General features: G+C 70.1%; 60 protein-coding genes, 1 tRNA gene and 1 pseudogene (1 of these 62 only partly in view). 26 read left to right on the top strand and 36 right to left on the bottom strand.

Annotation, left to right across the window (positions count from 1 at the left end):
* The 3 genes in view from DNK54_RS00295 to DNK54_RS00285 are tightly spaced (each overlapping or abutting the next) and all read left to right on the top strand, a layout consistent with a single transcriptional unit that may run on beyond the window.
* Positions 1 to 73, top strand: the final stretch of a protein-coding gene (locus DNK54_RS00295; protein WP_110204978.1) for a permuted SH3 domain-containing protein. The gene continues 983 nt to the left of window position 1, outside the view; the window shows 73 of its 1056 coding nt (coding positions 984-1056); the start codon falls outside the window, past its left edge; its stop codon occupies positions 71 to 73.
* Entirely contained in the window at positions 70 to 750 is a 681-nt protein-coding gene (locus DNK54_RS00290) for an ABC transporter ATP-binding protein (protein ID WP_110204977.1), read from the top strand. Before DNK54_RS00295 ends, DNK54_RS00290 begins: the two co-directional genes overlap by 4 nt.
* Complete coding sequence (locus DNK54_RS00285) at positions 747 to 1943, top strand: ABC transporter permease (RefSeq protein ID WP_110204976.1); 1197 nt, start codon at positions 747 to 749, stop codon at positions 1941 to 1943. The genes DNK54_RS00290 and DNK54_RS00285 overlap by 4 nt, the downstream gene beginning before the upstream one ends.
* A 17-nt stretch (positions 1944 to 1960) precedes the next feature.
* Here DNK54_RS00285 and DNK54_RS00280 read toward each other — a convergent pair whose 3' ends face one another.
* A complete protein-coding gene (locus tag DNK54_RS00280) occupies positions 1961 to 3070 on the bottom strand; it encodes a DNA polymerase IV (protein ID WP_110204975.1) in 1110 nt (369 codons plus the stop codon).
* 48 nt (positions 3071 to 3118) lie between these two features.
* Positions 3119 to 5641, bottom strand: coding sequence for a leucine--tRNA ligase (gene leuS / locus DNK54_RS00275; protein WP_110204974.1), 2523 nt, complete (start codon positions 5639 to 5641; stop codon positions 3119 to 3121).
* Positions 5642 to 5837: 196 nt separating this feature from the next.
* Between leuS and DNK54_RS00270 the strand changes: the two genes are divergently transcribed.
* Positions 5838 to 6599, top strand: a complete 762-nt coding sequence (locus tag DNK54_RS00270) for an SDR family NAD(P)-dependent oxidoreductase (RefSeq protein ID WP_110205726.1) — start codon at positions 5838 to 5840, stop codon at positions 6597 to 6599.
* Between the two features lie 6 nt (positions 6600 to 6605).
* On the opposite strand, the gene DNK54_RS00265 is transcribed toward DNK54_RS00270, so the two are convergent.
* Positions 6606 to 7088, bottom strand: a complete 483-nt coding sequence (locus DNK54_RS00265; RefSeq protein WP_110204973.1) for a universal stress protein — start codon at positions 7086 to 7088, stop codon at positions 6606 to 6608.
* Between the two features lie 38 nt (positions 7089 to 7126).
* Complete coding sequence (locus DNK54_RS00260) at positions 7127 to 8065, bottom strand: glycoside hydrolase family 16 protein (protein WP_110204972.1); 939 nt, start codon at positions 8063 to 8065, stop codon at positions 7127 to 7129.
* 96 nt (positions 8066 to 8161) lie between these two features.
* Here DNK54_RS00260 and DNK54_RS00255 point away from each other — a divergent pair, with 96 nt between their 5' ends.
* Complete coding sequence (locus DNK54_RS00255; RefSeq protein ID WP_110204971.1) at positions 8162 to 8620, top strand: TlpA family protein disulfide reductase; 459 nt, start codon at positions 8162 to 8164, stop codon at positions 8618 to 8620.
* A gap of 61 nt (positions 8621 to 8681) precedes the next feature.
* On the top strand, positions 8682 to 9269 hold the full coding sequence (locus tag DNK54_RS00250) for an NADPH-dependent FMN reductase (protein WP_204164368.1): 588 nt from the start codon (positions 8682 to 8684) through the stop codon (positions 9267 to 9269).
* A gap of 1 nt (position 9270) precedes the next feature.
* Here DNK54_RS00250 and DNK54_RS00245 read toward each other — a convergent pair whose 3' ends face one another.
* Positions 9271 to 9927 (bottom strand): GntR family transcriptional regulator, encoded by a 657-nt coding sequence (locus tag DNK54_RS00245; RefSeq protein ID WP_110204970.1) that lies wholly within the window; start codon positions 9925 to 9927, stop codon positions 9271 to 9273.
* Between the two features lie 48 nt (positions 9928 to 9975).
* Between DNK54_RS00245 and DNK54_RS00240 the strand changes: the two genes are divergently transcribed.
* Genes DNK54_RS00240 through DNK54_RS00230 form a run of 3 tightly spaced genes read left to right on the top strand, consistent with a single transcriptional unit; the run spans position 9976 to position 12829 of the window.
* Positions 9976 to 11208 (top strand): MFS transporter, encoded by a 1233-nt coding sequence (locus DNK54_RS00240; protein WP_110204969.1) that lies wholly within the window; start codon positions 9976 to 9978, stop codon positions 11206 to 11208.
* 25 nt (positions 11209 to 11233) lie between these two features.
* Complete coding sequence (locus DNK54_RS00235) at positions 11234 to 11974, top strand: DsbA family protein (protein WP_110204968.1); 741 nt, start codon at positions 11234 to 11236, stop codon at positions 11972 to 11974.
* Positions 11975 to 11986: 12 nt separating this feature from the next.
* Complete coding sequence (locus DNK54_RS00230) at positions 11987 to 12829, top strand: cytochrome c biogenesis CcdA family protein (protein ID WP_110204967.1); 843 nt, start codon at positions 11987 to 11989, stop codon at positions 12827 to 12829.
* A 9-nt stretch (positions 12830 to 12838) separates the two neighbouring features.
* Here DNK54_RS00230 and DNK54_RS00225 read toward each other — a convergent pair whose 3' ends face one another.
* The 3 genes from DNK54_RS00225 to DNK54_RS00215 are packed head-to-tail and all read right to left on the bottom strand — an operon-like array spanning position 12839 to position 16033.
* Positions 12839 to 13267 (bottom strand): PaaI family thioesterase, encoded by a 429-nt coding sequence (locus tag DNK54_RS00225; protein WP_110204966.1) that lies wholly within the window; start codon positions 13265 to 13267, stop codon positions 12839 to 12841.
* Positions 13264 to 14259, bottom strand: a complete 996-nt coding sequence (locus DNK54_RS00220) for an NAD-dependent epimerase/dehydratase family protein (protein WP_110204965.1) — start codon at positions 14257 to 14259, stop codon at positions 13264 to 13266. The genes DNK54_RS00225 and DNK54_RS00220 overlap by 4 nt, the downstream gene beginning before the upstream one ends.
* Before the next feature lie 58 nt (positions 14260 to 14317).
* Positions 14318 to 16033: an AMP-binding protein gene (locus DNK54_RS00215; protein ID WP_110204964.1), complete on the bottom strand. Its 1716-nt coding sequence runs from the start codon at positions 16031 to 16033 to the stop codon at positions 14318 to 14320.
* 185 nt (positions 16034 to 16218) lie between these two features.
* Between DNK54_RS00215 and DNK54_RS00210 the strand changes: the two genes are divergently transcribed.
* Complete coding sequence (locus DNK54_RS00210) at positions 16219 to 16986, top strand: alpha/beta fold hydrolase (RefSeq protein ID WP_204164367.1); 768 nt, start codon at positions 16219 to 16221, stop codon at positions 16984 to 16986.
* A gap of 126 nt (positions 16987 to 17112) precedes the next feature.
* Entirely contained in the window at positions 17113 to 18234 is a 1122-nt protein-coding gene (locus DNK54_RS00205) for a YncE family protein (RefSeq protein ID WP_204164366.1), read from the top strand.
* Positions 18235 to 18269: 35 nt separating this feature from the next.
* Here DNK54_RS00205 and DNK54_RS00200 read toward each other — a convergent pair whose 3' ends face one another.
* Positions 18270 to 18938, bottom strand: coding sequence for a FadR/GntR family transcriptional regulator (locus DNK54_RS00200; RefSeq protein WP_110204963.1), 669 nt, complete (start codon positions 18936 to 18938; stop codon positions 18270 to 18272).
* Positions 18939 to 18984: 46 nt separating this feature from the next.
* On the opposite strand from DNK54_RS00200, the gene DNK54_RS00195 reads away from it, so the two are divergent.
* Positions 18985 to 19782 (top strand): ABC transporter ATP-binding protein, encoded by a 798-nt coding sequence (locus DNK54_RS00195; RefSeq protein WP_239459827.1) that lies wholly within the window; start codon positions 18985 to 18987, stop codon positions 19780 to 19782.
* 18 nt (positions 19783 to 19800) lie between these two features.
* Here the strand turns inward: DNK54_RS00195 and DNK54_RS00190 are convergent, their stop codons facing one another.
* The 3 genes from DNK54_RS00190 to DNK54_RS00185 form a co-directional block, all read right to left on the bottom strand.
* Entirely contained in the window at positions 19801 to 20274 is a 474-nt protein-coding gene (locus DNK54_RS00190; protein ID WP_162602245.1) for a hypothetical protein, read from the bottom strand.
* Between the two features lie 614 nt (positions 20275 to 20888).
* Positions 20889 to 21050, bottom strand: coding sequence for a hypothetical protein (locus tag DNK54_RS20975; RefSeq protein ID WP_162602244.1), 162 nt, complete (start codon positions 21048 to 21050; stop codon positions 20889 to 20891).
* Positions 21051 to 21203: 153 nt separating this feature from the next.
* Positions 21204 to 23111, bottom strand: coding sequence for an ATP-dependent nuclease (locus tag DNK54_RS00185; protein WP_162602243.1), 1908 nt, complete (start codon positions 23109 to 23111; stop codon positions 21204 to 21206).
* Between the two features lie 216 nt (positions 23112 to 23327).
* Between DNK54_RS00185 and DNK54_RS00180 the strand changes: the two genes are divergently transcribed.
* Positions 23328 to 23750, top strand: coding sequence for a hypothetical protein (locus tag DNK54_RS00180; RefSeq protein ID WP_110204959.1), 423 nt, complete (start codon positions 23328 to 23330; stop codon positions 23748 to 23750).
* A 138-nt stretch (positions 23751 to 23888) separates the two neighbouring features.
* Here DNK54_RS00180 and DNK54_RS00175 read toward each other — a convergent pair whose 3' ends face one another.
* The 10 genes and pseudogenes from DNK54_RS00175 to DNK54_RS00135 form a co-directional block, all read right to left on the bottom strand.
* Positions 23889 to 24236 carry a helix-turn-helix domain-containing protein gene (locus tag DNK54_RS00175; RefSeq protein WP_239459826.1) on the bottom strand — a complete coding sequence of 116 codons (348 nt, stop codon included), beginning with the start codon at positions 24234 to 24236 and terminating at the stop codon, positions 23889 to 23891.
* A complete protein-coding gene (locus tag DNK54_RS00170) occupies positions 24211 to 24576 on the bottom strand; it encodes a type II toxin-antitoxin system RelE/ParE family toxin (protein ID WP_110204957.1) in 366 nt (121 codons plus the stop codon). Before DNK54_RS00170 ends, DNK54_RS00175 begins: the two co-directional genes overlap by 26 nt.
* Before the next feature lie 202 nt (positions 24577 to 24778).
* Positions 24779 to 25333, bottom strand: coding sequence for a tyrosine-type recombinase/integrase (locus tag DNK54_RS00165; RefSeq protein WP_239459907.1), 555 nt, complete (start codon positions 25331 to 25333; stop codon positions 24779 to 24781).
* A complete protein-coding gene (locus DNK54_RS00160; protein WP_162602242.1) occupies positions 25329 to 25754 on the bottom strand; it encodes a site-specific integrase in 426 nt (141 codons plus the stop codon). Before DNK54_RS00160 ends, DNK54_RS00165 begins: the two co-directional genes overlap by 5 nt.
* A gap of 209 nt (positions 25755 to 25963) precedes the next feature.
* A tRNA-Ala gene (locus tag DNK54_RS00155) sits at positions 25964 to 26036 on the bottom strand.
* A 92-nt stretch (positions 26037 to 26128) separates the two neighbouring features.
* Positions 26129 to 26743, bottom strand: coding sequence for a histidine phosphatase family protein (locus DNK54_RS00150; protein ID WP_162602241.1), 615 nt, complete (start codon positions 26741 to 26743; stop codon positions 26129 to 26131).
* Entirely contained in the window at positions 26740 to 27114 is a 375-nt protein-coding gene (gene rsfS, locus DNK54_RS00145) for a ribosome silencing factor (RefSeq protein WP_110204953.1), read from the bottom strand. Before rsfS ends, DNK54_RS00150 begins: the two co-directional genes overlap by 4 nt.
* On the bottom strand, positions 27111 to 27731 hold the full coding sequence (gene nadD, locus DNK54_RS00140) for a nicotinate-nucleotide adenylyltransferase (RefSeq protein ID WP_110204952.1): 621 nt from the start codon (positions 27729 to 27731) through the stop codon (positions 27111 to 27113). The genes rsfS and nadD overlap by 4 nt, the downstream gene beginning before the upstream one ends.
* A 21-nt stretch (positions 27732 to 27752) precedes the next feature.
* The gene (locus DNK54_RS21210; RefSeq protein ID WP_204164365.1) at positions 27753 to 27902 is read right to left on the bottom strand and encodes a hypothetical protein; all 150 of its coding nucleotides are present in this window, start codon (positions 27900 to 27902) and stop codon (positions 27753 to 27755) included.
* Between the two features lie 47 nt (positions 27903 to 27949).
* A pseudogene (locus tag DNK54_RS00135) lies at positions 27950 to 29236 on the bottom strand (glutamate-5-semialdehyde dehydrogenase); the annotation flags it as partial.
* A gap of 120 nt (positions 29237 to 29356) precedes the next feature.
* Here DNK54_RS00135 and DNK54_RS00130 point away from each other — a divergent pair.
* Positions 29357 to 30841 (top strand): lysyl oxidase family protein, encoded by a 1485-nt coding sequence (locus DNK54_RS00130; RefSeq protein ID WP_110204950.1) that lies wholly within the window; start codon positions 29357 to 29359, stop codon positions 30839 to 30841.
* 71 nt (positions 30842 to 30912) lie between these two features.
* Here DNK54_RS00130 and DNK54_RS00125 read toward each other — a convergent pair whose 3' ends face one another.
* From DNK54_RS00125 to DNK54_RS00095, 7 genes are all read right to left on the bottom strand, one after another.
* Positions 30913 to 31854: an electron transfer flavoprotein subunit alpha/FixB family protein gene (locus DNK54_RS00125; RefSeq protein ID WP_110204949.1), complete on the bottom strand. Its 942-nt coding sequence runs from the start codon at positions 31852 to 31854 to the stop codon at positions 30913 to 30915.
* Between the two features lie 11 nt (positions 31855 to 31865).
* Positions 31866 to 32636 carry an electron transfer flavoprotein subunit beta/FixA family protein gene (locus DNK54_RS00120; protein ID WP_239459825.1) on the bottom strand — a complete coding sequence of 257 codons (771 nt, stop codon included), beginning with the start codon at positions 32634 to 32636 and terminating at the stop codon, positions 31866 to 31868.
* Between the two features lie 217 nt (positions 32637 to 32853).
* On the bottom strand, positions 32854 to 33699 hold the full coding sequence (locus tag DNK54_RS00115; protein WP_110204947.1) for a DUF6801 domain-containing protein: 846 nt from the start codon (positions 33697 to 33699) through the stop codon (positions 32854 to 32856).
* A gap of 174 nt (positions 33700 to 33873) precedes the next feature.
* Positions 33874 to 34191 carry a hypothetical protein gene (locus DNK54_RS00110; RefSeq protein WP_239459818.1) on the bottom strand — a complete coding sequence of 106 codons (318 nt, stop codon included), beginning with the start codon at positions 34189 to 34191 and terminating at the stop codon, positions 33874 to 33876.
* Between the two features lie 96 nt (positions 34192 to 34287).
* Entirely contained in the window at positions 34288 to 35067 is a 780-nt protein-coding gene (locus DNK54_RS00105; protein WP_110204945.1) for an enoyl-CoA hydratase/isomerase family protein, read from the bottom strand.
* A gap of 48 nt (positions 35068 to 35115) precedes the next feature.
* Positions 35116 to 36801, bottom strand: a complete 1686-nt coding sequence (locus tag DNK54_RS00100; protein WP_110204944.1) for an ATP-binding cassette domain-containing protein — start codon at positions 36799 to 36801, stop codon at positions 35116 to 35118.
* Complete coding sequence (locus DNK54_RS00095; RefSeq protein WP_162602240.1) at positions 36798 to 37967, bottom strand: nucleotidyltransferase family protein; 1170 nt, start codon at positions 37965 to 37967, stop codon at positions 36798 to 36800. The genes DNK54_RS00100 and DNK54_RS00095 overlap by 4 nt, the downstream gene beginning before the upstream one ends.
* A 247-nt stretch (positions 37968 to 38214) precedes the next feature.
* Here DNK54_RS00095 and DNK54_RS00090 point away from each other — a divergent pair, with 247 nt between their 5' ends.
* From DNK54_RS00090 to DNK54_RS00050, 9 genes are read left to right on the top strand one after another with little or no spacing between them, the layout of a single operon-like run.
* Entirely contained in the window at positions 38215 to 38649 is a 435-nt protein-coding gene (locus DNK54_RS00090; protein WP_110204942.1) for a lasso peptide biosynthesis B2 protein, read from the top strand.
* Positions 38646 to 39590: a phosphoenolpyruvate carboxykinase (ATP) gene (locus tag DNK54_RS00085; RefSeq protein WP_110204941.1), complete on the top strand. Its 945-nt coding sequence runs from the start codon at positions 38646 to 38648 to the stop codon at positions 39588 to 39590. The genes DNK54_RS00090 and DNK54_RS00085 overlap by 4 nt, the downstream gene beginning before the upstream one ends.
* Positions 39587 to 39853, top strand: coding sequence for a PqqD family peptide modification chaperone (locus DNK54_RS00080; RefSeq protein WP_162602239.1), 267 nt, complete (start codon positions 39587 to 39589; stop codon positions 39851 to 39853). The genes DNK54_RS00085 and DNK54_RS00080 overlap by 4 nt, the downstream gene beginning before the upstream one ends.
* Before the next feature lie 60 nt (positions 39854 to 39913).
* Positions 39914 to 41596, top strand: coding sequence for an alkaline phosphatase D family protein (locus tag DNK54_RS00075; RefSeq protein WP_110204939.1), 1683 nt, complete (start codon positions 39914 to 39916; stop codon positions 41594 to 41596).
* A 57-nt stretch (positions 41597 to 41653) separates the two neighbouring features.
* On the top strand, positions 41654 to 43342 hold the full coding sequence (gene treS / locus DNK54_RS00070) for a maltose alpha-D-glucosyltransferase (protein WP_110204938.1): 1689 nt from the start codon (positions 41654 to 41656) through the stop codon (positions 43340 to 43342).
* 23 nt (positions 43343 to 43365) lie between these two features.
* Positions 43366 to 44142 (top strand): hypothetical protein, encoded by a 777-nt coding sequence (locus DNK54_RS00065; RefSeq protein ID WP_110204937.1) that lies wholly within the window; start codon positions 43366 to 43368, stop codon positions 44140 to 44142.
* Positions 44143 to 44201: 59 nt separating this feature from the next.
* Positions 44202 to 44840: a copper chaperone PCu(A)C gene (locus DNK54_RS00060; protein ID WP_110204936.1), complete on the top strand. Its 639-nt coding sequence runs from the start codon at positions 44202 to 44204 to the stop codon at positions 44838 to 44840.
* Positions 44840 to 46042 carry a Dyp-type peroxidase gene (locus DNK54_RS00055; protein WP_110204935.1) on the top strand — a complete coding sequence of 401 codons (1203 nt, stop codon included), beginning with the start codon at positions 44840 to 44842 and terminating at the stop codon, positions 46040 to 46042. Before DNK54_RS00060 ends, DNK54_RS00055 begins: the two co-directional genes overlap by 1 nt.
* A 34-nt stretch (positions 46043 to 46076) precedes the next feature.
* Entirely contained in the window at positions 46077 to 46970 is an 894-nt protein-coding gene (locus DNK54_RS00050) for an NUDIX hydrolase (RefSeq protein WP_162602238.1), read from the top strand.
* Between the two features lie 6 nt (positions 46971 to 46976).
* Here the strand turns inward: DNK54_RS00050 and DNK54_RS00045 are convergent, their stop codons facing one another.
* Positions 46977 to 47909 carry a tetratricopeptide repeat protein gene (locus tag DNK54_RS00045; protein WP_110205722.1) on the bottom strand — a complete coding sequence of 311 codons (933 nt, stop codon included), beginning with the start codon at positions 47907 to 47909 and terminating at the stop codon, positions 46977 to 46979.
* A 57-nt stretch (positions 47910 to 47966) separates the two neighbouring features.
* Between DNK54_RS00045 and DNK54_RS00040 the strand changes: the two genes are divergently transcribed.
* A complete protein-coding gene (locus DNK54_RS00040; RefSeq protein WP_239459797.1) occupies positions 47967 to 48992 on the top strand; it encodes a serine/threonine-protein kinase in 1026 nt (341 codons plus the stop codon).
* On the opposite strand, the gene DNK54_RS00035 is transcribed toward DNK54_RS00040, so the two are convergent.
* From DNK54_RS00035 to DNK54_RS00015, 6 genes are all read right to left on the bottom strand, one after another.
* Complete coding sequence (locus DNK54_RS00035; RefSeq protein ID WP_110204933.1) at positions 48989 to 50293, bottom strand: hypothetical protein; 1305 nt, start codon at positions 50291 to 50293, stop codon at positions 48989 to 48991. The two genes, DNK54_RS00040 and DNK54_RS00035, sit on opposite strands and share 4 nt — an antisense overlap.
* A gap of 34 nt (positions 50294 to 50327) precedes the next feature.
* Complete coding sequence (locus DNK54_RS00030) at positions 50328 to 50816, bottom strand: MarR family winged helix-turn-helix transcriptional regulator (RefSeq protein WP_110204932.1); 489 nt, start codon at positions 50814 to 50816, stop codon at positions 50328 to 50330.
* On the bottom strand, positions 50816 to 51337 hold the full coding sequence (locus DNK54_RS00025; protein ID WP_110204931.1) for a PH domain-containing protein: 522 nt from the start codon (positions 51335 to 51337) through the stop codon (positions 50816 to 50818). Before DNK54_RS00025 ends, DNK54_RS00030 begins: the two co-directional genes overlap by 1 nt.
* Before the next feature lie 12 nt (positions 51338 to 51349).
* Entirely contained in the window at positions 51350 to 51520 is a 171-nt protein-coding gene (locus DNK54_RS20970) for a hypothetical protein (protein WP_162602237.1), read from the bottom strand.
* A 133-nt stretch (positions 51521 to 51653) separates the two neighbouring features.
* Entirely contained in the window at positions 51654 to 52652 is a 999-nt protein-coding gene (gene meaB, locus DNK54_RS00020; RefSeq protein WP_110204930.1) for a methylmalonyl Co-A mutase-associated GTPase MeaB, read from the bottom strand.
* A gap of 17 nt (positions 52653 to 52669) precedes the next feature.
* Positions 52670 to 53857 carry an acetyl-CoA C-acetyltransferase gene (locus DNK54_RS00015; RefSeq protein WP_110204929.1) on the bottom strand — a complete coding sequence of 396 codons (1188 nt, stop codon included), beginning with the start codon at positions 53855 to 53857 and terminating at the stop codon, positions 52670 to 52672.
* Positions 53858 to 53978: 121 nt separating this feature from the next.
* On the opposite strand from DNK54_RS00015, the gene mce reads away from it, so the two are divergent.
* Entirely contained in the window at positions 53979 to 54431 is a 453-nt protein-coding gene (gene mce / locus DNK54_RS00010; RefSeq protein ID WP_204164364.1) for a methylmalonyl-CoA epimerase, read from the top strand.
* Between the two features lie 125 nt (positions 54432 to 54556).
* Positions 54557 to 55098 (top strand): alcohol dehydrogenase catalytic domain-containing protein (locus DNK54_RS00005; RefSeq protein ID WP_162602236.1); only part of this gene is annotated, 542 nt, incomplete at its 3' end.

The raw sequence follows: 55098 nt of genomic DNA, 5'->3' as shown, positions 1-55098 counted from the left end.
CTCTGCGCAGGGGTACGCCGAGATCCAGGCCGAGGGACTCGCCGAGGGCGATCGGGTCGTGGTCGGCTCATGAACGCTGCCTCGAGCCCTGTGATCGCACTCCGCGCGGTCGGGCGCAGCTTTGCGGGCAATCCGCCTGTCGACATCCTGCGCTCGGTCGACCTGAGGGTCGACCGCGGCGAGTTCGTGGCGATCGTCGGCCCCTCCGGCTCCGGCAAGTCCACGCTGCTCAACATCTTGGGCCTGCTGGACTCCCCGACCACCGGTCGCTACCTCCTCGACGGGATCGACACCACCACGATCAGCCACCGCCGGCGGGCCCGGCTGCGCGCCGCGCGGCTCGGGTTCGTCTTCCAGGCCTTCCACCTGCTGCCGCACCTGACCGTCGCCGAGAACGTGTCACTGGGCGGGCTGTACCTGGGCCTCCCGGCCCGGGAGCGGGCGCGGCGCGCTGACCGGTTGCTCGACCGGGTCGGCCTCGGCCACCGGCGCCGGGCCCGGCCACGGACCCTCTCCGGCGGCGAGCGTCAACGGGTCGCGATCGCCCGTTCGCTCGTTGCAGGACCCAGCGTGTTGTTGGCGGACGAGCCCACCGGCAACCTCGACAGCGTCAGCGCCGACGCCGTGCTCTCCCTCTTCTCGGAGCTGCACGCCGAGGGAGTCACCGTCGCGATGATCACCCACGACCCGGGGGTCGCGGCCCGTGCGCACCGCCGGGTGCGGATCGTCGACGGGCAGGTCCTCCGATGAGCCGCGGCAGGGCACGCCCCGGCAGCATCCTCGGCGAGGCGATGGCCGGCATCTCGGCGCGTCCCGGACGTCTGGCGCTCACCATGCTGGGGGAGGCGCTGGGGCTGGCCGCACTGGTCGCCACCGTCGGCCTGGCCAGCACAGCGAGCGGCCAGGTCTCCGATCACTTCGACCGGGCCTCCGCGGACCGCGTCACGGTGCAGGTCGAGCCGTCCCGCGCCGAACGGGGCGCCCGACTGCCCCGCGACGCGGAGCGGCTGGTCCAGCGACTCGAGGGCGTCGAAGCGGCGGGGACCTTGACGCGGCTCGAGGTGAGCGACCCGGTCGGCACCGTGCGCCTGCTCGACCCGCAGGCACCACCGGACCCGATGCTTCCTGTGCTGGCCGCCTCCCCCGGCCTGCTCGACGCCGTCGATGCCCGCGTCGCCGGGCGCCGGTACGACGCTGGGCACGTCGCGCGAGCCGACCCGGTCGCGTTGCTGGGTGCTGGAGCGGCGCGCCGCCTGGGGGTGACGGAGCTGAGCCACGGACCGGCGATCTGGATCGGCGACCGCGCCCTGACGGTCATCGGCATCATCGAGGAGGTCGACGGCCGCGGGGAACTGCTCGACTCGGTGGTGCTTCCCGAGACGACGGCGGCCCAGCAGTTCGGCTGGCAGGGCGCTCTCTCGATGCAGCTGGACGTCGCGCCCCAGGCGGCGGAGACCATCGCCCGGCAGGCACCGTTGGCGATCGCCCCCCAGGACCCCTCGGTCGTCAACGCCGCCGCGCCGCCTTCCGACGCTCAGCTGCGCGATCGTGTGCAGGGCGATGTCTCCTCGTTGCTCGTGCTGCTGGGTCTGGTGGCACTGATCGCGGGAGGCGTCGGCATCGCCAACATCATGCTGCTCTCGGTGATGGAGCGGATCGGCGAGATCGGCCTGCGCCGGGCGCTGGGAGCCACCCGGGGCGACCTGATGACCCAGTTCCTCGCCGAGAGCGCACTGGTCGGACTGCTCGGGGGCATCGTCGGGACGAGTCTCGGCTTCGTCACCAGCATGGTGGTCGCGCTCAGCCGGGACTGGACGCCGAGACTCGACCCGCTGCTGCTCGCGGCGCCCGTGGCCGGGCTGGTGGTCGGCGTACTGGCCGGAGCCTTTCCTGCCTGGCGGGCGGGTTCGCTGGAGCCTGCGGAGGCACTGCGGACGCTGTAGCCGCACCACCGCCCTGGTCAGCGCGGATAGCCGTCGGCAGGTGCGACCATCTCCAGACGCACGCCGAGCAGCCGGACCGGGGCCCGGCGCTCGATCCGCTCCAGCAGCGCGACGGCCTCCTCTCCGAGCAGCACCGGGTCGTTGCTCGGCTCGGCGAGCTTGTGCACGCGGGTGAAGGTGAGGAAGGGCCGCAGGCGGACCTTGATGGCGACTCGCTCGGCCGGGCGCCCCTCGGCGTCGATGTCGACCACCACGCGTGCAGTGATCCGGCGCAGGTGCTCCTCGACCTCCGTCCAGTCCTCCACATCCTCTTGGAAGGTCTCCTCTCGCCCGTGGGCGCGCGGCACCCAGGGCGTCGCATCCACCGGCGAGGCGTCCACACCGCGGCCGAGCCTGCGCAGCCACGGCCCGGTGCCCGGCCCGAACTCGTCGGCCAGCAGCGCAGGCTCCGCCGCAGCAAGGTCGTCGACAGTCGCGATGCCGAGGGTCGCGAGGCGGCGGGAGATCTTCGGTCCGATCCCCCACAGCGCGTTCGTCGGCCGCCCGCCCAGCTGGACCCGCCAGCTGGCATGGCTGATCGTGTGCACTCCGGGGTCGGGCTTGCCGAAGTCGGTGGCGATCTTGGCCTGGGGCTTGTTGTTGCCAATCCCTACCGAGCAGCGCAGGCCCGTCGCCTCGCGCACCGCGGCGCGCACCGCTCGGGCCATGCCCTCCGGGTCCTCGGGTGGTAGCCCCTCGCGCAGCGGATCCTCGGACCTCAGCGCGAGAAACGCCTCGTCCCAGCCGAGCACCTCCACGACCGTGCCACGGCCCTCCCAGGTCAGCTCACGCAGCGTCTGCATCACCTGGTGCGAGGCGGCCTCGTAGACTGGGAAGTCGACGGGCAGGAAGACCGCCTCCGGACACCGCTTGAGCGCAGTGCGCAACGGCATGCCGGAGCGCACGCCGTACGTCCTCGCCTCGTAGGAGGCGGTGGAGACGACGCCGCGCTCGGTCGGGTCCCCGCGTCCGCCCACCACCACCGGCTTGCCCACCAGCTCCGGACGCCGCAGCATCTCGACCGCCGCCAGGAACTGGTCGAGGTCGACGTGCAGCACCCACCGCTCAGGGGTCCGGGCTCCGCTCACCCCTCCAGTGTGACCGACCGGTCTCGACGAGCTCGACCGCCGGATCAGCTAAACGACGATGTTGACCAGCTTGGGGGCGCGCACGATCACCTTGCGCACGGTCTCCCCCGCGATCAGCCCGGCGATGGTCGGGTCGGCCAGCGCGGCGGCCTCCAGGTCTGCCTCAGAGATGTCGGGGGCGACCTCGAGCCGAGCCTTGACCTTCCCCTTGATCTGCACGACCGCGGTCACGGACTCCTCGACCAGCAGCGCTTCGTCGACCGTGGGCCACGGCACCCCCGCGATGCCCGGCTCATGGCCCAGCCGCGACCACATCTCCTCCGCCGTGTACGGCGCCACCAGCGACAGCAGGATCGCGACGGTCTCGACGGCCTCACGAACGGCCGGGTCGTCGGCGCCGCAGCCCGAGTCGATCGCCTTGCGGGCAGCGTTGACCAGCTCCATGGTGCGCGCCACGACCACGTTGAACCGATGCGAGTCCAGCAGCCGCTCGGCCTCGTGGACGACGTGGTGGGTGACCCGGCGCAGCGCGACGTCCCCACCCTCGGGCGACGTTCCGGCCGCGGAGTCGACGTCGCCACTCAGCCGCAGCGCACGCTGCAGGAACCGCAGCGAGCCGGCAGGCGAGACGTCGGCCCAGTCGATGTTGTCCTCTGGCGGGCTGGCGAAGACCAGCGTCAGCCGGACCGCGTCCACTCCGAACTCCGCAAGTTGGTCCCCCAGACTGACGCCGTTGCCCAGCGACTTGCTCATCTTGCGGCCCTGGTTCAGGACCTTGCCCTGGCTCAGGTAGGAGGAGAACGGCTCGTCCCAGGTGATCAGGCCCATGTCGCGCAGCGCCTTGGTGAAGAACCGGGAGTACAGCAGGTGCAGCACGGCGTGCTCGTCGCCGCCCACATACAGGTCGATGGGGCCCCAGGCGTTGGCCAGTGTGCTGTCGAACGCCTGCGTCTCGTCGTGCGGAGAGACGTAGCGCAGGAAGTACCAGGACGAGTCGACGAAGGTGTCCATCGTGTCGGTGTCTCGCTCGGCCGGACCACCGCACGTCGGGCATGCGACCGTCTTCCACTCGGTGGCGGCCCCCAGCGGCGAGGTGCCCCGGGGCTTCAGGTCGGCGCCCTTCAGGTCCGGCAGTAGCACCGGCAGCTGCTCCTCCGGGACCGGCACCTCGCCGTCCACCGGGCAGTGGATGATCGGAATGGGTGCACCCCAGTAGCGCTGCCGCGACAGCAGCCAGTCGCGCAGTCGGAAGTTGACGGTGCCGGTGCCGCGCCCGATCTTCTCCAGGTACTCGATGGTGGCCCGCTTGGCCTCCTCGACCGCCAGGCCGTTGATGTCCAGCTCGCTCTCGACTCCCGCAGCCGGCGAGTTGACCGCCGGGCCCTCCCCGGCGAACGCCTCGCCGTCGAAGTCGGCAGGCGGCTGGGTGGTCCGGACGATCGGCAGGCCCATCGCGGTGGCGAACTCCCAGTCGCGCTGGTCGCCGCCGGGCACGCCCATGACTGCGCCGGTGCCGTAGTCGGCCAGCACATAGTCGGTCGCCCACACCGGCATCCGCGCACCCGTGACCGGGTTGACGGCGAACACACCCAGGTCGACGCCGGTCTTCGCACGGTCGGTGGCGAGCCGGTCGATGTCGGAGGCCTTGCGGATCTCGTCTCGGTAGGTCTCGAACGCCGCGCGGTGCTCGTCGGTGACCAGCTCCTCGGCCAGCGGCGCGTCGACGGCGACCACCATGAAGGTGGTGCCGAAGATCGTGTCGGGCCGGGTCGTGAAGACAGTGATCGGAGGAACGGTGGTCGAGCCTGTCGAGGCCACCTCGAAGGTGACGTGGGCGCCCTCGGAGCGGCCGATCCAGTTGCGCTGGGCGTTGACCACCTTGCTCGGCCAGGTGGGCGCCAGGTCGTCCAGGGAGTCCAGCAGCTCCTGCGCGTACTGCGTCGTGCGGAAGTACCACTGGGTCAGCTCACGCTTGGTGACCTCGGCGCCGCAGCGCTCGCAGGCGCCGTCGACGACCTGCTCGTTGGCCAGCACGGTCTGGTCGTTGGGGCACCAGTTGACCGGCGAGTTCTTGCGATAGGCCAGCCCGGCCTCGCGCAGCTTCAGGAACAGCCACTGGGTCCAGTGGTAGTACGCGGGGTCGGAGGTGTTGAACCGACGCGCCCAGTCGAAGCTGACGCCGTACCGCTTGAAGGACTCGAACTGGGTGTCGATGTTGGCATAGGTGTACGTCGCCGGGTGGGTGTCGTTCTTGATCGCGGCGTTCTCTGCGGGCAGGCCGAAGGAGTCCCACCCCATGGGGTTGAGCACCTCGTAGCCCTTCATCCGCCAGTAGCGGGCCATCACGTCGTGCAACGCCATGACCTCGGCGTGCCCCATGTGCAGGTCGCCGGAGGGGTAGGGGAACATCGTCAGCGCGTAGCGCTTCTCCTTGGTCCCCGACAGCACGACGGAGTCGTCGGCGGCGAAGAGGTCGAGCTCGTCCCAGACCGCGCGCCACTTCTCCTGGATCGCCTCGACGTCGTACGCCGAAGCCTCCGTGGTCTCCCGGTTGGCGTCCTGCTCGCTCATCTCTCTCCTCTGCTGGTCCTCTCACCCGTCTCGTGCCACCTGCTCCCTCGAAGCGGTGCTGGCACAAAAAAGCCCTCCGGTCAGGAGGGCGGCCGCGCTGGATCGATCAGCGCGGCTGGGCAAGAAGGAAGGTGTGCTGCATGAGGCGATGATACTCCTCGTCGGCCGGTAGGCGCCCACCACTACTGTGACCGGCATGAGCCTGAGTGAACTCTTCCGTCTGGACGGCAAGGTCGCCGTCGTCACCGGTGCGTCGAGCGGCCTGGGTGTCGCCTTCGCCGACGCGCTCGCGGAGGCCGGCGCCGACGTCGCGTTGGGAGCGCGTCGTGTCGAACGCCTGGCCGATACTGCCGCGCTTGTCGAGCAGCACGGCCGTCGCGCCCTCTCTGTCGCGACCGACGTCTCCGACCCCGACTCGTGTCAGGCGCTGGTCGACGCCGCGATGGCCGAGTTCGGCCGCGTCGACGTCCTGGTCAACAACGCCGGGATCGGCACGGCCGTCCCCGCCACCCGCGAGACGCCGCAGCAGTTCCGCGAGGTCATCGACATCAATCTCAATGGCTGCTACTGGATGGCGCAGGCCTGCGGCCGCGTCATGCAGTCGGGCTCCTCGATCATCAACATCTCCTCGGTGCTGGGGATCACCACGGCCGGGCTCCCCCAGGCCGCCTACGCTGCCTCCAAGGCGGGGCTCATCGGCATGACCCGCGACCTGGCGCAGCAGTGGACGGGCCGCAAGGGCATCCGGGTCAACGCGATCGCACCGGGCTTCTTCGTCTCGGAGATGACCGACAGCTACCCCGACGGCTACCTCGACGCCATGGGTGCGCGCATCCCCGCCGGACGCAAGGGCGACGCCCACGAGCTCGCCGCCACCGTGGTCTTCCTGGCCTCCGACGCCGCCGGCTACATCACCGGTCAGACGTTGCCGGTCGACGGTGGCCTGACGATCACCTGACGCTGGTCAGTCGGCGGCGCGGGAGCGGGTGACGATCACCGGGCTGTGCGCGTGGGCGACCACCTGCTCGGCGACCGAGCCGAGCACCAGCCCGGCGAAACCACCCTTGCCCCGTGCCCCGACGACCACGACGTCGGCGGTCTCCGACGCGGCGATGAGCGCCTGTGCCGACGGGCTGTGCACGGCGTGCACCGAGACCTCCACCCCGGGCGCGTCGCCGAGCAGCTCCGCGACCCGGCGCGACTGTGCCTCCAGCGTGGCCTGCTCCAGCTCGAGGAGGGTGGCCGTGACGTTGATCGGCAGCCCTTCCGGACGGACCGCGCTGGTGATGGTCCAGGCCCGGACTACGTGCAGCGCGGTGCCTCGGCGCTCGGCCTCGTCGCGCGCGAAGAGGATCGCTCCCGCGGCTCCCTTGGAGCCGTCGTCACCCACGACGACGCCTCCCTCGGGTCGGAACTCGCGGACTGTCGGGTCGTTGTGGGCAGCCATGCACCCATTCTGCCGTATCGGCGTGCAAGCCGCGGCGCTCAGCGCCAGGCTCGCCAGTAGTCGACGACGAACGTCGACGGCAGCTTGGTCGCTGCGGGGTCGAAGGCGTTCTCCTGGACCCCCAGCAGGTGCGTGAGGTTGAAGACGAAGGGGTGGTTGAAAGGCTGCGGTGAGACCCACGGCAGCATCGGGCGCACCGCGTGGTCGAGGCACGCCTTGCCGTCGATGCTGACCCGCAGGCGCCCGGGCTCCCAGGTCAGCACGTAGGTGTGGAACCGGCCGGGACGCGACAGGAAGCAGCCCGTGTTCGTCTGGCTGGTGAGCGGGGTCGCCGGGAAGCCGAACATGTAGTGCAGGTAGGGGATCGCGCGACGGTGACGATGGGTGTAGTGCTCGACGATGTCGATCTCACCGCTGCGCGGCCAGGCGCCGTAGACGGGTCGCTGCGGGGTCATCCAGATCGCCGACTGGAGTCCGTCGATCTTCGTCTTCGGGAACTTCGCGCGAATCTGGAACCGACCGTAGGTCTGGCTGAAGAGGTCGTGCGTCGTGATGCTGCCCGAGGTGTAACGGGTACGGAAGGAGCCGGTCGGCGTCGTGCATGTCATCGGCTTCTTGAGCCTGCGGGCCGTGAGGCGCAGCTTGCCCTTCTTGAGCCGCACGTTCTTCTTGCTGCCCACGAAGCACTCGCCGCCGCCGAGGAAGCCGCTGGTCCGGGTGACCACCTTCTGCCAGCGGTGCCGGTTGAGCCGCTTGCCGTCGAACTCCTCGGAGAAGGTGCACACCCACGCCGATCCGTCCGGCTTCGTCAGCCTCTGTCCGCCACAGGTCTTGCCGGGTGCCACCACAGCGGACCGCGCCGTCGCTGCGGTCGCCTGCGGCACCGCGGCGGCGGACGGGGCGGACGACACCGGAGCAGCCCCCCAGGCGGCTGCCAGCACGGCCGCGCACAGCACGGCGACGGCACGCAGCCGCATCTCCCCACCCCCACCAACCTCTTTGACGGAATTGTCCACTCAACGGGCGAGCCCGGCAGAGGTGACGGCGTACGACGGGATCGGTAGCGTCGACCCATGACCAGCCCCGCGTCCCTGGCACCCGAGCTCGAGGTCAGCGAGTGGATCGGCACACCCCAGAGCCTCGCCGACCTGCGCGGTGAGGTGGTGCTCGTCGAGACCTTCCAGATGTTGTGCCCCGGATGCATCAGCCACGGCCTGCCGATGGCGAAGCGGGTGTACGAGACCTTCCGTGACGTACGCGTGCTCGGCCTGCACACGGTCTTCGAGCACCACGAGGTGATGGGTCCGGCCGCGTTGCGGGTCTTCCTCTCGGAGTACCGGATCCCCTTCCCCGTGGGCGTCGATCGCAACGACGGCGAGGTCGTCCCCGTGACGATGCGCACCTACGGTCTGCAGGGCACGCCCTCGACGCTGCTGATCGACCGGGCCGGACGCCTGCGACTCTCGGCATTCGGCGCCGTCGACGACCTGCTCCTCGGCGCCCGCTTGGGAATGCTGCTCGCCGAGGGGTGAGGTGGACCGCACCCTGCGGGGCGTGATCACCCACGGTGGTGACGTCCTGTTGAATCGGAGCATGCCGATCCCCGTGCTCACCGTCATCATCGGATCCACCCGCCCCGGGCGGGCCGGGCTGCCGATCGGCACCTGGTTCGCCGAGTTGGCCGCGGAGCGAGACGACATCGAGCTCCGCGTGATCGACCTGGCCGAGCTCGACCTGCCGTTCCTCTCCGAGCCCCACCACCCCCGGCTGCGGCAGTACACCCGCGATCAGACCTGGGAATGGGCCTCCCAGGTGCTCGCGAGCGACGCGTTCGTGATCGTGACGCCGGAGTACAACTACGGCTACCCGGCCACGGTGAAGAACGCGCTGGACACGATCAGCCAGGAATGGGCACACACGCCCGTCGGCTTCGTCTCCTACGGCGGCATCGCCGCCGGCACCCGTGCCGTGCAGCAGCTCAAGCAGGTGGTGACGACCTTGAAGATGGTGCCCGTCTTCGAGAGCGTCAACATCGCCTTCCACGCCCAGTACATCGAGGAGGGGCGCTTCGTGCCGGGCGAGGGCACCGGCGCTGCCGCCACCGCCATGCTGGACGAGCTCGTGCGGCTCAGCGTCGCACTCGCCGACCTGCGGGGCGGCGTACGGGAGCGACTCGGCTAGCTCAACGCCGGGCGACCGGGAGCACGGACTCCGCGCCGTGACTGCGGTCCTGATGGTCGCGCAGGTGGGTGGCGAAGGCGGACCAGTCACCGCGTCGGGCGTCCTCGAGCAGGGTGCGATGCTCGGCCAGGGTCTGGGTCGGGTCCTCGGAGATCCGGCCCGCACTGCGCACGATGGAGAGGTACTGCCGGTCCTGCAGCCGGTCGTAGATCTCCAGCATGATGCTGTTGCCCGCCATCTCGACGAACGTGCGGTGGAAGCGCATCGCCAGCGTCGTGAAGGCGGCGAAGTCACCGGCCGCGAGCGCCGCGTCCTGCTCGTGGACGTTGGTGGCGAGCTGATCGGCAAGGTCCGCTCGGCGCTCCGGCGTGCTGCGCTGGATGCCTGCGGACTCGAGCGCGTGGCGGACCTGCGAGGACTCTCGCAGCTCCTCCTCGGTGAGCTCCCGCACGAGAGCGCCGCGCTTGGGATAGATGGTCACCCACCCTTCGTCCTGCAGACGGGTCAACGCCGCCCGGACGGGCGTGCGACTCATCGAGAGGGCGGCGGCGAGCTCGTTCTCGCTCAGCATCGTGCCGGGTTCGAGCCTCCCCTGCAGGATCTCCTCCCGCAGATGGGCATGGGCACGATCCGCCGCCCCGCTTCCCCCTGCCTGCATCGCCACCTCCTAGACTTGGATACAAGACGCATCCTAGATGAGGTGATCATGACGCAGGACCCGGCCGTCGCAGCCCTCCACCGGCGCACCCTGCGCACCGTGGTCTTCTCCCAGATGCTGGGTGGCGCCGGCCTCGCCGCTGGAGTCAGCGTGGGAGCACTCCTCGCCGAGGACATGCTCGGTCACGAGGGTGTCGCGGGTCTGCCGGCCGGGCTCTTCACACTCGGGTCTGCGCTGGCCGCCTTCCTGATCGGCCGTTCCTCGCAGGTGGTCGGTCGCCGCCGCGGACTGGCGGGCGGCTTCGCCGCAGGCGCGATCGGTGCGGTCGGCATCGTGATCGCTGCCGTGCTCGACCAGCCGCTGCTCTTTTTCTGCGCGCTCTTCGTCTACGGCGCCGGCTCGGCGACCAACCTCCAGGCCCGGTACGCCGGCACCGACCTTGCCCCGGCCGACCAACGGGCATCGGCCGCCTCCGTCGCCCTGGTCGCCACCACCCTCGGCGCCGTGGCCGGCCCCAACCTCATCGAGCCGCTCGGCGATCTCGCGGCCTGGCTCGACATCCCGCGCCTGGCCGGCCCCTTCCTCCTGGCCGCCGTCGCCTACGGCCTCGCCGCGCTGGTCCTCTTCTGCTTCCTCCGCCCCGACCCGCTGTTGACCGCTCGCGCGCTTGCGGAGACGACTCCCCGCTCGGTGGCCACCGGACACCCCGAGCCGTCGACCGCGCCGGTGGGCCTCATCCCCGGCGTGGTGCTGGGCGCGACCGTCATGGTGCTGACCCAGTTCACGATGGCCGCGATCATGACGATGACGCCGGTGCACATGCGCCACCACGACCACGGACTGAGCGCTGTCGGCCTGGTCATCGGCCTGCACATCGCCGCGATGTACCTCCCCTCGCTCGTCACCGGGCGACTCGTCGACAGGGTCGGTCGCACCCCGATGGCGGTCGCAGCGGCCGCCACGCTCCTTGCGGCCGGCGTCGTCGCCGCCGTCGCCCCCGGCAAGTCGATGGTGCTCATCACCCTGGCGTTGGTGCTCCTCGGCCTCGGTTGGAACTTCGGTCTCATCGCCGGCACCGCGCTGATCGTCGACTCCACTCCCCTGCACTCCCGCGCCCGCACGCAGGGCAGCGTCGACGTGCTGGTCGCGCTCGCCGGCGCGGCGGGCGGGGTCGGCTCCGGCGTGATCGTCGGACTCACCGACTTCGCCACCCTGTCGCTGCTCGGCGGAGGCATCGCCCTCGTCCTCGTCCCCGTCGTGGCGTGGTATCGCCGCGCCTGACCCACCCCTACTCGGAGGAACCCCCATGCCCTCGATCTCCAGCGCGCCGCGCCGCGCCCGGCTCGCCGCTCTCGCCCTGGTCGCCCTCGTCGGGGTGACCCTCGTCGTGCTCGGGACCCAGAACAAGGGCGATCGGACGTCGCCCGCGAAGGACGACGGGGACCAACGCGCCACCGGCTCGTCACAGACCGCGGCTGCCGAGGACCCGGGGCTCGCACGACGGGCACCCGGTGATCCGCTCGCCCTCGGCTCGGCCGATGCTCCCGTCGTGATCGTCGAGTACGCCGACTTCCGCTGTCCGTTCTGCGCGCGGTTCACGCGCGAGACGCTGCCTGCGTTGGTCGAGAAGTACGTCGAGACCGGGCTGGTGCGCTACGAGTTCCGAGACGTTCCGCTCTTCGGGGACGACTCCCTCGCCGCCTCCGTCGCCGGCCGCGCCGCCGGCCGACAGGGCCGGTTCTGGGAGTTCCTCTCCGCCGTCCACGCCGCCGCCCCCGACGGGGGTCATCCGCCGATGCCGACCGCCACGCTGCTGCGCTTCGCCCGCGAAGCCGGCGTCGCCGACCTCGAGCAGTTCGAGCGGGACCTCGACGACGACACCCTGACGCAGGCCGTCGACACCGACGCCGCCGAAGCACGTGCGGTCGGCGCTACCTCCGTCCCCTTCTTCGCCATCGACAACGTGGCGGTCTCCGGCGCCCAGCCGCTGGAGGTCTTCGAGGAGGTCATCGAGAAGCGACTGGCCGCCCACGGCGTCGCCCGCTGAGCGGGCCACGCCGTGCCACTCGAAGCGGCCGTCGAGGTCGGTCTCAGCGCCGCCCTGCTGGCCGGACTGCTCAGCCTGCTCAGTCCCTGCTCGGTGATGCTGCTGCCCGCGTTCTTCGCCTACGCCTTCGACTCGTCGGCGCGGTTGCTGCTGCGCACGACGGTCTTCTACGCCGGCCTGCTCACCACGCTGGTGCCCCTAGGGGTGTTCGCCGGAGGGCTCGGCTCGATGATCAGCGAGCACCGGTCGACGCTCGCCCTCGTCGGCGGCCTCGTCCTCATCGTGCTCGGCGTGCTCCAGGCCCTGGCCGTCCCCCTCCCCGGCCTGGGCACCGGCCCGGCCCGGGGATCCTCGGCCGCCTCCGTCTATCTGCTGGGCGCGGTGTACGGACTCGCCGGTGCCTGCTCGGGCCCGCTCCTGGGCTCGGTCCTGGCCTTCGCCGCGTTCGGTGCCAGCCCCACCTACGGCGGCGCGCTCCTGGCGACGTACGCCCTGGGGATGGCCGCTCCGCTCTTCCTGCTCGCGCTCACGTGGAGCCGGGTCCCCGAGGTACGCCGCCTGGTGCGCCCCCGACCGCTCCAGATCGGCCGGGTCACTACGACCTGGACCCAGGCGGTCTCCGGCTCGGTCACCCTCGCGCTCGGCATCGCCCTGATCTGGACCGACGGGTTCACCACGGTCGGCGGCCTCGCGTCCGTCGATCTGCAGTACCGCCTGGAGCGCTCAGCCTCCGGGGTGGCCGACCGGGTCTCCGACCTCGTCCTGGTGGGCAGCCTCCTACTGGCGGCTGCCGCCTTCGGGCTGATGCGCACTCTCCGACCGCGGAGCTCGCCGAAGGAGCCGCCCGGCGAGTGAGTCGAGGCGTCAGAGCCGCCGCTCGACGACGCGGACCGTGCCCTGCGCCGTCGCACACAGCACCGCGTCGCCGTCGTCGTGCTCGGCATGGAGCTCGCAGTTCACGACCGCCTGGCTCCGCGTAGCGCCCTGTACGCGCGCCACGGCGCGGATGCCGACGCCGGAGGCCGGGCGAAGGTAGGTGATCGAGAACCCCCCGGTCAGCACGTTCGCACCCAGCACCGTGCCGGCGGCGAAGGTGATGGCGTTGTCGGCGGCGTAGGCGAGCACGCCGCCGTGGGCGAAGCCGAACTGCTGCTTCAGCTCTGGCCGCAGCACGATCCGCAGCGTCGCGGTGCCGGCGCCGAACTCGGTCAGCTCGGTCCCGACATGCTGCGCGAACGGCTGCGCTGCGAGCACCGCGCGAGCCTGCGCGAGATCGAGCTCGCCGGTGCTCACCGGAGGGCTCCCAGCAGCGAGCGCTCCTCGGCGTCGGTGAGTCCTGCGCCGTGCGGCCCCGGTACGCCGCGCGCCTCCTCCCAGGCCAACGTGTCGGCGAGCGTCTCGGCAAGCGGTCGCGGTCGGAAGCCCCGGGCAAGGATCCGCTCCCCGCGGCGGCCGGCGAATCCGTGCCAGTCGAGATCGCTCAACCACAACGGCAGCGAGCGCGGCCCCATCCACTCGGCCACCTCGCGCTCGTTCAGCCAGGCGTCGGACACGGCCTCGACCGGACCTGCATGGCCCGCGACCGCGCGCGCGACGGCCAGGTGCTCAGCAAGGCCCATCCGGTTGGCGATCGCGTCATAGACGCCCGAGACGGGAGTGTCGGTGACGGCCCCCACCAGCCACCCCGCCAGATCCCGGACGTCGATCAACGAGGTGGGCAGGCTCGCCTCCGGCACCAGCACCGCCCCGGCGCGGTTGGACGGGTGCGCGAAGCGCCAGGGCCAGTAGCCGGAGCGTCCGCTCTCGTCGCCCGGACCGCCGATGAGGCCGGCACGGGCGATCACGGCACGAGCGCCCAGCCCGTCGAGGACCGCACGCTCGCACGCGACCTTCGCGGCGCCGTACTCCTCCATCGATGCCATGACGTCGCCTTCCAGCGGCTCGAGGAGCGGTGCGTCCTCGTCGTCGCCGGTCCGGCGGTGGGAGGCGTAGACGTTGCCGGTCGAGACGAAGGCCCAGCGCTCGGTCACGTCGGCGAGAGCCGCCACCGCACTCCGGACCTGACCTGGCTGACGGGAGACGTCGATGACAGCGTCCCAGCGGTCGCCCGCAACCGAGGCGTAGGCGTCCGGCTCGTCGCGGTCCGCACGAACGAAGCGGAGCCCGTCGACAGCCCGACCACTCACCCCGCGGGCCAGGCAGGTGACGTCGTGCCCGGCTGCCGCTGCCGATCGAGCGATAGCCCGCCCGAGCCATCCGGTGCCGCCGAGAAGGAGAATGCGCATCTCCCGAGTCCATCCGGAACGGTCGCCGGGGGCAAGGGCGTTCGCCCTCGGCGTACGGTCAGGAGGCCGGGAACCCCGCCCTCTCGCCGGCCCTGAGCTCCTGGCTCGCGGCCGGCAGCGCGTTCTCCCGGCCCGCGTCGACGAAGGCCCGGCGAATCCGGCTTCGGTCCTGCTCACCCAGCAGGCGATAGGGCGAGCTCCTCGTCGGTGCATGCCAGACGTCGTCGGCCTCCCACGCGGTCGCACGCAGCGGCGCCTTGTCGATCTTGCCGTTCGCGGTGGTGGGCACGGCGGGGACAATCCGCACGAAGGTAGGGCGCCACTTCGATCCGAGGTCGGGCTGGGCCGCGAGGAAGTCGTCGAAGGCGACCGGGTCGAAGGCGTGGCCGTCCTTCACCGTGGCGACGGCCATCAGCAGGTCGCCCGTTCGTGGGTCCGGCACGCCGAAGGCGTGCGCTCCCGCGAAGGCGTCGAAGCGCACCAGGATCCGCTCGACCGGCGCGGCACCGAAGTTCTCCCCGTCCACGCGCAGCCAGTCCGCCGGCCGGCCACCGAAGTAGAAGTAGCCGGCTTCGTCGCGATAGCCGAGGTCCCCGGTCCAGAAGTCCTGGCCGCCGAACTTCAACCGCTGCGCCATCGCGTCGGGGTTCTTGTAGTAGCCCTCGAACCCCGGACCGCGGTCGACGGCGACGATCTCGCCGGTGGCCTCGTCCGCGTTGAGCAGCACCCCGGCGTCATCGAAGCGGGCGCGCGCACACTCCACGCCGGTCTCCGGGTCACGGATCTCGGCCACCACGCCTGCGGCAGGGAGTCCCAGCGAGCTCTCCGGGGAGCCGGGCACCGGGGTGATCCGGATGACGCCCTCACTGGCGCCGTACCCCTCCCGGACGTCCGGGCAGGCGAACCTCTCGCGGAAGGCACGCACCTCCGCGGGCGATGCTTCGGAACCGAAGACAACCTCCAGCGAGTTGTCCTTGTCGGACTCCTGCTCGGGTTGGCTGAGGATGTAGCTGAGCACCCGGCCCACGTAGTTGAAGAAGGTGACCCGGTGCTCACGGATGTCGGGAATGAAGCGGCTGGCGGAGAAGCGCCGCACCATCACCACGGTCGCGCCCACCTGAGCGGCGTTGGCCAGCGTCATCATGATCGCGTGCCCGTGGAAGAGCGGCAGGCACAGGTAGTTCACCGAGTGCCTGCGGACCTCGATCCGGTCCGCCATCTTGGCGGTGAGCCGCCCCAGCCGGCCCTGGGTGCATCGCACGGCCTTGGGAGCGCCCGTGGAGCCCGAGCTGAAGAGCAGCAGCAACAGCGCCGACGGGTCCGGCAGCGTCGCCGGAGGCTCGACGTCCTGGTGCGACTGGAGCAGGGTGGAGTACGCCGCCGACTCCACGTCGAGGATCCGCTCGGCGGGGATGCCCAGGTCGAGCCCTGCGATGGCGTCGGCGTAGAGCGGCTCACTGACCAACAGGTCGCAGTCGGCGTGCCGTACGTCGTGTGCGAGCTCTGCTCCTCGGCGGGTCGGGTTGATACCCACCACGACGTCGCCGTTCAGCGTGGCACCGAGCAGCCAGAAGACGAAGTCCGGCACGTTCTGCAACAAGATCCCGACATGACGCTGTGAGCGCCCCTCACCGGGATCGATGGCGCGCAGCACCGAGGCGCGGCAGCATGCCTCGCGCAGCACGTCGTCCCAGGTCCAGCTGCGCCCCTCGAAGCGCAAGCCCTCCCGTTGATCTCCGATGCGTCCGCGCACGACCTCGGCAAACGTCTCCATCGACCCTCCTGATTTGAGCAAGCGCTTGGTGCGCACCGTAGAGGCAACGCCGGGGGCCGTTCAACGGCCACTCCCGCTCGGCGGCGTCAGCCGACCTTCGCCCGAGCGGCTGCTCTAGGTTGAGACGTCGCCGTCCTAGGAGGATTCCCATCAGCTCCACACCGCCGAGTCCATGCGTCGCCGAGGTGCGCGGGGCACGGCTGCGCCTCGACGTCCAAGGCGAAGGCCGCCTCGTGCTCTACGGCCACGGCCTGATGAGCGGTCGGTGGGCGATGGAGGAGTCCGGCACCTTCGACTGGTCACCGATCGTCGCCGCCGGGCACCGCCTGGCCCGCCTGGACTGGCGCGGTCACGGCGATTCCACCGGCACCGCCGAGCCGGACCACTACACTTGGTCAGCGCTCGGCACGGACCTCCTCGCTCTGCTCGACCAGCTGAGCCCCGAGGCACAGGTAGACGCGATCGGGTGCTCGATGGGCACCGGTTCGATCCTGCATGCGGCTGCGACCGCCCCCGACAGGTTCCGACGGATCGTGCTGACTGCGCCACCCACCGCCTGGGAGACCCGCCGCGAGCAGGGCGCCACCTACGAGCGGCTCGCCGAGATCGCCGCAACGGGAGGGGCCACCGCAGTCGAGCGGGTCTTCGCGATGCAGCCGACGCAGGGCGTGCTCGCCGAGCGTGAGTCGCCGATGCGGGTCAACGTCTCCGACGACCTGCTGCCGGCGCTGCTGCTGGGAGCGGCGCAGACGGACCTGCCCGACCGCGAGCGCCTCCGCGGCCTCCCGGTGCCGACCCTGATCCTGAGCTGGGCTGGCGATCCCAGTCACCCGGTCTCTACGGGCGAGGCGCTGCACGACCTGATCGCCGACTCCCGCTACCACGTCGCGCAGTCGCTTGCCGACGTACGGGCCTGGGGCGGCGTGGTCGCCGACTTCCTCAGCCAGGACTAGGTCCGCGCATCATCCGTTCGGCTACTTCCTCCCAGCCCGAGCACCGATGCCTGTGCGGTGCTCGGGGCGGAGGATGGGTAGGAACGCTCCCCGGAGCTCGCCGATCCGATCAAGGTGGTTCCCCTGATGCAGCGCACCCGCCTGCTCGCCCTCTCCACGGCTCTCGCCGCTGGCACGCTGCTGCTCGCCGCCTGCGGTACCGACAGCTCCCAGGAGGCCGCACCACCGACCTCGCCCGCACCCGTCGCCTCGTCCGCACCCGTCGCCTTGCCCCAGGGCCGCCTGCTGGTCGCCGACTTCGACTCCGACACGGTCACCTTCGTCGACCCGGCGGGGGCCGACGCGGGCGAGCGGGGCTCGGTGCGGGTCGGGACGGCGCCGTACGGGATCGCCCTGGGCGAGGACGGCACCGCATGGGTGTCGACCGCCGAAGGGGTCGCGGTCGTGGATACCGAGAGCCGCAAGCGAACTGCGCTGATCGGCTACCGCACCGAGGCCGGGCCGGCGACGACCGGCGAATACCGCGGAGGCGGGATGGGCATCGCCCTCTCCCCTGACGGATCGCGCCTCTATGTCGGTGTCAACGTGCCCGGTGGAGATGGCTTCGTGGAGGTCGTCGACACCGCCCGACGGGAGGTCGTGGGCACGGTGCAGGTCGGCATGCGGCCTTTCGACGTCGACGTCTCCGCAGACGGCAGAGAGGTCTACGCGACCAACCACGACTCCTACGACGTCACGATCATCGACACCTCGGACTGGTCGACCCGCAGCGTGCTGGTCGATCCCTACGACACCGGGCGCAGTCTCGGTGCCTGGCTGAAGCCCCACTACGCGGTGGTGCGGCCCAGCGACGGCAAGGTGCTGCTGCCCTTCGAGGGTGAGCGGCTGCTGGTCGTCGACCCCGACTCCGGGAGAGTGACGGAGGAGCCGATGACCGCCGACACCCACCAGCACGGGATCGCGATCGGCACCGACGGCACCCTCTTCGTCGTGGGCACCGGCGGCACCTCCGACAGCGGCAACGGACCGTCCCTGACCATCCGTACGCCGGCCGGCCGGGAGCGCGTCATCCCTCTGGACGGCCCGCACGAGGAGGTCGCCATCTCCGGCGACGGGCGCACCGCCTATGTCTCAGGCGGCTTCACCCGAGACGGGTACTGGGACGGCATCAGCATCGTCGACGTCCGCACCGGCACCGTGACCCGGCTGCCTGCCGGTGAGCGGCCGTTGGGCATCGTGGTGCTCTGAGCCGCGCAGCCTGGGTCGCGGCGTGGCTCACCCGCCTAGCCGAGCGCGTCTTTGAGGGAGACCAGGTGCGAACGGCTGAGTAGGCGCGCGGCTTCCGGATCACGCCCGGCGATGGCCTCGGCAAGATGCACGTGCGCCTCGTGATCCTCCTCCGCCGCGACGCCGCGGCCGATACGCAGCATCTCCACCATCGCCTGCCGGAGCCGGGGCACGAACGAGTCGAAGAGCTCGAGCAGCACGGGACTCTCAGCGGCGACCACGATGGCGCGGTGGAAGCGCATGTCGGCGTCCACGTAGTCCTCGATGCTTCCCTGAGCGGATCGACGTTCCTCCAGCGAGCGGCGAACGGCTCGCAGCGCTTGGGGCGTGCGTCGTTCGGCGGCGTACGCGGCGGCCTCGGCCTCGATGGCGATGCGCGCCTCGATCACCGCGATGATGCCGGCCCGCCGCAGGACGGCGTCCCACTCCTCGGCCACGTCGAGCGCGGTCACGAAGACTCCCGCACCTTGCCGGGATTCCAGGACTCCCCGGCCGGCCAGCTGCCGGATCGCCTCACGCACGGTCGACCGGCCGACTCCCAGCTGCGGGCCGAGCGTCGTCTCGCCGGGGAGCTTCGCGCCGAGCGCCCACTCACCGGACCGGATACGAGCCAGGAGCAGCTCAGCGGCCTGATCGGCGAGCGGCGCTCGCCTGAGCTGCTCCATGGACCACCCCTCTACTTGTCTGAGGACTCCGCGCTACCCTACCCCGGTGGAAGAGATCCTGCGCCTACGGAACGTCGACTTCGTCCGCGAGTCCCGCTGGATCCTCACCGGCATCGACCTCATGGTCAAGGCCGGCGAGCACTGGGCGCTGATCGGGCCCAACGGCGCGGGCAAGAGCACCATCTTGAGCTTGTGCGGCGCACAGATGCACCCGACCCGGGGCACCGTGCACGTGCTCGGGCACCAGCTCGGTCGTGTGGAGATCCGCAAGCTTCGCGAGTCGATCGGCCACGTGAACCCGCGCCACCCCCTGACGTCCGCCCTGACGGTCCGCGAGGTCGTCCTCACCGGCGCGACCGGCACGACCGAGCTGATGCCCCGATGGGAGCCGGGCCCGGCAGTGCTCGAACGCGCCGATCACCTCATCGAGATGCTCGGCCTCCGGTCGCTGGAAGGCGCGACCTGGCCCACCATGTCGCAGGGCGAGCGGGGTCGGACCCTCATCGCCAGGGCGCTGATCACCGATCCGCCGCTCCTGCTCCTCGACGAGCCGTCGACCGGTTTGGACGTGGCGGCACGCGAGCAGTTCCTGGAGACCGTCGACCACTTGCACCGGTCGCAGCCCGAGCTGGCCACGGTGCTGGTCACCCACCACCTCGAGGAGCTCCCCGAGACCACCACCCACGCCGTCCTCATCAAGGGCGGCTGCGTGCTGGCCGCCGGCGACGCACACGAGGTGCTCACGACGGAACTGGTCACCGAGAGCTTCGAGCACCCGATCCAGATCGAGTACCGCGACCGGCGCTGGCAGGCACGCGCCATCCGTACGGCGACGCCCGCCTGAGACGCAGCCCGACCGCGATCACCCCTGGCGCTCTTCCTCCTTGACCCCGGACCACAACGAGATGACCGCCAGTGCGACGCTCACGACAAAGAACACGAGCTGCGCCTTGGTGGGCTCCGGCGTCAGCGTCACACCGCCGTCCGGGTCCGGCAGCAGGCACCCGGCAATCGCTACCAACAACGACAGCAGCGCGAGCCGGCCGCCAAGCGACCGCTTGTACCCATCCACGCGCCGCCAGAGTAGGGCGCACATGACGCCGCTCGCCCCAAGGAGCACTCCGGCGATGACCGCGAAGGTCCCATCGCCGATCGACAGAGCTGCGAAGAGGGCGACAAGCACCAGCGCCGTCACGAAGATCCCGAAGACGACAGCGGCCAGGTCTGCCCGTTGATGACGGTCCGCGTTTCTCACGGCCGAATCGTCGCACGGGTACTCCAGCGTGGTGCTGGAACGTGGTTTCGCGATGGGAGTGCGCGGCGTGCGACGACTCATCCATCGAGCGCGAGACGCCCAGAAACGCGCTGAGGCGGACCTTCGTGGCCCACCTCAGGATAGTCCGTTAGCCGAACCTCTAGTGGAACTGAGGGGACTCGAACCCCTGACCCTCTGTACCGGTCGGCCAGGTTTTCCTGACACGAGTTGATGCGAGGGATCTCCACCCTTTGCATGCTGACCTGCAGCGATGAAGCGAGCAACGGATTGCCTAACCACCATACGTTGTTGATCGAGGTAGTTCGAAGCGTTGCGATGCGGTCAACTGGACCGTTTCTGGGCACCTCGGCAGGTGTGTCGTTCAGGGGCCGGGCGCCCCTTGCCGAGACGGCCACTGCTCTCACCGCCGCGCGGATCCGCGCGCCATCGCGACGCGACCGCGGCAGGACACCATCCCGGACCGACGAAAACCTCGGCGCACACCTCAGCATGGAAGGGGACGTCGGGGTGGTCACTTCACCCAGATAGACGTGATGTTGACGCGCCCACCAAATCACGCGGTGCACCGCCGTGGTCGATCGGAGTGACAGAATCCTTCCTCGGGCCGCGGCTGACGTCAACCATTCTGGCTGTCGGTGGTCGGTCGTATGGTGCGGTTCATGGATGTCGCGTACTCACTTGGTGGTGTGCCATACAAGATCGACGGCGGGCACATCTGGAATCGGCAGGGGCTCTACCTTGGGCACATCACCGACGAAGGTCTCATCTTCAGCCCTGACGGCAACTACTTGGGCGAGTTTCGCAATGAAGACCGCATCGGCTTCAGGCACAGCCATTCAAGCAAGCGAAAGGGCGCCCGCTCGTCTCGCTCAAACCGTTCTGGCACGTCGCGGGGCAATCGGTCGGCCCGAACAATCCCCAGCGGGTGGGCTGACTTCAACCCTCCGGGCTGACTGGCGGGGTCTGCGCGCCATCGCCAATCGCCCCGGCTAGGCGGCCGCTGGCGAGCAGAAATTCAGGATGCGAGCAAGGTGCTCTCCGGGCTCGCCTTGGCACTCCCGCGCAGCCAACGCGTAGGTGGCTGCGTTCTTACCCTCGACTCCACGGCCCTGCTCGATCACTTCTTTCCGCGTGAGATCCCACCCTGGCAACTCACTCGCTAGAAGCGTTTCAAGGGTGTCCGGCACGAACACCAGGTTGGCGCCGACCGACCCTGTCGGGTAGTCCTCCTCATTGGCACCGACAAACCGGCATAGCTTCCGGTTGCTCGCCTTGTTGGCCTCCACCGCTTCCGCGACCTTGTCCTCCGGCCTGCCGATCTTCCTCATGCGTTCAGCACAACCGGAGTCGTTGTCAACCACCATCAACGTCGGAACGCCGAGGAGTTTCAAGATTGCGAACGGGATGTACATGTTCGACTTCCCGCTGACCGGCGCGACGCAATAGCCGCTGACGGCGAGGTCGTTGACGCGACCGCCTACCCCCTCAAGTATGGCGGCGTCCTCGTCGCCTTCGACGAGGATCACCCCCTCAGCAAAGAGAGCCTCGGGAAGATACTTGAGACAGACTTGATCCCATCGTCTGGCCAGTGTTTTCGCCGCGAGAAAGCCTGCCAGGGCCTGCTCGGCACCGTCGACGGTAGCTTGAGTGACTCGCGCATACGTGTAGTCCGAGCCGGTCGCCCTGACCGTTGAGATGCGGCGCACCTCATCGAAGTAGGCAGGGTGCACGAAGTGCGGGCTATGCGTGGCGTAGGCGACCTGCGTCTTCTGCTCACGATCGGTCGCGATGCTGCGCAAGACCGAGGCGAATGCGCGAGCTTGCGTGGGGTGCTGAAACAGTTCTGGCTCTTCGATCGCAAGAAACATCTGACCGGCGCCTTGCGCCGCGCGCTTGCGCCGGGACAGGACAGTAAGCGCCGCCAGCAGCAGCGTCCGCTGGAAGCCATGTCCCTGGAGATTGACGGGTGTCTCGGTCGATAGCTCGGCAACCTGAACCATGACGGCAGCGGGTGTCGGCTTCATCTGCGCTTGGCCTTGGCGGAGATGTATCGAGCGTCCGAGGCTGTAGTTGCTGATCTCGGTGGAGAGCTCCGCGGCAAGGTCGCCGAGTTGCTCGCTGAGATGCTCGTCTGCGAGTTCGTCGTACTTTCTGGCGAACTCAGCGGCGAGAGCGGCGGTTGCGGTGTCGAAGCTGTCCCTCATCACCGCGCGCTGCAAGATCCTGCTGATTAGCGAGTCGCGCGCAGACGACGTCTCTTCCGTCGCGCGTAGGTCCGCTGACACGAAGACGAAATCGAACAGCTCACCGAGCTTTCCCTGTCCGCCGATGCCGAAGAAGTGCGTATCGGACACCTCGGCCTCGGCCAGCAAGTCCGGATGGTCGCGCTCCCACGCGTTCATCGCGTCTTCTACCGCAGCAGCCGAACTGCATGACGGGAGTCCCAGCGTCGGATCTCCTGCTCGAACCTCGTTGTATGCGGCGCGCTTGTCGCCGGCTGAAGTACAGGCCCGTACCGCTTCGAATGCGGGATACGCGAATGCCTTCGCCGTGATCTTATCTCCCCCGTTCTGCCAACTGCGCCATGCAGTGAACGTGGTAGTTCCCGCATCCGGACAGTAGCGGGGCCCAAGCGCCTCGCGGTCTTCGTCGGTGAGGTCCTCGAAGTCAACCCTGACTCGAATCCGTGGCCCAGTCTCGTGGTCGTCGACAGCTCCGCGGTGCACATCGTCGGCCGAGAGAGAGTCCTTGATCCCATTGAAGAACCAGTCCAAGGCACGCAAGATGTTCGACTTGCCTGCGCCGTTCGGTCCGATCAGCGAGGTAACCGCTCCGAAGTCGCAAACCAAGTGCTTTGCGGAGCGGAAGTTCTCAATCTCGACTGCCTTGATCCTCAAGTTGACTCCAGACGGGAGGGGTGGTGACGTCATCCTGCCCGGAACATCCGACACTTGGGGGAGACCAGACCGAAACGACCCGGCCAGTGGAGATATGACGGCTACCTGAAAGCCACCTTGCCGTGGCCCGTGCGGCTTGGAGAGTGCGTCGATCCGCCGCGTGCGGGACGCGCGGATCTGAGGAAACGCTGACACTTCGTACGGCACCATGAGCACATGTCCCTTGATCCGCCGACCTACATCCCGAACGACCTCCTGGGGAGGCTCGTAGGGGCGCGATTGTTCTCGGTGCAGTTTGTTCACGACTACGTCCAACTGCGGTTCGATGGCCTCGGAGAAGACATGCCCATCCTGAACTGCGACGCGATGCCAACAGTAGAAACGGCAGGCGGGCAAGTGTTCTCGGATGGCGACCTGGGCTACGCGGACGCACTCCGTGCCCTGATCCCTGACCTGGTGCAACGCACGTGTGAGGCGACAGGGACAGGACTGCGCCTCGAGTTCCCGACCGGGGCGATCGCGTTGCATCCCGACAGGGAAGCACTGACTGGTCCGGAGATCGCCCTCCTGACCGGTTTCGAGGACCAAGCCTGGATGTGCTGGAGGCCCGGGGAAGAGTCGTTTGAGGACCTGGCCTGACGCACCAACTAGTCGCTGCCTGGGCGGTCCGGAAGCTGCGTCCTACCACCGCGAATGAGCGGGGTGATCCATCGAGCGACGTCAACGGCGTTGTCCCGCTGCTGTGTCGCTGGGCTCGGCTGGGCGTGGTGGGAGTGCTCAGTCGCGTACTACGAGGGTCTCGTCGCCGAAGTCGGCGACGATCTTCAGGTGGCCTCCGAGTGCCTCGACGTAGGCCTGCAGGGTTCCCAGTTCTGTGCGACTGAGTTCGCCGCGTTCGATGGTTGATACACGAGCTTGGGAGACACGCATGCCGGCGGCGAGCGCCTTCTGCGAGACGTGCTGGCCCTTACGGATCTCGGCCAGGCGGAACGCGCGCACCTCGCCAGCCATCTCCCTGCGGGCGTTCTCAACGCGCTGCTCATCGATGAGACCAGCCTCAGCGGCGTCGCGACGAACCTCAGTCCAGTTTCGAGCCATGTCAGTCGACCTCCTCGTCGTAGTCACCGGCCAGCCACGCGTTGAACCGCTTCTCGGCTACCGGGATGTTGTCGTCGTACCAGCCCTTCCAATCGCCAGCCTTGTCGCCGGCAACCAGCAGAACCGCGCTTCGTGCCGGGTCGAAGATGAACAGGATTCGGATACTCGTCGCCGACGGTCGCAGTTCCTTCATGTTGTGCCGCCTCGACCCCTTGACGCGATCAACTATCGGTCGCCCCAACGTTGGTCCGTTTACGGCAAGCATGTCGATTGCGGCTGTCACTGCGTCGACTTGGCCGGCCTCCCGTTCAGCGAGGCGGAGGAACCACTCCTCCACTTCATCGAGCAGGATCACTTCCCAAGACACACGACGATCATAACTCCAACGTTATACAACGTCAACGTTGTATTCGGCTGTTGTGGTGTGACCATCGCCGAGATCTGGTCGGCACCTTGCCGCGTGAGTCTTTTCTCGCGAGGCGGCGCACGTGGTGTGTGTTGTCTGGTCGCGCTGTTAGCCGGGCGGACGCGAAACGGGTGCCCCGTGCCGGCCGCTGTCCCGTCGGGCCTCAGAGGCCGAGGTCGCCGCTGGTGGTGTGCTGCAGCGCGTCGATGGGGCGGATGTAGCGTTCCAGGAGCGTGGACAGGTGTCGGTGGCGGGTTTGGGCGGCGATCTTCTCGATGCTGACGCCGGCCAGGGCGGCGGTGGTGGCGTGTCCGGAGCGCAGGGAGTGGCCGGTGATCCGCTCAGCGCTGAGGCCGGCGGCGGTGGCGCGGCGTTTGAGCATCCGGGCGATGCCGTCCCCGTGGATCGGGTCGTGGGTGAGGTGGCCGGTGCGGAGGTTGACGAACAGTGGTCCGGGGGTGTGGCCGCGGCGGTTGAGCGAGTGGTGGAGGGCGGCGATCGGGTCGGTGGCGGCGTGCTGGCCGTGGACGACGCCGACGACGTGGCCGCGTCCTTCTTGGTCGGTCTTGGATCGGCGGGCGGTCAGCAGCAGTCCGTGGGGGCGGATGTCGAGGTCGGCCAGCGTGAGGGCGGCGAGTTCGGAGCGTCGTAGCGCGGAGGCGAAGTCGATCAAGATGATGTCGGCGTCGCGGGCGCCGGTGAGGCTGGTGCGGTCAATGGCGGCCAGGATCCGGCGCAGGTCGGCGACGTCGAGGGCGTGCTGGGCGGCGGGGTGCGGTGCCCAGGGTGCGGCGGATGCCGGCGCGGACCTGGCGGACGGCCGCGTGGGTGATCGGGTCGGTGTAGCCGGCTTGGCGGTGGTGGAAGGAGAGCGAGGAGCAGGTGAGGTCGATGCTAGCGGTGGACAGGCCCTGCTCGACTCGCTGGGTGAGGTAGGCGCACACCGCCGCGGGTGTGGCGGGTAGCGGGTTGTGGCCGTGTTCGGTGCACCACCGGTTCCAGCGGCGCCATGCGGAGAGGTAGACCGCCCGGGTAGAGGGGGCGATGGCGGCGTCCAGGGCGGCGGTGATCCTGGTGATGTCGGCGTCGGTGAGGCCGTCCCCGGCCGTGGTCGGGTCGAGCGGGTGGGAGGGGGTCATCGCGTGGTTGTAGCAGTCGGGACCACCGGCTGCTCGGTCGGCAGGTGGTGTCCGCGACGTCGGCGCCGCTGTCGCGGCCGGGGCGGGATCCGGTCCGGAGGGGTGCGGGCGCCGGCGGTGTGTCCCAGAAAGATGCAGTAAATGGACAACAGCCATGAGCTGGCCCTCTCAGTTGGGCTCACTCACGGCTGTTTGACCTGCACGTTGGGTGGAGCTGAGGGGACTCGAACCCCTGACCCTCTGCATGCCATGCAGATGCGCTACCAGCTGCGCCACAGCCCCATCGTCTTCGACCCCGTCTCCGGCGTCGGCAACGTCGAGAATACTAACCATGTCGCCCGGCAGATGCGAAATCGGGGGCGGGGCGAGCGACCTCAGACAGGCGCTTGCAGGCCGTAGCCTGCGAGGTGCCAGCCGGCCGGCGCCGCCTCCGACTCCTCCAGTACGGCGGCACCGCAGTTGGGCAGGCCGGCGAGCGTCTTGAGCTCGACCGGCAGGCCCAGCATGGCGAGCACCGCGGCCTTGATGGCGGAGCCGTGCGAGACCACCAGCGCGGCGTCTCCCTCCCCCAAGGCTTCACCCGCATCCCCCAGCACATCGCACATCCGCTTGGCGACGTCGGGGACCTGCTCGGCTCCGGGGACGTCCCGGAAGTCGCCACGGGCGAACCGCGCGTACTCCTCGGGATGCTGGGCCTGGTAGTCGGGCAGCGCCAGCCCGGCTCTCTCGCCCAGGTTGAACTCACGCAGCCGCGCGTCGACGCGCACGGCCAGCCCGAGCTCCGCCGCGGCGTACTCGGCGGTCACCCGGGCGCGGGAGAGGTCGGAGGACCAGACGGCCACCGGGTCGAACCCAGCCGCCCAGGGGGCCGCGGCCCGCGCCTGCGCGATGCCCACCTCGTCGAGCGGGATGTCGACGTGCCCCTGCCCGCGACGCTGCAGGTTCCACGACGTCTGGCCGTGGCGCAGCAGGACCAGGCGCCGCCTCACCGCTCGCCGCGCGCCTCGGCGGGCAGCTCGATCGCCGGGCAGTCGCTCCACAGCCGCTCCAGCGCGTAGAAGGCGCGCTCCTCCTCGTGCTGCACGTGCACCACGACGTCGCCGTAGTCGAGCAGCACCCAGCGTCCGTCCTTGTGGCCCTCGCGCCGGATCGGCTTGGCGTCGACCTCGCGGAGCTTGTCCTCGATCTCGTCGACGATCGCGCGTACCTGCCGGTCGTTGCCCGCGGAGGCGAGCAGGAAGGCATCGGTGATCGCCAGTTGCTCGGAGACGTCGAAGGCGACGATCTGCTGCGCGAGCTTGTCGGCGGCCGCCAGCGCGGCGACGCGAATACGGGAAAGTGCTTGCTCGGTGGCGGTCATGCGGTCTCCGCTGGATAGATGTCGTGCTTGGCGATGTACTGGACCACCCCGTCCGGCACCAGGTACCAGACCGGCTCGCCACGTTGCTTGCGCTTGCGGCATTCGGTGGAGGAGATGGCCAGGGCCGGAATCTCGACGAGGGTGACCCGGGCCGAGGGGATGTCGACGAGCATCGACGGGTCCATCTCGTAGCCGGGCCGGGTGCAGCCCACGAAGTGGGCCAGCTCGAAGAGCTCCGGCGCGTCTCGCCACGTGAAGATGTTGGCGAGTGCGTCTGCCCCGGTGATGAAGTAGAGCTCGGCGTCGGGATCCTGCGCCTGCAGGTCCCGCAACGTGTCGATCGTGTACGTCGGCCCCGCCCGATCGATGTCGACCCGCGACACGCTGAAGCGAGGGTTCGCCGCAGTCGCGATCACCGTCATCAGGTAGCGATGCTCGGCCGGCGAGACCTCACGGTCTGCCTTCTGCCACGGCGCGCCGGTCGGCACGAAGATGACCTCGTCGAGGTCGAACCAGGCCTGCACCTCGCTCGCCGCGACCAGGTGGCCGTGGTGGATCGGGTCGAAGGTGCCCCCCATCACGCCGACCCGTCGACGTCCGGGCCTCCGGTCACTCACCGGAGCACCACGCGCCGTCCGTCAGCTGTGCTCACGCCCAGCGCCGAACATCATCAGCGCGACCAGCGCGAACAGCAGGAGGCCGAGGGCGATGCCACCGATGACGAAGGGGTTCACCGCCGCCTCGCCGTTGGCCTCGGACGCGGTGATAACGAGAGAGGTGAGCGACATGTTCCAGATCCTAGTTGATGGTGAGGGTGACGGTGGCCAGCGGGCTGTCAGCGGATGTGACCGTCACCGGTCACGACGTACTTGGTGCTGGTCATCTCCTGCAGCCCCATCGGCCCCCGGGCATGGAGCTTCTGGGTGCTGATCCCGATCTCGGCACCGAAGCCGAACTCGCCGCCGTCGGTGAAGCGCGTCGAGGCGTTGACCAGCACCGCGGCCGAGTCGACCTCGGCGACGAAGCGGCGTGCCGCCGACTGGTCCTCGGTGACGATGGCGTCGGTGTGCTGGGTGCTGAACTCGCGGATGTGCGCGATCGCCTCGTCGATGTCAGCCACCACCTTCGCCGAGATCTCCATGCTCAGGAACTCCGCCGCGTAGGCGTCGTCGTCGACCGGCGTGATGCCGTCGTACTCACCGAACCGCTCGTCGCCGTGGATCTCGACACCGGCCTCCTGCAGCGCCTCGATGACGGTCGGCAGGAACTCGTCGGCGATCGCGGAGTGCACGAGCAGCGACTCCGCGGAGTTGCAGACGCTGGTGCGGTGCGTCTTGGAGTTCATCACGATCGCCAGCGCCTTCTCGAAGTCCGCCCCGGCGTCGACGTAGACATGACAGTTGCCGGTGCCGGTCTCGATCACCGGCACCGTGGACTCCTCCACGACGCTGCGGATCAGCCCGGCACCGCCGCGCGGAATGAGCACGTCGACCAGGCCCCGAGCGCGCATCAGGTGCTTCACGGAGTCGTGGCTGTCGCCCGGCACCAGCTGGACGCCGTCGGCAGGCAGACCGGCCGAGCTCACGGCTGCGCGCAGCACCTCGACGATGGCGGTGTTGCTCGACTTCGCACTCGAGCTGCCGCGCAGCAGCACCGCGTTGCCCGACTTGAGGCAGATGCCGGCTGCGTCGGCGGTCACGTTGGGCCGCGCCTCGTAGATCATGCCGATCACGCCGAACGGCACGCGTACCTGACGCATCTCCAGGCCGTTGGCAAGCGTGCTGCCTCGCACCACGTCACCCACGGGGTCCGGCAGGCCGGCGACATCGCGGAGCCCTTGGGCCATCCCCTCGATGCGGGCCTCGTCGAGGCGCAGCCGGTCGATCATGTGGGCGCCGGTGCCCGCCTCCTCGGCCCGCCGTACATCGTCGGCGTTGGCCGCCAGCACCTGCGGTGCGGCCTCGACCAGAGCATCGGCCATCGCACGCAGTGCGGCATCCTTCGTGGCCCGCGTCGCCAGGGCGAGGGCGTGGCTGGCGGTGCGCGCCCGCCGGGCTGCGTCGACGACGTCCTGTTCGGTACTCATGCGGCCCAGCGTAGTCACGCGGCTCCGGTGTGGGACCGGTGTCTCACCGGTGTGCGCGCCCCTCCGAAATCAGCTGGCCCAGCGAGGCAACCGGCTGCACCTCTCGCTCGTCTATCTAGAGGGGCTCCTTCGCCCCCACTCACATGAGGAGGAAGCGTGAAACGTCTCGGACTCACCACCGCCGCACTCGCCGGGCTCGGGCTCGTGCTCCCCGGTGCGGTCACGACCGCCAGCGCGCCGGTCGCCGCTGCTGCACCCGAGAGCTCGCCGCTGGTGCTCACCGGACCCAACAAGGTGGTGGCCTACACCTACGGCAAGGGCAAGCGGGCCTATGGCGACTTCGGCATCAACCTGGCCGCCCCCGACGCTCCCTTCGAGCTGCGTACCCACCGCCCTGACTGGGACAGCCCGATGACCACCGTCTGGCGGTCCCCCGACGGCGACGTCACCCTGCCGGCCGGACTGCAGGACCGCTGGGACCGCCTCGACAAGTTCGTCAAGATCACCGTGACCCGCAAGGACGGCACGCCGGTGCTCACCAAGCGGATGAGCATGTGCCTGAACTCGTGGAACACCCAGCGCACCACGCCCGACGCCCCGCTCCGGTCGCCGTACCCGGATTCCTGCCCGGTCAACCCGTTCACCATCGGCTCCGTGCAGGGCATCCAGCGCGGCTGGATGAGCAACTACTCCGAGAGCCTGGGCGCGCTCAAGGTCGGCAAGGGCAAGTACGACGTCACCGCCTCGATCGCTCCGAAGTGGGCCAGCGCGCTGCACATCGCCCCGACGGACGCGACCCACTCCTACCGACTGGTGGTGAAGCGTGAGAGCGACATGGAGTACCGACGTGCCCAGCGACGCAGCCAGGCCCGCCAGGGCACCGAGCCTGTGGCCCGTCCTGCTGCCGCCCGCCCGACCAAGGACGCCGAGGGGGCGCCCGCCGGCCCGCTGCCGGACCTCCGCTCGCTGCCGGCGTACGGGATGCAGCTCTCCCCCAACAACAAGTACCTGCGCTTCTCGGCGACCGTGTGGAACGCGGGCAACAGTCCGATGCTCGTCGACGGGTTCCGCCGCGGCTCGCAGGACATCATGGACGCCTACCAGTACTTCATCGACGGCGACGGCAACCAGACCGGCTACCAACGCGTCGGCACGATGATCTGGCACAAGGCGAAGAGCCACAACCACTGGCACTTCGAGGACTTCGCCCGCTACACGCTGTTGCGGGCGGACCAGACCGCGGCCGTGCGCTCACGCAAGGAGTCCTTCTGCCTCGCCAACACCGATGCGGTCGACTACACCGTCGACGGTGCCGACTGGAAGCCGGAGAACACCGACCTGCACACCTCGTGCGGTGACCGGTCGACCGTCTCTCTGCGCGAGGTCCTGGCGGCCGGCTCGGGCGACACCTACGCCCAGTTCCGCGCTGGACAGGCGTTCCGGATCGACAACCTTCCCAACGGGATCTACTACATCTCCGTGGAGGGCAACCCGGACCGCAACCTGGCGGAGTCGGACACCAGCAACAACGTCGCGCTCCGCAAGATCAAGCTCAGCGGCACGCCCACCAAGCGCAAGCTGAAGGTCTTCCAGGTCGGCGTCATCGATGACTCCGGCTACGGGTACGACGAGGAGCACTGAGCCCTGGCAGAAAGGCGAACGCCGCGATCCCCCTCGGGACCGCGGCGTTCGTCTTCAGTGCTGCAGGCGCGTCACTTGCGCTTGTTGATCTCCTCGGTCAACGCCGGGAGGACGGTGTGCAGGTCGCCCACCACGCCGAAGTCGACCAGCTCGAAGATTGGCGCCTCCTCGTCCTTGTTGACCGCGACGATGGTCTTGGAGGTCTGCATGCCGGCGCGGTGCTGGATCGCGCCGGAGATGCCGTTGGCGACGTAGAGCTGCGGAGACACCGTCTTGCCGGTCTGGCCGACCTGGAAGGTGTGGGGCTTCCAACCGGAGTCGACGGCGGCACGCGAGGCGCCGACGGCGGCACCGAGCGAGTCCGCGAGGGCCTCGACGGCGCTGAAGTCACCACCGGTGCCACGACCACCGGAGACCACGATGGCGGCCTCGGTCAGCTCCGGGCGACCGGTCGACTGCCGCGGCTGGGAGGCCACGATCTGCGCAGCCTTGGCAGCGTCGGAGATCGTCGGGGCGAACGCCTCGACGGCACCCGCGCCGGCCGCCTCCTCGGGAGCTGCCGAGTTGGGCTTGACCGTGATGATGGGCGTGCCCTTGGTAACCTTCGCCTGCACCGTGTAGGAGCCGGCGAAGACGCTTTGCGTCGTGACCGGACCGGCCTGTACGTCGACCGCGTCGGTGATCAGACCGGAGTCGATCTTGATCGCCAGGCGAGCCGCGATCTCCTTGCCCTCCGCGGAGGACGGGATGAGCACCGCGCCGGCAGAGGTCTTCTCGACCAACTGCTGCAGCACCTCGGCCTTGGGCGCGACCAGGTAGCCCTTGATCTGCGCGTCGTCGACCGCGTAGACCTTCTCGGCACCGAACTTGGCCAACGCCTCGGCCGGGGCGTCGCCCGAGCCGATGAAGACCGCGGACGGCTCGCCGAGGCGGCGGGCGATGGTGAGGAGCTCGAGGGTCGGCTTCTTGACCGCGCCGTCGACGTGGTCAACCAGAACCAGAATTTCAGCCATGTTCAGACTCCTCAGATGAACTTCTTGGACGCGAGGAAGCCGGCGAGCGCCTGGGCGCCCGAGCCGTCCTCGTCCTTGACGATCTCGCCGGCGGTACGCGGCGGGCGGGCGGTGGTCTCCTCGACCTCGCTCCACGCGACGCTCAAGCCGACCTGGCCGGCGTCGACGCCCAGGTCGCCCAGCGCCCAGGTGTCGAGCGGCTTCTTCTTCGCGGCCATGATGCCCTTGAAGGACGGGTAACGGGCCTCGCCGGTCTGGTCGGTGACCGACAGGACCACCGGCAGGGTCGCGCCGATGACCTCGGTCGCGGCGTCGCCGTCACGCTTGACGCGGATCTGGTCGCCCTGGGTCTCGATGACCGAGGCGAAGGTGACCTGGGGCAGGCCGAGGCGCTCGGCCAGCATCGCCGGGACGACGCTCATGCCGGCGTCGGTGGAGGCCATGCCGCACACCACGAGGTCAGGCGTGCCGATCTTCTTGATCGCCTCGGCGAGCACCAGCGAGGTGGCGGGGGCGTCGGATCCGGCAATCGCCTCGTCGGTGACGATGACGCCCTTGTCGGCGCCCATCTGCAGCGCCTTGCGCACGGCGTCGACCGCACCCTCGGGACCGATGCAGAGAGCGGTCACCTCGCTGTCGTCGCCCAGCTTCTCCTTGATCTGGAGAGCCTGCTCAACGGCGTATTCGTCGAGCTCCGAGAGGAGCCCGTCGACGCCGACCCGGTCAACGGTGTTGTCCGACTCGAACCGCCGGTCGGCGGTGGCGTCGGGCACGTGCTTCACGCAGACAACAATGTTCATGGTGGTTGTGGCCTGGACGGCCCCTCCTGTGTGCAGTCGGTTCCTGAGCCGCAGTGCGGCCAGCATCGTGAGGCTACCGGGAAGTTCACATCGCACGGAACAGAGACCACGGTGTGGTAGGTCACAAGAGTGACGACGACCCCGCCCGGTGGCACCGGACGGGGTCGTCGCTACGGCGATGCTGAGCGGTTGCTCGAGCTCACTTCACCTTGACGGAGCCCTTGCCGTTCGAGCCCGTGACGTTCTTGTCACCGGCGTACTTGGTGGCGATCTTGTACTTGCCCTTCTTGAGCTTCTTGACGGTCACCTTGGCGACGCCGTTCTTGATCTTCGCGGTCTTGGTGACCTTCTTCGGCCCCTTGAGGCTGACCTTCACCTTGCCCGTCGCGGCGACGGTGGTGGTCGACTTCACCTTGACGGTGATGGTCGCCTTCTTCTTGGCCCCCTTGGCCGAGACCTTGCTCTTGGAGCCGGCCTTCACCACGGTGACGGTGCCGACCTCGTTGTTCTGCTCCGGGTCCTGCACGCAGGAGATGGCGTACGGGCTGAGCAGCGACGGCTGGCCGTCGGCCGTCTTGCCGTCCAGGTCCACGGTGAAGTCACCGGCCGTGACGGCGAGCTCGGTGCCCACCGGGAGCGTCACCGGAACCGCGAGCTTGCCGGAAGCCTTGACAGTCATCGACCCTGCGGCCGGGACGCTGGTCACCGGGATGACCTGCGGGACATCGAGCGGCAGACCGTTGACGGTCGCCTTGCCGACAGCGCTGCCCTCGACCGTCGCGACGCCGACGCTGGCCAGCAGGCCGGCGAGGTCTTCGGGGACCACGACGGTGGTGGTGACGGCGGCCGAGCCACCGACCGGGACGGTGGCGGGCGCCGCGAAGCTCGCGGTCAGGTTGGAGCTGCCGAGGGGGCGCTCGCAGGTGTAGTTCAGCGACGCGCTGTCGGCGGACGCCGGGCTGGTCACCGCGAGCGTGGCGACGGAGAGCGCTGCGGCTGCGCCTCCGACGGCGAGGCGGCGTACCTGGGCGTGGGGCTTGGTCATACGGATTGATCCTCCCAAATCAATCGACGACGACGAGCGTCGACGAGGTCGCCGAGCGGTCTCCTGCCGAGACCAACCTCTCGTGACCCATCGGTAACTAGATCACGAAAGCCTCGTATATGCCAGAGATCACACCGGCGATTCGGTCAGATGTCCAGGTCGGCTCGGAGCGTCTCAAGGACGGAGCAGCCGGTCGGCGATCCGGCCGATGATCAGCCAGACGATGGCGGCGAGGCCCCAGTTGAAGAGCGCGTTCTTGGTGTCCGCGGCCTCGCCGGAGAACTCCTTCACCCCGTTGTGCAGGTTGAAGACACCCAGGTCCAGCACGCCCGCGGCGTCGCGGATGAAGGTCACCGCACCGTTGTCGGAGTTCGCCTTGAGGGCGTAGGTCAGTGCTCCGAGAGCGAGCACCATGGCAGCGAGGGCGCACAGCGCCCACACCAGTTGGGCCAACCGCACTCGCACGGTGCCGAGCTCCATCTGCCTGCGCACGTCCCCGCCTCTCCTGTCGTGTTGCCGTCCGCCGCACCCTATCCAGGCCGACGGGCACCGCGCCGGATTTCCACCGACAACCGCCGACGCCTTGCGTCAGCGGCCGACGAACTGCGCCTTGCCCGGGCCGCTCTCGACGAAGGACTCCATGCCGATGCTGCGGTCCTCGGTCGCGAAGAGGGCCGCGAACTGCTGGCGCTCGATCTCGAGTCCCGTGACCAGGTCGACCTCGAGACCGCGGTCGACCGACTCCTTGGCGGCACGGAGCGCGTAGGTCGCTGCGTTGGCGAACTGGCGGGCCCACTCCACCGCGCGGTCGTAGACCTCGTCGGCCGGGAAGAGCTGGTCGGCCAGGCCGATCCGCAGCGCCTCGTCGGCCTTCACGAAGCGGCCGGTGAAGATCAGGTCCTTGGCCTTGCTCGGCCCGACCAGACGGGAGAGCCGCTGGGTGCCACCTGCGCCGGGAATGATGCCGAGCAGGATCTCGGGCTGACCGAAGGTCGCGTTGTCGGCTGCGAAGCGCACGTCTGCGCAGAGAGCGAGCTCACAGCCACCGCCGAGCGCGTAGCCGGTGACCGCGGCGACGACCGGCTTGGGGATCTGGGCGATCGCGGTGAAGGCCGACTGCAGGTCCCCGGACTCCTTGACCATGTCGGTGTGCGACATGGTGGCCATCTCCTTGACGTCGGCGCCGGCCGCGAAGACCCGCTCGCCGCCGTAGAGGACGACCGCCTTCACGTCGTCTCGCTGCGTCGCCTCCTTGGCCGCGGCACGCAGCTCCTCCTGGACGGCGCGGCTGAGCGCGTTCATCTTCGGCCGATCGAGCCGAATGGTGGCGACGCCGTCGGCCACCTCGAACTTCACGAACTCACCCATGCTGCTGCGCTCCTCGACGTCGGGGACGAAATCCTTCCGCGAGCCTACTCAGCGGCGACCTTGGCCCAGGCTGCGGCCCGCCTCCAGGCGCAGTACGGCACATCCCGGCGACTCCGGGCTCCGGTGCGACACCATCAGCACGGCTCGACGACCGTCCAGCAGGCGGCCGAGCACAGCTGCCTCGGTGGCCGGGTCGAGCGCCGAGGTGGCCTCGTCGAGCACCAGCAGCTCGGGCTCCCGGACCAGCGCACGGGCAAGACAGAGCCGCTGCTGCTCTCCCCCGGAGAGCGCCGCGAGCTCACCCAACGGCGCGTCGAGCCCCCCGGGCAGGCGGCGTACCACCCCGTCCAGGCAGGCGTCCTCGAGCGCCGCCCAGGCAAGCTCGTCACTGAGCTGCCGGGTCGGCTGCAGCGACCAGGCGAGGTTGTCGCGGACCGAACCGGGCACCAGGATCGTCTGCTGCGGGACGTAGGCGAGTCGGGCGCGCCAGTCGGAAAGATCGGCTAGCGGACGCCCGTCCACCAGGAGCCGGCCGGCATCGGGCGACAGCAGACCCAGCACCACCTCGAGCAGCGTGCTCTTGCCAGCTCCGCTCGGTCCGGTGACGAGAACCGTCCCTCCCGCTTCCACGGTCAGGTCGACATCGGTCAGCCGCGGCTGCTCCCTCGGGCCGACGCTCACCCCGCGCAGGGCCAGCAGCGGAGGCTCCGCGACCACCTCCGCGGTGGTAGCAGGCGGCTCCTCCGCGGCTCGCTCGGGGTGGGCACGCACCTCCTCGCCCAGCTCGACCAGGCGGGCGAGAGCCGGATAGTCGTTGACGAACCCGTGGGCTGCGCCCACCAGCCCCTGGGCCTGGGTAAGCAGCCGCATGGCGACGACGACGAGTGTCGCGAGCTCCGGTGTGCTCAGACCCGAGCGACGACCGACCAGAATCAACAAGAGGACGGCGCCGACGCCGGCCACCCCGAGGATCGCACTCACCGCGGCGCTGCGCACCACGAAGCGGGTGCGCACCCGACGCACCCGGGCTGCCTCGGTGCGCACCAGCCGAGACCACGCAGACTCGGCGCCATGGGCACGCATCACCCGGACGGCGGTCAGCGAGTCGGTGAGCGCCGCAGCCAGCCCGGCCATCTCCTCGCTCATCCGGCGCCCTAGAAGCCCAGCACCGCGGGTGGTTCCCGACGCCGCCAGCACGACCAGAGCGACCGCGACCAGCGCGGCGCCGCCGACGGCCGGCGCCACGACGACCGCGACCAGGGCGGTCGCCGAGAGCACCAGCGCCCCGACCACCAGACGTAGCGCGAGCGCAACCGCGGCCTGCGCACGCTCGACGTCGGTGGTGAGCTGACCGACCAGGTGGCTGCGGCGTACGGTCGCCAACCAGCGCCAGTCGGCCCGATAGAGATCGTCGACCAGGTCGAGCCGGAGCCGGTCGATGCTGGCCAGGCGCACGCCGGTCGCCAGCGTCGCCGCCGCCCACTGGAAGCCCGCCCGGAGCAGCGCCACCCCGAGGACGATGCAGAACGCCGCGGGCAGACCCAGCTCGACCGTCAGACCCGGCAGGTTCACGCGGGCAGCGCCGTCCAGCGCGGCGAAGACCGGCACCAGCATCAGCAGTCCCGCCGCCTCCAGCACCGCGACGAGCGCCTGCAGGCCGACGAGGAGAACCATCCGCCCCGTGCCCACCGTGCGGGTCAGCTCGCCCAGACAGGCACGGAGCTGCCGGGTCACCGGCGCAGCTCCGCTACTCCGGCGCCGGGCACCCGCCGCGTCCAGGCAACCGTACGTCGACCGCCCCGGCGAGCGCGTCCGACCATCACCCGCGGCACCCCGGTCCATGCCGTGCGGTCCTCGATGCCGACCACGGTCAGCACCGGCAGGGCCGTGGCGAGCAGCGCGTGGCCGAGGTCGCGGGGGCCACCGGCCCGCAGCAGGTGGCGCATCAGGCGGGTGCTCTCGGCGCCGGGGAACGGGAAGGGCGCGGCAGTCGGCTCCGCCTGGCGGCGCAGTGCGCCGGCGACGTCCATGGCCGCACTGTCGATCTGCCGCAGCATCGGTGTCGGCACGCCGGCCGGCAGTCCGATGGCTGCACGTGTGACCGCGAGGCTGCTCCGCTCCAGCCGGCTCAGCGAGCCGCTGCCGACCCGGTCCCAGACCGCGGGAAGCGCCGCCAGCCGGTGCACGTCGACGAGGCTGCGCAGCCACCGGTGACCGTCCTTGGCGGCGTTGAAGCAGGAGTGCGCCAGCGCATCCTGCGGGCCGAGGGTCGCCACCCCGACCCCGGAGAGATCGACGGTGACCCGCCGCCCCCAGACCTCCTCGAACCCCGGGAGCCCGTGCGGCGAAGGGTCCAGCCGCCAGTGCAGGTCGAGTGCGCCTCGGGGCCCGCGATAGCTCAGCTCGTTGAAGGCCCGGAGCACGTGCCGCCAGGCCCAGGTGCCGGGCGAGACGGCGTTGGCCGGCTGCAGCACCCAGCCGTCGCCGACCAGAAGCCGATGCGCCTCGGGCACCGCCTCGGGCGCGACCAGCAGATCGATGTCGCCCGCGCCGCGGGCGGAGGTGGAACCGGTCGTCTGCACCGCCAGGGCAGGGCCTTTGATGCAGAGATGCGCCAGCCCGGCGTCGGTCAGCAGTCGGCTGATCCGGCCGGTCTCGAGCACCTGCACCGTGGCGTCTCGGCGAGCGGCGAGGGCGACGGCCCGCAACGCTTGCCGGACCGGCGTGGCCAACTCCCCTTCGACGGCCGCGCCGAGCACGACCTCCGCCACCCTGTGCCGGAGGATCGCCGAGACCAGGTCCTCATCCGAGACCGGGGCGACCTCAGGAGCGCGACCGTCCACCAAGGCAGCCCGGACCAGGCTCCGGACCCGGTCCACAGCGATACGGGCGTCGGTCACGACGTGGACGATAGGAGATGCCGACAGAGCCGGCCGGGCTGGTCTGGACCACTACCCGGTGTGTGCATAACCACACCTTCGGGCCATCGTTGCGCGGCTAGTGGGAGCAACGTAACGAGAGGAGCTCGCACATGACCGGGTCCGAGAAGGTCTACAGCGCACCCCAGCTGGAGTCGCTGAGCCTCCGCGCCACCAGCGACATCGACATCGGTCTCGGGATCCACATCCCGTTTCCGGACCTGATCAGCTGACGGGTACGGCCCTCGGGGACCGGGCTCGCCTTCTGGCGGCCTGGTCCCTCCTGGGGTTCTTCCGACTACTCGTCGCGATGACGCCCTTCACCTTCGTACGCCGGCTCCTCGGCGAGGACCGCGGTGCTCACGGGAGCGACGACCGACCGACGCTCGACGTCGACCAACGATGGCGAGCCGCCCGGATCAGCGAGATCGTCCAGCGGGCTGCGGCACGCACCCCCTGGACCTCCGACTGCTTCCCGCAGGCGCTGACCGCGCGCACCTTCCTCGCAGCACGCCGCATCCCTCACGTCGTCGACTTCGGCGTACGCCGCGAAGCCGGTGGTCTCGCTGCCCACACCTGGGTCTCGGCGGGCGACGTCCCGGTCACCGGCGGCGACGGCACGGGCTGGACCCGGGTCGGCAGATTCGTCTGGACCGCACGATGACCTCGAGCTCGGCCACCACGCAGGCGACGACCTGGCATCGCTGCTACGGCCTGGTCCTGCGCAGCGAGCTCCCACTCCCCGAACTGCCGCATGCTACGCCGGCGGAGCCCGACCTGACGGTGCGTACGACGCCGCTCACCGGCCGCCCTGCCGACGCCGTGCACCTTCCGCGTGGCCTGTGGCGCAGCGGGGACCGCTGGGGGGTCACGATCGACGGAGTCGCCGCGTTCGAGGCGCGCGGCGGTCGTGAGCTGCTCGTCGACCCAGCGCCGGGAGCCGACCCGGCGCAGCTCCGGCTCTATCTGCTCGGCACGATGCTCGGCGCGGCGATGATGCAGCGCGGCCACCTGGTGCTGCACGGCAACGCAGTGCGGATCGGCGACGCCTGTGCGGTCGTGGTCGGCCACTCCGGCGCCGGCAAGTCGACCCTGGCCGCCGAGTTCGCGGCACGCGGCCTTCCGGTGCTGTCCGACGACGTGGTGCCGATCGACGCCTCGGGTCACGCGCTGCCGGGTCGTCCGCGCATCCACCTCTGGAGCGACGCCCTGGCTCGTCTGGGCGTGGATCCAGGTCGCTTGGAGCGGGTGCACCACCACCACGACAAGTTCGTGCTGCCGCTCGACGACGCCGTCGAGCCGGTCCCGGTGCGCTGGATCTACGTGCTGGAGCGTCATCCCGGACAGGAGCTGACCCTGCTTCCCGTGCGGGGTGCCGGCACCTACCCGCTGCTGCACGAGCACACCTACCGCCGAGAGTTCGTCGCCGGCGCCGAGGCAGGCCGGGAGCATCTCCGGCAGTGCGCGGCACTGACCCGGACCGCGCGCCTGAGCCGGGTGCTCCGGCCCGCGACGACCATGACCGCGGCGGCGACGGCCGACGCGATCCTCGACGACATCGACGACGACACGACCCCCGAACGACCAACCCAGGAGTGCGCGTGAGCACGCGATACCGCAGGAACCCGGCGATGCAGGCCGTCGAGATGGACGGTGAGCTGGTGATGATGGGCCAGCAGCAGGGCGAGTACTTCAGCCTCAAGAACGTCGCCGCTAGCATCTGGCGGCACCTGGAGTGCCCGGTCAGCGCCGAGGAACTCACGGCGCTCGTCGCCGAGGAGTACGCGGTCCCGGCCGACCGCTGTCGCGGCGACGTGGCCGCGTTCCTCGACGACCTGCTCGCACACCGCCTCGCCGAAGCGGTTTAGACCGCTCCACGCAGAGACCGCTGACCCGTGACCTGGGTCACTTGTCCTCGTTGAGCGGGCATGTCTGACATCAGCACGCCCCGACTCACCCGTCGCGGCCTCGTCGCGGCGGGCATGGGCTCAGGTCTCGCGCTCGCCCTCGCCCGCTGGCCCGAGGTCTACGCGGCGGGTGCACCCTTCGTACACGGCGTGGCCTCCGGCGACCCGCTGCCCGACGGGGTGGTGCTCTGGACCCGCGTCACGCCGTCCATCGAGGCGTCGCCCGGCTCCGGTGTCGGACCGGCAGTCTCCGTCACCTGGGAGGTGGCGAAGGACCCGGCGTTCCACCAAGTGGTGAAGCAGGGCGTGGCGAGCGCGACGACCGACCACGACCACACCGTGCACGTCGACGTGACGGGCCTCGCCCCCGCCACGACCTACTGGTACCGCTTCAGCGCCCTCGGCGCGACGTCGCGGGTAGGTCGCACCCGAACGGCTCCGGCGCTGGGCAGCAGCACACCGGTCCGCTTCGGCGTCGTGTCCTGCGCGAACTACGACTGGGGATGGTTCGTCCCCTACAAGTTCCTCGCCGCACGCAACGACCTGGACGCCGTCCTGCACCTCGGTGACTACATCTACGAGTACGCGCCGGGCGGCGTGCTCGCCGGCTACCCCAAGAACCCCCGCAACGCCGATCCCCGCCACGAGATCACCACCCTGGCCGACTACCGGATCCGACACGGCTGCTACAAGCAGGAGCAGCACCTCCAGGACCTGCACGCCGCCCACCCGATGATCGCGGTCTGGGACGACCACGAGATCGCCAACGACACCTGGGCCGAGGGTGCGGAGAACCACGACCCGGCCACCGAGGGCGACTGGGCCACCCGGGCGAGTGCGGGCCGGCACGCCTTCCTCGACTGGCTACCGGTGCGACACACCGACCCGAACGACTGGATCAGGATCACCCGGCGCCTGCGCTTCGGCGACCAGGTCGACCTCTTCCTCCTCGACGAGCGTCGCTTCCGCACCAAGACCCCGAAGAGCCTGCTGCTCGGCTACGGCTACCTCGGCACCGCATCGAGCAACCCGTCCGCCGACATGATCGGCTCCGACCAGGAGCACTGGCTGATCTCCGGGGTGAAGGCGAGCAACGCCCGCTGGAAGGTGTGGGGCAACCAGATGCCCTTCTTCCCCCAGGTGCTGCTGGGCCAGCTCCCCGGCCAGGTGACCCAGCTGCTCGGCCCCAAGCTGGCAGCCCTGCTGGACACTCCGATCGCCCAGCTCTACGTCGAGGACTGGAACGGCTTCCTCCAACAGCGTCAGCGCCTGGTCGACGGGATGGCCGGCGTCGACAACGTGGTCGTGCTGACCGGCGACGTGCACCAGAGCTTCGCCTCGGAGATCCCCGCGAAGCCGAACAAGTACCTGCTGGACCGCAAGTCGGTCGCCGTCGAGTTCGTCACACCCGGCGTCGCCTCGCCCTCGGTGCAGTCGATGGTCAACCAGGTCGCACCGGGCGTCGGCAACGTGCTCGACACCCTGCTGAGCACCAACAACGCGCTGGCGAACCCCTGGATCAAGTACTCCGAAGGGCTACGCACCGGCTGCATGGTCGTCGACTTCACCCAGCAGCGGGTGCAGACCGACTGGTTCCTGGTCGACAACATCAACTCGCCGACCAGCGGCATCAGCTATGCAGCCTCGTGGCAGACCACGGCCGGGTCGCGACGGCTCACCAAGGCGGCCAAGCGACTCACCTGAGCGGTCCCCGGGCGCGTCGTTTGAACGGGTCCGGGGTGATCCGTCAGGCTCGACGCCATGACGGGCCACATCCCAGCAGTCGGCAGCTCTGCCCCCGGCCAGCCCGAGTGGTACCGCACGGCCATCTTCTACGAGGTGCTCGTGCGGTCCTTCCGGGACTCCGACGGCGACGGCATCGGCGACTTCGGCGGTCTCGTGGAGAAGCTGGACTACCTGGAGTGGCTGGGCGTCGACTGCCTGTGGGTCCCGCCCTTCTTCGTCTCTCCCCTGCGTGACGGCGGGTACGACGTAGCCGACTACACGGCCGTGCACCCCGAGACCGGCACCATGGACGACTTCCGTGCCTTCCTCGCCGAGGCGCACCGCCGGGGCATCCGTGTGATCCTCGACTTCGTCATGAACCACACCAGCGACGAGCATCCGTGGTTCCAGGCCAGTCGCAATGACCCCGACGGCCCGTACGGCGACTTCTACGTGTGGTCGGACACCGACGAGCCGTACGCCGACGCGCGAGTGATCTTCTGCGACACCGAGCCGTCCAACTGGACGTGGGATCCGGCCCGGGGCCAGTACTTCTGGCACCGCTTCTTCCACCACCAGCCCGACCTCAACTACGCCAACCCCGCCGTCGGCGATGCGATCCTCGACGCGATGGCCTTCTGGCTCGACGAGGGCGTCGACGGCTTCCGGCTCGACGCGGTGCCCTACCTCTTCGAGCGCGACCAGACGGTCTGCGAGTCTCTTCCCGAGACGCACGCCTTCCTGCGCCGGGTGCGCAGTTTCATCGACGAGCGTTGGCCCGACCGGGTGCTGCTGTGCGAGGCCAACCAGTGGCCGACCGAGCTCGTCGACTACTTCGGCGCGGAGCCCGACGAGGCCGGCCGGATGGTGGGCACCGAGTGCCACATGGCCTTCCACTTCCCGGTGATGCCGCGGATCTTCCTGGCGGTGCGCCAGGAGTCGCGGCTGCCGATCTCGACGATCCTGGCCGAGACACCGGCCATTCCAGACAACTGCCAGTGGGGGATCTTCCTGCGCAACCACGACGAGCTGACCCTCGAGATGGTCACCGACGAGGAGCGTGACTACCTCTGGGACGAGTACGCCAAGGATCCTCGGATGAAGGCGAACCTCGGCATCCGGCGACGGCTGGCACCGCTGCTCGACAACGAGGTCGACCAGATCGAGCTCTTCACCGCGCTGCTGCTCTCCCTGCCGGGCTCGCCGGTGCTCTACTACGGCGACGAGATCGGGATGGGCGACAACATCTGGCTCGGCGACCGCGACGGCGTACGCACCCCGATGCACTGGAGCCGCGACCGCAACGGCGGCTTCTCCTCGGCACCGACCGAGGCACTCCAGCTGCCGTTGGTGCAGGACCCCTGGAACGGCTTCGAGGCGGCCAACGTCGAGCACCAGCTCGCCAACACCTCCTCCCTGCTGCACCGGACCCGACGCCTGATGCTCGCCCGCAAGCAGCATCCGGCGTTCGGCCTCGGCGACTTCGTCGACCTCGGCGGCAGCAACGAGTCCGTCTTCGCCTTCCTCCGCAAGCACGAGGACGAGGTGCTCCTGTGCGCCCTCAACCTCTCCCGCTTCCCGCAGAGCACCGAGCTCGACCTGCGCGATCAGCGAGGTCGCACCGCGGTCGAGCTCCTCGGCGGATCCGCCTTCCCCGCGATCGACGAGTCGCCCTACCCGCTCGCCCTCGGCGGCCACGGCTACTACTGGCTCCAGCTCACCTGACCCGGCCCGCTAGAATCGCGCCCATGCACGGGGCGCTGAGCGACCGGGCGGGCCACCCGGCGCACGACCGCCTGGGCCGGCCCGTGGTGCTGCTCCGCGCCCTCGTACTGGCCGCCGTGGTCCTTGCCTGCGGTGCCTTCTCCCACGTGCTCGCCGACGGCCTGCTGCCGTCCACGACCGCACTGGCCTGGCTGTGGCTGGGGACAGCGGTGGTCGCGCGCTCCTTCCTGCGTCGCCCGGCGAGCCGGGCCCGCATCCTGGCACTGGTCGTCGGCGGCCAGGCCGCCCTGCACCTGTGCCTCAGCGCCCTGGCCGGTCACGGCGTCACCCGCAGCGCCGGCACCGTGGCCACCCCGGTGATGGAGACCGGCGGCAACCTGCGCGAGCAGTACGCCGCCCGGCAGGATGCCCTCGCCGTGGCCGGCGGGCACACCGCCCTGGACCCCTCCGCACTGCTCCTGCACCAGTGGCAGCACCTGGTCGACACCGGTCCCGTGATGGTGATCGCACACACGGCGGCCGCCGTGGCAGTCGCTCTCTGGCTCGCCTCCGGCGAGCAGGCACTGGCGACGCTGCTCGCGCTCAGCGCCGAACGCGTCGCCGCGGCCGCACCCCGGGTGGTGCACCTGCTGGCACTGGCCGCGGCGCTCGTGAGCGCACCGCCCCGGCTCCAGGGCGCGCTTCGTCGTACCACCGCGGAGCGGGTCTCGCAGCCCCATCCGGCGCTGGTGCACCACGTGGTCTCCCACCGCGGCCCACCCGCGTCTCTCCTCCACCCGACCACCATCATCGCGCGCTGAGCCGCTGGCACCGACGTGCCCGGCAGCGCGCATCCGCCTGCCCTGAGGAGAGCACGCACATGCGCATCAACCTGCCCTACCGCACCACCCTGGCCGCGATCCTGGCCACCGCCCTGCTCGGCTTTGCCGCCTGCGGCGACGACAAGGCCGACGCCGAACCGAAGGACACCAACACCCAGGCGGTCGCCGCCGCCGTCTCCGTCTCCGAGCCCTGGGCTCGGGGCACCGTCGGCAGCGAGGACCCGACGATGAGCGCCGCCTTCATGATGCTCGACAACGCCGGCACCGAAGATGTCACCCTCGAGTCGGCGAGCAGCGACGTCGCCGGCCGGACCGAGCTCCACGAGATGGCCATGAAGGACGGCAAGATGGTCATGCAGCAGGTCGAGGGCGGCATCGTCGTCCCGGCCGGGAAGGACATGCTGCTCCAGCCCGGTGGCTACCACGTCATGCTGATGGACCTGAACCGCGAACTGGTCCCGGGCGAGGAGATCAACCTCGTGCTCGGCTTCTCCGACGGCAGCAACGTGACGGTCACCGTGCCGGTGAAGGAGTTCACGGAGGAGGAGGGCCACTACCACGAGCCCGGCACTCCCGAGCACACCCACGGCGGTGACGACAAGGTCGTCAAGCCTTCCGACGAGGCGGCGACCCCGTCCGAGGACGCCGAGGACGACCACGAGGGGCACGAGCACTGATGAGCCCACGTGGCATCGAGCGGCGACGGCTGCTCGGTCACGTGGGCAGCGCGGTGGTGGGGGCGGCGGTCGCCGTCCCCACCACCGCCTTGCTGCTCGACACCGAGAGCGGTCACAGCCCGTCCTCCTCGCCGACACCCGGCCCGATCCCGATCAGTCCGTACGGCGCCCACCAGCCCGGCATCACCGCCCCACCGCCCGCCGCAACCGCGATCGTGGCACTCGACCTGCTCGACGAGGTGGATCGGGCGGCCGCCGTACGCCTGCTCAAGGTGTGGACGACCGATGTGGTCGCGATGGCCGAGGGACGACCGGTGCCCGGCGATCCCGCCCGGGATCTCGCGCAGTCCGCGAGCCTGACGGTGACCGTCGGCCTGGGACACCGGGCCGTGCGCCGTTGGGGGCTCGACGTACCGGAGTTGGCCCGGGTGCCGGCGATGCGCCACGACCGCCTCGAGCCGCGCTGGTGCGGTGGAGACCTCGTCGCCGTCGTCGGCGGGGCGGACGCGACGAGCGTCGCGCACGCTGCCCGGACCCTCGTCCGCGACGCCCGTCCGTTCGCCCGGCTGCGCTGGCAGCAGGAGGGCTCCTGGCGCGGCACCGACGGCTCCGGTCACCGGGCGACCGGGCGCAACCTGTTCGGGCAGGTCGACGGATCCGCCAATCCCCCGGCCGGCTCGGAGCTCTTCGAGCGCACCGTGTGGATCCCGCGGGGCCCCTGGGCCGGCGGCACCACGCTGGTGGTGCGCCGGATCCGGATGACCCTGGACACCTGGGAAGAGCTGACCCGCGAGGAGATGGAGGCCTCGATCGGCCGCGACCTGGCCAGCGGTGCTCCCCTGACCGGGGGCGACGAGCTCAGCGACATCGACCCGGAGGCGCGGACGGAGGGACGTTGGACCATCGCCCGGGACGCCCACGCCCTGCGCTCGCACCCGAGCCGCAACGGCGGTGCCCGGATTCATCGCATCGGCGCCAACTGGACCGAGACGGTGCCGACGGCCACCGGAAGCCGGGTGGAGAGCGGACTGCTCTTCTCCTCCTACCAGGCCGACGTGGACCGACAGTTCACCCGCATCCAGCAGAGTCTCGACGAGTCGGACGCACTGAACGAGTGGACGACGGCGATCGGCTCTGCGGAGTTCGCGATCCTGCCCGGGCTGCGGGAGGGCGGCTGGCTCGGCGAGACGGTCCTCACCTGACGACCGACCACGGCAGTCGCCTAGGGTGTGGCCCGTGTCCTCCCCCGATCTGACCGACGGCACCGTCGTGTTGACCGAGCACGTGCGCGACGACGCCAAGGAGCACTTCACCGTGGAGCGTGATGGCGCCGCTGTCGGCACCGTCGCACTCCGTCGGGTCGGGGCGGGCACGGGTCGACTGACCTGGCAGCTAGCCGCGGAGCACCGCGGGCGCGGCAGCGCCACCCGTGCGCTACGCCTGCTCACCGACTGGGCGATGACCGACCCGGGCCAAGGCGGGCTCGGTCTCGGTCGGGTGGAGGCGATGATCGCCCCCGACAACGAGCCGGCGCTCCGCGTGGCGACTCGTGCCGGCCTGCAGCGCGAGGGCCTGCTCCGCCTCGCTCCCGGCCACCAGGAGGAGTCCGAGCACGTGGTGCTGGCCCGCGTCGCCAGCGACCCACCGCTCAGCGACCCGTCCTCCTTCCGTGCGCTCCTCAACTCCTTCCTGCCGCGCAAGCGCGCCATCGGCCAGATGCTGGTGCGCGACCCCGAGGGCAGGGTGCTGCTGTGCCACCTCACCTACAAGCGGGACTGGGACCTGCCCGGCGGCGTGGTCGAGGTCGGCGAGTCACCCCGCCTCGCGGTGACGCGCGAGCTCGAGGAGGAGCTCGGGCTGCACCTCGAGGCCGGCGCGATCGTGCTCACCGACTGGCTGCCTCCCTGGGGCGGCTGGGACGACGCTGTCTGTCTGGTCTTCGACGGCGGCGTGCAGGACCCCGCCCTCTTGGACGGCGCCGTCTTCGAGGCGCGCGAGATCAGGGAGGCGCAGTTCCTCACCGTCGAGGAGATCCGCGAGCGCGCCACCGACTTCACTGCCCGTCGCATCGAGGCGGCGCTGGCAGCGCTCGACGGCGGACCCGGCTACACCGAGTCCGGCCGGGTCTGAGAAACCTCAGAAGAGCGCCGAAGCGAGGTTCTGACGACCCCGGATGACCCGCTGGTCGTCGTTGCCGACGGCCGCGAAGAGGCCGAGCAGATGGGTGCGCGCAGCATCGCGCTCGTCGCCCGCGGTGCGGCGTACCAGGTCGATCAGCCGGTTGAAGGCGTCGTCGACGTGCCCACCGAGCATGTCGAGATCGGCGACCAGTGTCTGCGCCGCGATGTCGTCGGGGTTCTCGGCCGCAGCCGCCCGCGCGGCGTTGAGGTCGACACCCTGCGTGCGCTGGAGCACCTTCGCCATCGCCAGTCCCGCGGCGGCCTCGGTGTCGGCCGGGTTGGCGTCGACGAGCTTCTGGTACTCCGCGACGGCGCGGTCGATGTCGCCCTCGGCAAGCGCATCCTGGGCAGGTGCGTAGCGCGGGTCCTCGACCGGGCCGTCCTCGCCCTCCGCCTGCGACCGCGGCTGGTGCCGCTCCACGATCCCCTGCGCCGTCAGCTGCTGACCGAGCTGGTTGAAGAGGGTGCGCAGGTCGTCGAGTGACATCGGACCGGGCATCGGCTGGGTGACCGGTCGCCCGTCGAGCAGCACCATCATCAGCGGCACCTGCGGGATCTGCATCGCCTGCGCGATCCCCGGGGCCGTGTCGATGTCGACCAGACCCGCCAGGAAGCGACCGGCGAACTCGTCGGCGACCGTGACGAGGTCACGCGCCATCACGGTGCTCTCGGGCGAGCGGGTGGCGGAGTGGAAGAGCAGCACCACCGGAGCGATGCGGGACTCCTCCAGGACCGCCTGGAAGTTCTGCTCGTCGATCTCGACCGCATAGGCCGAGCCGAGCCCGGCTCCCTGCGGGGCACCGGCAGAAGCGGGCGCACCGCCAACGGCGGGCTGCCCGAAGCCGGAGAGGTCGACGGCACCAGGACGCGAGAACGACTGCTGACTCATGGTGAACATCTTCCCTGATCGGCGGTAACTCCCGTTCAGATGGGTAGGGTCAGCGCCGTGACCGACTACTTCGCGGGCCGCTACGAGCTGCTGGAGCAGATCGCCACGGGCGGCATGGGCTCGGTGTGGTGCGTGCGCGATCACGCCGACGGGCAGATCAAGGCCGCCAAGATCCTCGGGCAGTCCGACGCCGGCTCCCTGCTCCGCTTCGTGCGTGAGCAGTCGATGCGGATCGACCACCGGCACGTGGTGACACCCCAGTCGTGGGCCGGCGTGGACGACCGCGTGCTCTTCACGATGCCGATGGTGCGCGGCGGCTCCGTCGCCGACCTGCTCAAGGACCACGGCGCGCTGCCGGTGCGCTGGGTGGTGGAGATCGTCGACCAGACGCTCCAGGCGCTCGACGCCGTGCACGCTGCCGGCATCGTGCACCGCGACGTGAAGCCGGCCAACCTCCTGCTGGAGCCCACCGGCACCGGGCGCCCGCACCTGCGGCTGACCGACTTCGGCATCGCCGCGCCCGTCGACGAGCCGAGGATGACCCGCGCGTCGATGGCGATCGGCACCCCTGGCTACATGGCGCCGGAGCAGTGGCACGGTGCCGACCCTGACCCGCGAGCCGATCTGTACGCCGTGGCCGCCGTCGGTGTGGAGATGCTCACCGCCACCCGACCGCCCAGCGACCCTGATCCACTCGAGGTCGACCGGCTGCGGACCGGGGACGCAGCGACCGACCGGCTGCTCGACGTACTCTCCGGAGCGCTGGCGCGGGACCCGAGCCGGCGGCCGGCCACGGCTGCCGCCTTCCGCGCGCAGGTGGCGGCGCTGGGCTTCGCGGCGCTGCCGCCCGCACCGGGCGAGCGGATCCAGATCCCGGACCGGCATCCCGGCCTCGGCGAAGGCACCCGGGTCGATCCGGCCCCTCTTCCGGGCGGTGTGAGCACCGCGCCGACCGGCCGTCCCCGGACACCGCTGATGACGCTCGCGCCCCAGGAGCGGTCGTCCGCGCCGTTGACCGCCTGGCTGCTCCTGGTAGTCGGTCTGGTCGCCGTGATCGCCGGCGGCGCGCTGCTGCTGGGCTAGCGGCTGCGGCGGATCTGCACCGCTCCCAGCAGCAGGCAGACCAGACCGCCCGCGACCAGGCCGGCACCCAGGCCGCGGCGTGCCGTGAACCAGCCGCTCTCGGCGGCAGTCGTGGTCTGTCCGCCCGAGGCGTTGCCGGAGCGGCTTCCGGCGCGCACCACGAAGCCCGGCTCCCGCTCCAGGTAGACCGGTGCGCCGGAGACCTGCCCCTGGACCTCGATCGTGACCGTGTAGGGGATCTCACCCGGCTCCTCCGCGTCGCCGGCCGCTGCACGCGAGACGAGGATCCAGTGCTCCCCCGGCAGGTAGGAGATCTCTCCGCTGAGGCGACCGCGCCAGACCACCGGGCCCAGCCCGGTCGAGAGTGTCAGGGGCTCCGCAGTGCCGTCGTCGTTCTCGTAGCTGACGGCGCCGTCGATGTCGGTGTCGAGCAGGTTGCTGGCGACCCGGGCCCGCAGCGGATTGACCACCGACATCCGCAGCTGCGGCCCGGAGGACACATAGGAGTCCGGGTCCGGCTTGGGGAGCGGCTCCACGTCCACGCGGGCCGCGACGGTCTGCCCCCAGCCGACCTGCACGCGGTAGAAGTGCACCTCCCCCGCCTCGAGGGCGGAGCTGGTCGTGCCGGCTCCCTCGGTCGCGTCGTCGAAGCCGCTTCCCGGCTCGTCGACCCGCCGTACGTCGCCCGGTGCCGGCAGGACGATCGTCTCGTCGGTCGACGGAGCAGGAGGGAGGTCGCCCTGGTCGGTCGCGTCGTCGGGGTCGTCGAGCGGCGCCTCCTCGACGACCTTGATGAGGACCGGCAGCGGGCCGTCCGTCGTGGAGTCCGCCGATCGCCTGAGCGTGATCGCCAGGTTCTTCGCGGTCATGCACGGGTTGTTCGCGTCGTCGTCGGCGACCGAGACGTAGGTACCCACCGGCACCTGCGCCCAGGACCCGCTGGTGTCCGCGTCGATGGTGTCGCTGCCACACTCGGTCGCACCGGCGAGGACACCCAGGTCCACCCCGTCCTCGGGATCCAGCAGGCCGAAGGCGGAGACGTGGACGGAGCTGCCGCGAATGGTGCGGGCATAGGTGAACTGCTGGGCGCTGGAGATCGCCTCCTGCAGCTCGGTTCGCCAGATCCCCGCCGTCAGCGGGGTGGGGTCCTCCGGGTCGGTGCTGGACTCCACCGTTGCCGCCTCGCCGAGCACGTCGCCCGCAGGGTCGGCGTCGGCGCGGGTCCACGGGAGCAGCGCGGCGACCAGGGCGAGGGCCGTGACGGCCCGGAGCCGGCGTGCGCGTGCGGAGGTGGAATTCACGGCCTGCACCCTACCCAGCAGCGGCCGCGGGTACTCAGAAGTCCCCCGCGGCACGGCGGACCGGACGGAGCAGCTCGGAGAGCTCCTCGAGCTGTGCCGGCTCCAGCGCGCCGAGCGCGAAGCCCGAGTCCACGAGGTCCCGCGTGGCTGCCTCGACCACTGCCCGCCCACTCGCGGTGATCTCGGCCAGCACCGCGCGGCCGTCCTCGGGGTGCGGGACCCGGACCACATGTCCCTGGTCGACCAGCCGGGTGACGATCGAGGTGACGGACGTCGGATGCACCTGCAGCCGCTCCCCCATCTTGCCGAGCGGCAGCGCCCCGTGACGGGTGAAGGAGAGCAGCACCAGCGCCTCGTAGCGGGCGAAGGTCAGGCCGTGCGGCTTCAGCGTCGTGTCCAGCCTGGACTGCACCAGCTGCTGGACCCGCATCAGCGAGGTGACGGCGTGCATGGCCGGCACACCGGGCCACCGCAGCCCCCACTGCCGGGCGGCCTCGTCGATCGGGTCGAAGGAGAGTGCCATCAGTTCACCTTGGGTCCGCGCAGGCCGGAACGCTGCACCACACGCTGGATGGAGAGGTCCCGCTCGTCGGGGCGGCCGACGTACCGGATGTCGCGCAGGCCCTGCTCCTGGGCCGCGGACTCGAAGACGAAGTGCCCGAACCCCAGGATCCGGCCGTGCAGCGGCTTGACGACGGTGATGTCGAGAATGCGGCTCAACGGCATGGTCGCGTGCTGCTGGGAGAGCACCCCGTGCACGCGGAAGACCCGCATGTTGGTGATCACGAAGCGATCGCGGTGCGCGGCCAGCGCCTTCCATCCCGCGTGGCAGGCCAGAGCTGCCGCGACCACCAGCGGCAGCCAGGCGAAGGAGATGTCGGCGAAGGGCACCCACAGCAGCAAGAGGACGGCTGCCGTCACCTCCAGCACCGGCAGCACGTAGACCACCCAGTGGTGCAGCACCTCGTCGACGATCACCTCGCCCTCCTCACGCAGCAGGTGCTTGCGGATCTTGGGGTCCGACAGGGTCGCGACGATGCCCACGCCGAGCGCCTACTAGAACAGCTCGTTGAGGAAGCGGATCGTCGCGTCGAAGAGCTGGGTGGTCAGCTCCCAACCACCGTCGAAGGCGCGCCCCGAGAGGTCGGCGAGACCACTGGGGTCCTTGAACATGTAGAACCCCAGGAACAGCACGATGACGGCAAGTACGCCCTTCTTGGCGTCCATGTCTTCTCCTCGTCGTTCTGCGGTCAGGGCACGCCGACTGTCGGGCACGACAGAGCCCGGCGGGCAGATTGCGCTGCTATTCCTAGCAAATCCGCGATCGCTACCGCGGGAGGCGCGCCCGTGGACGCCCTGCTCAGGCTCGGTCGGCCACGCGGCGCAGCTCGTCGGCCGCCGTGTACGGGTCGGTGCGTCCGGCCGCAACCTCGCGGGCAAGGTCGGCCAGCGTGGTGCCCTGGGTCAGGCCTGCCCAGGCCTTGCGCAGCTCGGCGACGGCGATCGCCTCGACCTCCTCCGCCGCCCGTCGCTGCCGCCGAGAATGCAGCTCACCCGACTCCACCAGCCAGGCGTGGTGCTCGGCGAGCGTGTCCGCGACCTGGTCGAGCCCTCCGCCGTCGTGCGCCGTCGTCATGAGCACCGGTCGCGACCAGGACTCCTCCCGCCGGTCCGAGAGGGCGAGCGCGTTGCGCAGCTCGCGGCGTACGCGGTTTGCTCCGTCGCGATCGGCCTTGTTGACGACGTAGATGTCGCCGACCTCGAGGATGCCCGCCTTCGCCGCCTGGATGCCGTCTCCCATGCCCGGGGCGAGCAGCACCATGGTGGTGTCGGCGAGACCCGCGATCTCGACCTCGCTCTGCCCGACGCCGACCGTCTCGACGAGGATCACGTCGAAGCCCGCGGCGTCGAGCACCCGGATCGCCTGGGGGGTGGCCCAGGCGAGGCCGCCGAGGTGGCCGCGAGACGCCATGGAGCGGATGAAGACGTCACGGTCGGTCGCGTGCTCCGACATCCGCACCCGGTCGCCGAGCAACGCTCCCCCCGAGAACGGGGAGGACGGATCCACCGCGAGTACGCCGACCCGCAGGTCGCGCTTGCGCAGCTCGGTGACGAGGGCGCTGGTCGAGGTGGACTTGCCCACGCCGGGAGCACCGGTGAGCCCGACGACACGGGCCCGTCCCGCCAGGGGCGCCAGCAGGGTCATCACCTCCCGCAGGAGCGGGGAGGCGTCCTCCACCAGCGTGATCAACCGTCCGACGGAGCGCGGATCACCGGCCTGCGCCTTCTCGACGAGCTCGGGGACCGAGGGCGCCCCACGGCGCCCCCGGCCCCCGGCCGTCGTACTGTGCTGGGTCACGTCTGGCGACGTGTGCCTCAGGCCTTCGGGACGCGCACGATGAGCGCGTCGCCCTGGCCGCCTCCGCCGCACAGGGCCGCGGCGCCGATGCCGCCGCCGCGGCGCTTGAGCTCGAGGGCGAGGTGCAGCACGATCCGGGCACCGGACATGCCGACCGGGTGGCCGATGGCGATGGCGCCGCCGTTGACGTTGACCTTGTCCTCGGAGACGCCGAGCTCACGGGCCGACTCGATGCCGACCGCGGCGAAGGCCTCGTTGAGCTCGAAGAGATCGATGTCGGAGACCGCGATGCCCTCCTTCTCGACGGCCTTGGCGATGGCGCGGGCCGGCTGCAGCTGCAGGGTCGAGTCCGGGCCGGCGACCTGGCCGGACGCACCGATCTCGGCAAGCCACTCCAGGCCGAGCTCCTCCGCCTTGGCCTTGCTCATCACGACGACGGCGCAGGCACCGTCGGAGATCTGTGAGGAGGAGCCGGCGGTGATGGTGCCGTCCTTGGCGAAGGCGGGGCGCAGGCCACCCAACGACTCGGCGGTGGTGTCGCCACGCACACCCTCGTCAACGGAGACCACGACGTCGCCGCGGCGCGAGGAGATGGTGACCGGCACGATCTCGTCGTCGAACACGCCGTTCTTCTGCGCGGCGGCAGCGAGCTGGTGGCTCCGCGCAGAGAAGGCGTCCTGCTCCTCGCGGGTCAGGTTGCCGCCCGCCACGTTGCACTGCTCGGTGAGGTTGCCCATCGCCTGGTCGGTGAACTGGTCGTAGAGGGCGTCGTAGGCCATCGAGTCGACGAGCTTGGTGTCGCCGTACTTGAAGCCCTCGCGGGACTTCGGGAGCAGGTGCGGGGCCTGCGTCATCGACTCCATGCCGCCGGCGACGACGATCTCGTGCTCGCCGGCGCGGATCAGCTGGTCGGCCAGAGCGATGGCGTTGATGCCGGAGAGGCAGACCTTGTTGATGGTGAGCGAGGGAACGCCCATCGGGATGCCGCCCTTGACCGCGGCCTGGCGGGCGGTGATCTGGCCGGCACCGGCCTGGATGACGTGACCCATGACGACGTAGTCGACCTGGTCGCCGGAGATCCCGGCCTTCTCCAGCGCGCCCTTGATGGCGACACCGCCGAGGTCGGCGGCCGAGAGGTCCTTGAGTCCCCCGAGGAGGCGGCCTACGGGCGTACGTGCGCCGGCGACGATGACGGATCCGGACATGGTTCCTCCTGGAGGCAGTGGTGTTGACGGTGCGAGGTTACCCATTGTTCACCCGTGCCGTGGATGTTGATCAGGTCACACTGGTTGGCAGGCCCTCTCGTCAGGGTCCACGATGGCGCTCATGACTGCCCCGCTTTCCGTGCCCGAGCACCTGTTCATCGCCATCGACCACGTCGGCATCGCCGTGCCCGACCTGGACGAGGCGATCGCCTTCTACCGCGACAACTTCTCGATGACCGTGCGCCACGAGGAGGTCAACGAGGCCCAGGGCGTCCGCGAGGCCATGGTCGGCGTCGGTGACACCGACTCCTGCATCCAGCTCCTCGCGCCGCTCAACTCCGAGTCGACGATCGCCAAGTTCCTCGACCGCAGCGGCCCCGGCCTGCAGCAGCTCGCCTACCGAGTGACCGACGTCGAGAAGGTCTCCGCGATCCTGCGCGAGCGTGGCCTCCGGCTGCTGTACGACGAGCCTCGCCGCGGCACCTCGAACTCGCGGATCAACTTCATCCACCCGAAGGACGCGGGTGGCGTCCTGGTCGAGCTGGTGGAGCCCGCCGCGCAGCCTGCGCACTGAATCTCGCGCCGAACCGGTCTCGCACTGAGACGTGGGGCACAACTGGCCCCACCCGGCCCTACCGGCCGGTACATTCACCGCCGTTAACGCTCGCTAACGCTTGATCCCTCTTGAGGAGAACCATCGTGCAGCACATTCTCGACGCGATCACCGCCGAGGACGCCACGTCAGAGGACTTCGCGAACCTGGCCCTGCCCGAGTCCTACCGGGCCGTGACCGTCCACAAGGACGAAGTCGACATGTTCGAAGGCGTGCCCTCGAAGGAAAAAGACCCCCGCAAGTCCCTCCACCTCGACGAGGTCGCCCTGCCCGAACTCGGCCCCGGCGAAGCGTTCGTAGCCGTCATGGCCTCCGCCATCAACTACAACACCGTATGGACCTCGATCTTCGAACCCGTCTCCACCTTCGGGTTCCTCGAACGCTACGGCCGCGAATCCGACCTCGGCAAACGACACGACCTGCCCTACCACATCGTCGGCTCCGACCTCGCCGGCGTCGTCCTCGCCGTCGGCCCCGGCGTCACCAAATGGAAGCCGGGCGACCGCGTCGTCGCCCACTGCCTCAGCGTCGAACTCGAAGCACCCGACGGCCACAACGACACCATGCTCGACCCCTCCCAACGCATCTGGGGCTTCGAAACCAACTTCGGCGGCCTCGCCGAGGTCGC

This window comes from Nocardioides daejeonensis (assembly GCF_003194585.1).
GTDB lineage: Bacteria > Actinomycetota > Actinomycetes > Propionibacteriales > Nocardioidaceae > Nocardioides > Nocardioides daejeonensis.
Note: the sequence above shows the minus strand (reverse complement) of the source record. Positions and strands in the feature narration are given on the sequence as shown.

What these genes read in the sequence shown, in the direction of transcription:
- leuS (WP_110204974.1), bottom strand. Translation starts at nt 5,641, where the DNA reads ATGAGCGAGCAGGACGCCAACCGGGAGACCACGGAGGCTTCGGCGTAC.
- DNK54_RS00180 (WP_110204959.1), top strand. Translation starts at nt 23,328, where the DNA reads ATGTCCCTTGATCCGCCGACCTACATCCCGAACGACCTCCTGGGGAGG.
- DNK54_RS00065 (WP_110204937.1), top strand. Translation starts at nt 43,366, where the DNA reads ATGCACGGGGCGCTGAGCGACCGGGCGGGCCACCCGGCGCACGACCGC.
- DNK54_RS00255 (WP_110204971.1), top strand. Translation starts at nt 8,162, where the DNA reads ATGACCAGCCCCGCGTCCCTGGCACCCGAGCTCGAGGTCAGCGAGTGG.
- DNK54_RS00235 (WP_110204968.1), top strand. Translation starts at nt 11,234, where the DNA reads ATGCCCTCGATCTCCAGCGCGCCGCGCCGCGCCCGGCTCGCCGCTCTC.
- DNK54_RS00265 (WP_110204973.1), bottom strand. Translation starts at nt 7,088, where the DNA reads ATGGCTGCCCACAACGACCCGACAGTCCGCGAGTTCCGACCCGAGGGA.
- DNK54_RS00290 (WP_110204977.1), top strand. Translation starts at nt 70, where the DNA reads ATGAACGCTGCCTCGAGCCCTGTGATCGCACTCCGCGCGGTCGGGCGC.
- DNK54_RS00075 (WP_110204939.1), top strand. Translation starts at nt 39,914, where the DNA reads ATGTCTGACATCAGCACGCCCCGACTCACCCGTCGCGGCCTCGTCGCG.
- DNK54_RS00250 (WP_204164368.1), top strand. Translation starts at nt 8,682, where the DNA reads ATGCCGATCCCCGTGCTCACCGTCATCATCGGATCCACCCGCCCCGGG.
- DNK54_RS00245 (WP_110204970.1), bottom strand. Translation starts at nt 9,927, where the DNA reads ATGCAGGCAGGGGGAAGCGGGGCGGCGGATCGTGCCCATGCCCATCTG.
- DNK54_RS00240 (WP_110204969.1), top strand. Translation starts at nt 9,976, where the DNA reads ATGACGCAGGACCCGGCCGTCGCAGCCCTCCACCGGCGCACCCTGCGC.
- DNK54_RS00285 (WP_110204976.1), top strand. Translation starts at nt 747, where the DNA reads ATGAGCCGCGGCAGGGCACGCCCCGGCAGCATCCTCGGCGAGGCGATG.
- DNK54_RS00200 (WP_110204963.1), bottom strand. Translation starts at nt 18,938, where the DNA reads ATGGAGCAGCTCAGGCGAGCGCCGCTCGCCGATCAGGCCGCTGAGCTG.
- DNK54_RS21210 (WP_204164365.1), bottom strand. Translation starts at nt 27,902, where the DNA reads ATGTCGCTCACCTCTCTCGTTATCACCGCGTCCGAGGCCAACGGCGAG.
- DNK54_RS00055 (WP_110204935.1), top strand. Translation starts at nt 44,840, where the DNA reads ATGAGCCCACGTGGCATCGAGCGGCGACGGCTGCTCGGTCACGTGGGC.
- DNK54_RS00115 (WP_110204947.1), bottom strand. Translation starts at nt 33,699, where the DNA reads ATGACCAAGCCCCACGCCCAGGTACGCCGCCTCGCCGTCGGAGGCGCA.
- DNK54_RS00045 (WP_110205722.1), bottom strand. Translation starts at nt 47,909, where the DNA reads ATGAGTCAGCAGTCGTTCTCGCGTCCTGGTGCCGTCGACCTCTCCGGC.
- DNK54_RS00160 (WP_162602242.1), bottom strand. Translation starts at nt 25,754, where the DNA reads ATGACCCCCTCCCACCCGCTCGACCCGACCACGGCCGGGGACGGCCTC.
- DNK54_RS20970 (WP_162602237.1), bottom strand. Translation starts at nt 51,520, where the DNA reads ATGGACGCCAAGAAGGGCGTACTTGCCGTCATCGTGCTGTTCCTGGGG.
- DNK54_RS00105 (WP_110204945.1), bottom strand. Translation starts at nt 35,067, where the DNA reads ATGGGTGAGTTCGTGAAGTTCGAGGTGGCCGACGGCGTCGCCACCATT.
- DNK54_RS00205 (WP_204164366.1), top strand. Translation starts at nt 17,113, where the DNA reads ATGCAGCGCACCCGCCTGCTCGCCCTCTCCACGGCTCTCGCCGCTGGC.
- DNK54_RS00030 (WP_110204932.1), bottom strand. Translation starts at nt 50,816, where the DNA reads ATGGCACTCTCCTTCGACCCGATCGACGAGGCCGCCCGGCAGTGGGGG.
- DNK54_RS00190 (WP_162602245.1), bottom strand. Translation starts at nt 20,274, where the DNA reads ATGAGTCGTCGCACGCCGCGCACTCCCATCGCGAAACCACGTTCCAGC.
- DNK54_RS00085 (WP_110204941.1), top strand. Translation starts at nt 38,646, where the DNA reads ATGACCTCGAGCTCGGCCACCACGCAGGCGACGACCTGGCATCGCTGC.
- DNK54_RS00125 (WP_110204949.1), bottom strand. Translation starts at nt 31,854, where the DNA reads ATGGCTGAAATTCTGGTTCTGGTTGACCACGTCGACGGCGCGGTCAAG.
- DNK54_RS00015 (WP_110204929.1), bottom strand. Translation starts at nt 53,857, where the DNA reads ATGTCCGGATCCGTCATCGTCGCCGGCGCACGTACGCCCGTAGGCCGC.
- treS (WP_110204938.1), top strand. Translation starts at nt 41,654, where the DNA reads ATGACGGGCCACATCCCAGCAGTCGGCAGCTCTGCCCCCGGCCAGCCC.
- DNK54_RS00215 (WP_110204964.1), bottom strand. Translation starts at nt 16,033, where the DNA reads ATGGAGACGTTTGCCGAGGTCGTGCGCGGACGCATCGGAGATCAACGG.
- DNK54_RS00270 (WP_110205726.1), top strand. Translation starts at nt 5,838, where the DNA reads ATGAGCCTGAGTGAACTCTTCCGTCTGGACGGCAAGGTCGCCGTCGTC.
- DNK54_RS00260 (WP_110204972.1), bottom strand. Translation starts at nt 8,065, where the DNA reads ATGCGGCTGCGTGCCGTCGCCGTGCTGTGCGCGGCCGTGCTGGCAGCC.
- mce (WP_204164364.1), top strand. Translation starts at nt 53,979, where the DNA reads ATGACTGCCCCGCTTTCCGTGCCCGAGCACCTGTTCATCGCCATCGAC.
- DNK54_RS00220 (WP_110204965.1), bottom strand. Translation starts at nt 14,259, where the DNA reads ATGCGCATTCTCCTTCTCGGCGGCACCGGATGGCTCGGGCGGGCTATC.
- DNK54_RS20975 (WP_162602244.1), bottom strand. Translation starts at nt 21,050, where the DNA reads ATGGCTGTGCCTGAAGCCGATGCGGTCTTCATTGCGAAACTCGCCCAA.
- rsfS (WP_110204953.1), bottom strand. Translation starts at nt 27,114, where the DNA reads ATGACCGCCACCGAGCAAGCACTTTCCCGTATTCGCGTCGCCGCGCTG.
- DNK54_RS00060 (WP_110204936.1), top strand. Translation starts at nt 44,202, where the DNA reads ATGCGCATCAACCTGCCCTACCGCACCACCCTGGCCGCGATCCTGGCC.